This window comes from Microbulbifer sp. MKSA007, from assembly GCA_032615215.1.
Lineage (GTDB): Bacteria > Pseudomonadota > Gammaproteobacteria > Pseudomonadales > Cellvibrionaceae > Microbulbifer.
In genome coordinates, this window is the sequence record CP128433.1 from 5115001 (window position 1) to 5172671 (window position 57671).

The following is a 57671-nucleotide window of genomic DNA, read 5'->3' on the forward strand; positions in this document are numbered from 1 at the left end:
AAACATCCACTCATTTACTTATAGGCTTACCAGCGGCAGGGCGTTCTCCCTGCACACCTGCGCACTCACTTACTTCTCCTTTCTTACTACGTATTTTTCCGGTAACAGCCCAAGCCAGTAACGCAAACCATGCCAACCAGGAAAGACCGGCGGGAACATTAGCTACTAAGATCTTTCCGAAGTGCTTCCGATTGAGGAAAAAGGCAATCAATGCAGGAAGAAACCAGAAAACAAGAAGAAAACAAGAAACAGGAAAGCTTTGAGTAGATTTAACTCGCTTAGAAACGCTGAAAAACCACTTAGCAATTGCTCCATATCTGTAAACATTATTCAATCCTTCGTTTTATATGTATTCCCCTTTGTAGTCCCGTCAGGATTTTTTTCTTTACAGTTAATTTATAAATTTTCCTGGAAGCTAGTTAATACTCTCTCTTCTTTTTCTGTACGCCGATAAATATAAAAACTATATAAAGCGAGAGCTACAACCAACCCAGACAATACTATGAGTGCTTCTTGAGGATTACGGACCAAAGGTTCCGTCGCTCCACGAAGAAACCTGCTAAGTTCCCACAAACTGATAATAAATATTTGCAGGACCAGGAATAACCAGCTGAAATAAACTTCTCGACGTTTTCGCCTAAGCCTCAGCAGACCTAATTCAACATAGGCCTTAGCCGATTCTTCTAGCGGGGCCCAAAGACCTCGCCGATTAACTGTCGAAAATACTATTGCCGAAACGAGCGTCGCAATAACAAAAGCTACTCGGTACATGGTATCTGGGTAGTTCTTCGCAAGAATTACTCCTAGCAAATAGATTACCCCAGCTATTGCAAAAAGATATTCAAAAGCGACCACCAATCGCATTCGTCGCTCCTGGCGACGCACCCAATTCAGCGCTGTAATTGGGATTTCTGCGCTGGTCTGTTGCCCCTTCCAGATACTTTCCAGCTCTAGCCACTGTTTTTCTGTGTCTGATTCATTCATTTTTCACTTCCCAAAAGGCAGATATTGAGACGCTCTTTTGCCCGGTTGAGCCGCACTGCAATATTGGACTCGGTAATACCCAGAACTTCAGAGATTTCCGCATAGCTCAGGCCTTCCAGGCGAAGAGTCAATGTCTGCCGGAGTCCTAAGGGTAATTTCTGCACTGCACGAACCAGCTGTTCAGACTTGCGTTCGGCTACCAATCGCTCTGCGGGGCCCGGCTGGTGGTCCTCAAGCTCCAGTAATTCATCATCACTCCCATGATAAGTTTTTCTACGGGTCAGCTCGGTCACACAGCGGTTATGTGCGATACGATATACAAAGGTTTTTAAGCTGGCATCACCGCGAAATGTCGGCAGGGCCCGCCAGAGTCCCAGCCAGATTTCCTGTAACAGATCATCATGCTCGGCTTTTGATCGCACATAGCTATGTACCAGCCGGGAAACCCCTTCGGTATATTCCGTAGTCGCTTGTTGAAATAATTGATCCCGTAATTCCACCGGCCACTCCATCGTCTATGCAAATTACTGTACCGGCTTCAAATAAAACCTTACAAAAAGTTTCGCTGCTCTCGATTGGCAGTATGTGTCGGTTCTGAAACAATGAAGGAGCGTGGTAAGTCCATACTTGCGCTACACTGGCGCAAAACTGCCACCGGTAAGTAGGGTGTGCCTATGGCCAAGTCCATAAACGAAGACCAAAAACTCGATAACCAACTTTGCTTCAGCCTGTATTCTGCCTCCCTGGCAATGAGCAAGATGTACAAGCCTCTATTGGAGACACTGGGAATAACCTACCCCCAGTACTTGATGATGCTGGTGCTCTGGGAAGACGACGGAATCACCGCTACGGAGCTGAGTCTGCGGCTTGGCCAGGATAAAGGTGCCCTAACGCCAGTTATCAAACGACTGGAGAATCAAAAGCTGATCAACCGCCACCGAGACCCGGAGGACGAGCGTCGAGTCATTATCGAGCTGACTGATGCCGGTAGGTCGATGCAAAAAGAGGCTGCTTCAATTCCCACTCAAGTGCTGAATGCCTGTGGCTTGAATCCTCAGTCTGCACGGGCGCTAAAGACGCAAATAGAGACGCTTCGCCAATATTTAGCGAACCCCTGATCTTCCCCTCTTTTATCGCCCCGCCATTAGCGGGGCCCCCGCTTTGGCTCCATTTGTTATAGCTATCGTCCTTATAGCGATATTTAATTATCGCAACAATAGTTATCGCAATAACTTTATCTGGCGTCCAAGCTGACGCACTGTTTAGAAGCTGACTTAGAAATCCGGACTACTACCCCCAGCTCAATAAATCCAGCGGGAAAAGGACTGGACTCCATTCCAGGCGGCTTCTGACAGACAAACACACATCAATGAGGACAGGTTAATGCAAACAGTTTACACCGCAGTAGCAACGGCAAATGGCGGCCGTGATGGCGAAGCTCAATCATCAGATGGAAAGTTAAGCGTCAAGCTCAGTATTCCCAAAGAGCTTGGCGGCCCCGGTGGCGATGGCACCAACCCAGAGCAACTGTTTGCTGCGGGTTACTCTGCCTGCTTTATTGGCGCTCTTAAGTTTGTCGCCGGTAAAGAGAAAGTAAAAGTCCCGGAAGAAACCACTGTGCGCGCTGAAGTTGGAATCGGTCCCCAGGGTAAGGGGTTTGGTCTGGATATTGACCTCTATATCGATCTTCCCGGCCTGGATCAAGCGACGGCAGAAAAAATTGCCAACACCGCTCACGATGAAGTTTGCCCTTATTCCAATGCAACCCGAGGCAATGTTGATGTGCGCCTGCACATATCTTCTTAAGCAACCGGTAGAGAATTGAAGGTATCCGTTATGAATGGCTTAAAAGTTTCCAAGCTGGCACTACCCCTTTTCTTTGCTCTTGGTATGACTTCTGCGTCTGCTTCTATTTCCCCTGGTGTTGAGAAAAATACCCAGGGGTTCCTTCAAGCACTGGCGCAAGGTGGCGGCAAACCCATTGAGCAACTATCACCGAAAGATGCCCGCGCCGTCCTGGTCGAAGCCCAAAAGGGTGCGCAATTGCCGCCCGCTGAAGTCAGCAAGAAAACCATTACGGTTAATGGCGAAAAGCTGGAACTGACTATCGTTAAACCGAAAAACACCCGGGGCCAGATTCCCGCCTTTATGTATTTCCACGGCGGAGGCTGGGTCTTGGGTGACTACCCAACCCACGAACGCTTGATCCGCGATCTGGTTCAACGCTCCGGCGCCGCTGCGGTATATGTGGCTTACACCCCATCTCCAGAGGCCAAGTACCCGACTGCAATTAACCAGGCTTATGCGGCTACCCAGTGGGTCGCGGAGAATGGCGAAAAGATCGGTGTCGACGGTTCCCGTCTTGCCGTGGCCGGTAACAGTGTCGGTGGCAATATGGCAGCCGTGGTTGCCTTGATGGCGAAAGAGAAAGGAACACCGGATCTGCAATTCCAACTGCTGCTCTGGCCGGTTACCGATGCCAACTTCAACAACGCTTCTTACAAGCAGTTCGCCCAGGATCACTTCCTGACACGAGATATGATGAAGTGGTTCTGGGATAACTACACTACCGACCCCAAACAGCGCAACGAGATCTATGCTTCACCTCTGCGCGCAAGCAAATCCCAGTTGGTCGGCTTGCCTCCCGCTCTGGTGCAGACTGCTGAGATGGATGTGCTGAGAGATGAAGGCGAAGCTTACGCCCGCAAACTTAACGAAGCTGGTGTGACCGTAACCGCTGTTCGCTATAACGGCATGATTCACGACTACGGCCTACTAAATGCCCTGAGTGACGTGCCCGCAGTGCAGGATGCTCTTGATCAAGCAGGCTCCGAGCTTAGGGAACACCTCAAGTAAAACTTAAAAGCCCTGCAATGCGGGGCTTTTTTATTCAGGTACTTAAAGTAGCGTTTTGGCCACTGCCTCAATTTCGATCAATGTCTCTGGCGACGCCAGGGATATGACTCCCACCCCCGTGATTGCCGGGCGAGTAGTACCCAAATATTTAGATAGCACGGGGACTATTTCCCCCAGATGCTCACTAACTTCTCCACGCACATAGATACGTAACTGCAAAAGGTTCTCTACCGACGATCCGGCCTCATCCAATACTGTCAATAAGTTTTGCATGGCGCTTTCCGCCTGAGCACCAACCCCTATGTTTTTAACTTCACAATTACTATCCCAATCCACCTGACCCGATACAAATACCAAGCCTGTTTTGGTATCGACTCGGGCGTGGGATAGGCAGGAAGAACTGCCATCATAAAGTGAAGAAGGATTAATATTCAGAATACTCATAACAGACCTGTATGCTTTCTAGCTTTTAAAAAAATCATAGTAGAAAGGCAGCTTTGCCAAAGCTATGGAGTAAAGCTTGTTACGGATACAATCAGGAAGCTATTGACTTAGAAAATCGTTGGTGCAGATCATTGAGAATCCAACTTACCAATGGATCATTTTCCACTCGGGGATGAAAGGCGGCTACAACTTCGTAGCCAGGTGGATACTTGTCCAAGGTAATTTCCACCAAGCCCTCACAAGGCATCAACCTAGAGGGAATAAAGGCCAGGGCATCCGTCCTTTTCAAGAACTCCTGGGCTATATAAAAAGAGGGCGCCGAAACAACAATCTCTCTTTTTAGATCTTGCCCCTCTAGCCAACGATCGGCTGAACCGCGCAAGCCTCCAATCCCTGGCGATGTAATCACAAAATCAGATTGCATCAACTGATCAATAGGGACCAACTCATCTAAACTATACATAGGATTAGCCGATACACAGACATAACGCTCATTAAAGAGCACCTGTGTATTAATTCCATCAGGCACATACCCCGCTGATGTGAAAGCTAAGTCAATTTCTCCCTGATGCATTTTCTGGGTGAGCGAGACGCTTTCAATATTAGTGACAATAAATTTCACTTTCGGCGCATATTGCCTGACCCTTTGGATCAACTCGGCAACAACCACTTTTTGCGCGTAATCTGTAGCAGAGATCACCAGGGTCCGGGAAGTCTGGCTTGAATCAAGAGAGCCCGGAGCGGGAATCTCACTGAGTAACGTCAGCACCTGTCGAATCTGTGGTTCTATAAATTTTGCATAACTGGTGGGAGCCATCCCATGCCCAGTACGCACAAATAGATCATCCCCAACTATTTTTCTAATCTTCTTCAGTTGCAAACTGATAGCTTGCTGCGAAACCTGCAGATGCTCTGCGGCAAGGGAGATACTTTCAACCCTGAATAGTATTTCCAGGGTTTTTAAGTGATTAATTTCAAGATCTTTGATCATATCAACTGCAAAAGCGGAGCTTTCTGCCAGTCACTTACGGCTGTGGATAAGGATTAAAATAGTGGTTTCTAATACTGAAGTTAACGCGACCTCCAAAGCCATAGTGGCCGCGCTGTATTATTACAAATACTCAGGGAATTTTTCTGGCCGCACGATTTGCAATTTGAAAACCTAAGCGGGCTGCGGTACGCGCACCATGATCCTCAATATCGAAATAAGGATTAAATTCAGCGATATCCGCCAAACAAACTTTATTGGATTCCAAAACGGTATCCAGCAAGACTTCCAAAAACTCCATGGAAACTCCCCTGCCAGAGGGGGCACTCACCGCTGGCATTACTGCCGCCGGCAATACATCCAGACATACCGTCAGATAGACAAAATCCACCTTCTCGATAAAGTCGCGGATTCGCGCCTGAACTGTATTCAGATTCCAACTACTGATTTCACGGTCCCGAATAACCTGGGCACCCAATTCATCAGCTCTCTGATAGAGAGCAGGTGTGTTAGCGTTATCCGCCGCACCCACACAGAGATAATTAAATTCGCGGCCATTTATCCTGCACTGCTCTGCAATCTGGAAAAATGGCGTACCCGATGACCCCTTTGGCGCAGGTGTGCGTAAATCCAAATGCGCATCAAAATTGATAATACCTAGACTGCTCTCGCGGTGATGCTCGCGCATCCAGCGGGCAATCCCCTGATAACTGCCAAAAGCAATTTCATGGCCTCCTCCCAATACCAGAGGAAAGTGACCGGCACCGAGCAACTCATTGATACGGGCACCCAATAGCGATTGGGCAGACTCCAAGTCTTCCCGTTCGACTCTGACGTTACCCCCATCGTATAAGGGCGCATCAAAAGTTGCCGGCAAATTCGCCATGGCCAAACGCAATATTCTCGGTCCCTTGGCCGCGCCAATTCGCCCTTTATTTCGACGCACACCCTCATCAGAAGCGAAGCCGAGAATAGTCAGGCCGGGAGGGTCATCCAATTGCAAAGGTGAAATCCGCTGGTGCCAGCGCTCACCTGCACGTCCATCCTCAGAGTCGGTGCGACCACTCCATAACTGCATATCAGCAAGCTGTAACATCAATACCTCCGAGGAAGATCTTTATTGGCTTCAAGCCCCCACTTTGTAGGCAAGTTGAACCGGAATATCCATTGGCCGTGCGCAATATGCGCGCGCAAACCTTCGCACAGTGGGCTATGGGAACTGTAAAGCCCCAACGCGAGAGCTGCCGATACTTTTGGAAGTAGACGATCAAGCAATGCCCTCTGCGAGTACCTTAAAATTTGTCACGAAAAAGAAGCATTTAAGTTGCGCTTCTACAACACTAACGTGCCGCATTTTTCAACAACACGTGTTGCATGTCGGTACTATACAGCAGACGCTGCAGGCTGCTCCATAGCTTTCCCTTTATGGGAACGGAAATTAACCCAAGCTCGAGTCCCAAAATGAGAAAGCAGGAGTACGATAAACATTGCTGTTAACGTACTGGCCATACCAAGCTGCTGGGAACCAACTAACATTAATCCCCATCCAATTATCAACCACTGAGCGATATAGAACGGAGTTATGTTTTTACCCCAAAACACCATTACGTCAATGAGCTTTCTGTTCTTTACTTTGTTTAAGAGGAAATTACTAATCCAAAGCCAAAGGAAAGTATAGCCAATAAGCAGAATAATTAGACCTGGGCCACCTCTCATGTTTTCGGCAAAAAAGTATCGCGTATTCAACATGATTAGAAGGCCACCTATGCTCATTAGGGTTAAGCCAATCCATATGCTGCGTGAGAACAATACATCTATATTTTTTGTATTTTTAAACCAGTAGCCAACTGCCATGCCTGCGAGGGGATAGGCAAGCCAGGAAAATAACGGGAACATTACCCCTTCGCGCTTATTGCCAAAAAACAACTGTAAAATTTCGTCAATAACAACGGAGTTACTGCCGATATCCCAGACGAGTGAGGAGCCGAATGCTACGATAGCTGCCGCAGCGAGCCAGTATATAGGATGAGGCAAGAAGTGCCTGACTAGTGCACAAATAGCGAGCGCAAGGCCAGCAAACTGGAAAATATCTACCATAAGAAATTCACTCAGCGGTGTGTATTCTCCCAGTTGCTCTTGTGTGACAAGACCAAACTGTAAAGAAAGCCACATAGGCACTGTGCCACGGGCGAAATTAAGTAAATACCCTATTGCAAAAAGACCAGCAGCACGAAACAAATCCTGTTTCAGACTCGGCTTCGAACTATAGCCAATGAAAATACCCATAATCAGCATAAACACTGAAGCTGCCGGAGTTCCCGCAGATACCTGGATAGCAACACCAATAGCACTGTCTGCCACGTCTGTTCGTCCATAATGATATAAGACGTGAATAGCAATCATAAACAGTACGGCAATGCCTCGGGTCAGATCAAAGGCCAAAATACGAGGATTTTCTTGCGGGAGCACCACTGCTCCTGAAAGACTGGAATTACTCATTTTCAAGAGCTCCTAGCTTTAGAGTAATGAATTTAGTGTGCATTAACTGATATAGAGATATTGCAAAGGCAAGATGCACTTCCTGTGAAAATGTAAGGTATATAAAAATCCTTATTACTTATTTATCGGTTACAGCCCCCTGATCATTAATGTTAGGAGGGGACCGCTTATTTATTCCGATTGTAGATCTAAAGGGCTTGCAAATCCTTAGTATGCCCTATTTATCAGTCAACGCTGAGGCATTGGCTAGCAGTTTTAAAAAGTGCCGCCCAGTATAAATATAAAGCGATATCCATGAATTAAAAATAAAGCCCACGATAGACGCTAAACAGAGATCAACATTCCAAATCTCGGATAATAATGGGCGCAAAAACCTTATAAAAATTGTTGATAATATTGTTACTCATTTAGCACCAACTTATCCTTAATTCCGATGTACATCCACCCTAAGAATCAACATCCCCGATTCTCAGTTGCATATCAGCAAGCTGTGACATCGCGCCCCTCCAGGAAAATTCTTGCAGGCTTTAAGGCGCCCACTTCATAAGCGAGCTGATCCGGGGTATCCATCGGCCAAAGAACAATATCTGCTCGCAGCCCCTCGCGCAGTACACCGCGAGAACAACATAAACCCAATGCCCGAGCGGCTGCACGGGTAACGCCTGCGAGAGCTTCTGCCGGAGTTAAGCCAAACAACTGACAACCCATATTCATCATCAAACGCAGGGAAGCGATTGGACAACTCCCGGGATTAAGGTCTGTAGCCAATGCCATACAAACCCCTGCCTCGCGTAACTTTTCAATAGGCGGAACCTGGGTTTCGTGCAGCGTATAGAAAGCACCCGGCAGGAGGACGGCCACGGTGCCGCTTTCCGCCATGGCCCGGACATCCGCATCGCTGATGTATTCAATATGATCTACCGATAATGCCCCGGACTTTGCCGCCATTTCAGTAGCCCCTGTACGCGCCAACTGCTCGGCGTGCACTTTTACTGGCAGGTCCAGTTTTTTCGCTGCATCGATAACTCTCTGGCACTGATCGACAGTAAATCCAATCGTCTCGCAAAACATATCCACGGCATCGGCCAGTTGCTCGCGGGCTACAGCGGGCAATATCTGCTCGCAGATAAGGTCGATATATTCATCGGCACGACCGTCGTATTCCGGTGGCAGAGCGTGAGCTGCCAGACAGGTCGTTACTATTTCCACTGAGTTGTGTTGCGCCAGGCGTCTCGCGGTGCGCAATTGCTTTAGTTCAGTATCCAGGTCCAGGCCATAACCGGATTTAATTTCCACGGTTGTAACGCCTTCGGCCATCAGGGCGTGCAGACGGGGCTCAGCCAACTTATACAGGTTCTCGGCACTGGCACCCCGTGTCGCCCGCACGGTAGAAATAATACCCCCGCCAGAGCGAGCCACTTCTTCGTAACTCTCTCCCCCAGGCGACGGGCAAACTCCCCTGCGCGATGGCCTCCATATACGAGATGCGTGTGGCAATCGATCAGGCCCGGAGTTGCCCATTGACCTTCGCCATCAACAATGCGGTCTGGGGTGCACTCGGGCAGATCCCGGCGGGGACCAATCCAAACGATCCGACCTTTGGTTACCGCAATTGCAGCATCCTCGATAACACCGTAACCACCGGCAATGGATGGGTCCATTGTGGCGGCATTCAAATTGGTAATCAGCAAATCACAGCGTTCTGACATAAGCTTTTAGCGGCACGCTTTTCCTTTTAAACCATAGATGCTCGGCCCGATGACCGACAAACCAGTAACGGGCAGGATACAGCTCCCCTCTTCGACTTGACAGCCCGCAGCAGGGAAACCATAGTAGCCGTAACTATTCTTGTATATACAACAATATACAAGCCACGGAAGCACTGTACCTGAGTCTATGAATACTGCAAGTGAACCCCGATACGCGGCCATCAAGCGCCATATCCGCCAACAAATTGAGTCTGGCGAGTGGCCAATTCACTCCCAGGTGCCCTCGGAGAACCAACTGGCACAGCAATTCAGTGTGAGCCGGATGACCGCAAGGCGGGCACTCACCGAGTTAACCGATGAGCGCGTTCTGATGCGCTCCCAGGGGCTGGGTACTTTTGTCGCCGAGCCGGTGCCCGCCAGCTCACTGTTGGAAGTGCGCAATATCGCCGACGAGATCTCGGCCCGGGGGCACAGTTACAGCAACCGCATTCTGTTAGCTCAGCCCTGTGTCGCCAGCGCCGATGTAGCCCTGGCATTGGAAGTGCCCGAACAGGCAAAAGTGTTTCACTCCATTATTGTGCACTGTGACAACGGCTTGCCGGTGCAGTGGGAAGAGCGGTTTACCAATCCAGCCTTGGCTCCAGATTACCTGGACCAGGACTTCGCCCACACCACCCCCAACGCCTATCTTTCCAAAGTCGCACCGCTGACCGAGGCCGATACAACCGTCGAGGCCATAGCTGCGGAAGCCGCTATCGCCCACGCTCTGGAAATTGCCCCCGGAGATGCGTGCCTCCAGGTTTGGCGGCGCACTAAATGCAGTGCCGGCACCGTGAGCTTCGCGCGCCTGGTTCACCCAGGCAATCGATACCGCCTCGGTGCACAACTGAGATTCTAGTTATTGATTTATCCCGCGCGCCCTGGGAAAAGAAACAATCAAATCCGGGACGTGTGAATTTTTTTACGAGAAAAATTGACGAGGAAGCTATGTCTACCGACAAACGCCACGATCCCAGCCGCAAAATCCGCGCGCCTCGCGGCAGTGAGCTCAATGCCAAAAGCTGGCTCACCGAAGCTCCCCTGCGCATGTTGATGAACAACCTGGACGCCGAGGTAGCTGAACGCCCGGAGGACCTGGTGGTGTACGGTGGTATCGGCCGCGCCGCGCGGGATTGGGAGTGCTACGACAAGATTGTCGAAGTGCTGAAGCGCCTGGAAGACGACGAAACCCTGCTGGTGCAGTCCGGCAAGCCTGTCGGAGTCTTTAAAACCCACGCCGATGCACCCCGGGTATTAATTGCCAACTCCAACTTGGTACCCCACTGGGCCAACTGGGAACACTTTAACGAGCTGGATAAAAAAGGCCTGGCCATGTACGGCCAGATGACTGCCGGCTCTTGGATTTATATCGGCTCCCAAGGCATCGTCCAGGGTACCTATGAAACCTTTGCCGCCATCGCACGCAAACACTTTAATGGCGAAGCGAAAGGCAAATGGATTCTTACCGGTGGCCTCGGCGGCATGGGTGGCGCTCAGCCACTGGCGGCGACGATGGCCGGTTTCAGCATGATCGCAGTAGAGTGCGACGAAACCCGTATCGATTTCCGTCTGCGCACTGGCTATGTAGACAAAAAAGCCACCAGCCTCGACGAAGCCCTGCAAATGATTGAAGCAGCGATGGAAAAAGGCGAAGCCATTTCCGTTGGCCTGCTGGGCAACGCAGCAGATATTTTCCCGGAAATTGTAAAACGCAATATTCTGCCGGATTCGGTTACCGACCAGACTTCCGCTCACGATCCTTTAAATGGCTACCTGCCCCAGGGCTGGACCATGGAATACGCAGCGGAGATGCGCAAGAAAGATGAAGCCGCAGTAGTAAAGGCAGCCAAACAGTCTATGGCGGTTCAGGTTGAAGCCATGCTGGAGCTGCAAAAGCGCGGAGCCGCAACCCTCGACTACGGCAACAATATTCGCCAGATGGCCCTTGAGGAAGGTGTGGAAAATGCCTTCGATTTCCCCGGTTTTGTACCCGCTTATATTCGCCCTCTGTTCTGCGAAGGTGTCGGTCCTTTCCGCTGGGCGGCCCTGTCCGGCAACCCGGAAGATATCTACAAGACCGATGCCAAGGTTAAGGAACTGATTCCCGACAATCCGCAGCTGCACAACTGGCTCGACATGGCCCGCGAGCGGATTCATTTCCAGGGACTGCCCGCACGTATCTGCTGGGTGGGCCTGAAAGATCGCGCGCGCCTGGCACTGGCATTTAACGAGATGGTAGCCAATGGTGAATTGGAAGCACCGGTAGTGATCGGCCGCGACCACCTCGACAGCGGCTCTGTAGCGAGCCCCAACCGCGAAACTGAAGCCATGATAGATGGTTCCGACGCTGTCTCCGACTGGCCGCTGATGAATGCTCTGCTGAACACTGCCTCCGGCGCTACCTGGGTATCCCTGCATCACGGTGGTGGCGTAGGCATGGGCTTCTCCCAGCACTCTGGGGTGGTCATTGTCTGTGACGGTACCGAAGCTGCGCGCAAACGTATTGAGCGGGTTCTCTGGAATGATCCCGCCACCGGCGTAATGCGCCACGCCGATGCCGGTTACGAGATCGCAAAAAAATGCGCAAAAGAGCAGGGCTTGGACCTGCCTATGCTGAACGACTGATTTTTTACCGCAATAAAAATACCGCCGGCGGAAATCTTTTACAGCTCGAATAATTTTTATCGGGCTGCGCCGCCGGCGCCTAACAGGGTGTTGAAAAAGCCAACAAGCAACTTTTTCAAGCCATCTTTGCGGCACATGTCCACAAAGATGGGCACTCAAATCAGGCATTTGCAGTGCTTGATTTTACGGCAGGCGCTTTCGCACCGCCCGCGCAGGCTGTTTTTCAACAGCCTGCTAAGCAGTAAATATTTTTTGGTGAATGAATTTATGTATCAATTGGAAATCGATCCCGGTCAATTGAGCCTTGCGCAACTGCGCCGCGTAGCCCGCGAGTCGGTGCAGCTGTCCCTGGCGAAAAGCGCCTACCCCGCTATTGAAGCCTCTGCCCACACTGTTGCCCAGGTTATTACCGAAGGGCGCACGGTATACGGAATTAATACCGGTTTTGGTTTATTGGCCAACACCCGTATTGAAAAGCACGACCTGGAAAACCTGCAGCGCGCTATTGTTCTGAGCCATGCCGCCGGTACCGGCAACTTTATGAGTGAAGCCACCGTGCGCCTGCTGATGGTGTTGAAAATCAACTCGCTCGCGCGCGGATTCTCCGGCGTGCGCCCGCAGGTCATCGAAGCTTTAATGCAACTGGTCAATGCCGGTGTCTACCCCGCTATCCCTGAGAAAGGTTCTGTCGGCGCTTCTGGCGATTTGGCGCCGCTGGCTCATATGAGCGTGGTACTTCTCGGTGAAGGGGAAGTATTTATCAAGGGCGAGCGCAAGAGTGCTCACGAAGGCCTCAAAGCCGCGGGACTAGAGCCCATTACCCTGGCCCCCAAAGAGGGCCTCGCCCTGCTAAACGGCACCCAGGCTTCTACCGCCTTTGCCCTGCTCGGCCTGTTCGCCAGTGAAGACTTGTTCGCCGGCGCCCTGGTAACCGGTGCCATTACCCTGGAAGCCGCCAAAGGCTCACGCCGCCCCTTCGATGATCGTATTCACAACGCCCGCGGCCAACAGGCTCAGCGCGACGTAGCGGCAATTTATCGGGACCTGCTTGGTGAAACCAGCCAGATCGGTGATTCCCACCAGTTCTGTGAAAAAGTGCAGGACCCCTACTCCCTGCGCTGTCAACCCCAGGTAATGGGTGCCTGTCTGCAGCAGATGCGCTTCGCTGCCGAAGTATTGTTGGCCGAGGCAAATGGTGTTTCCGATAACCCGCTGGTATTTACCGACGAGGAAAATCCGGATAACTCCGACATTATTTCCGGCGGTAACTTCCACGCGGAGCCTGTTGCTATGGTCGCCGACAACCTGGCGCTGGCATTGGCAGAAATCGGCTCCCTATCCGAGCGTCGCATGGCGCTGTTGATCGACAGCAACCTATCCGGCCTGCCTCCCTTCCTGGTGGAAAATGGCGGGGTGAACTCCGGCTTTATGATCGCCCAAGTCACCTCAGCGGCGCTTGCCAGTGAGAACAAATCCATGGCGCACCCAGCCTGCGTGGACTCACTGCCCACCTCCGCCAACCAGGAAGACCATGTATCCATGGCCACCTTTGCTGGCCGTCGCCTGCGGGATATGGCCGACAATACCTGTGGCATCCTGGCGGTGGAGCTACTCGCTGCCTGCCAGGGACTGGACTTCCGCGCGCCGTTAAAATCCACGGAAAAACTGGAGGCCGCCAAGGCAAAACTGCGCGCCCGAGTACCTTTCTATGACAAGGACCGCTACTTTGCCCCGGATATTGAAGAGGCGAAGCAATTGCTGAGCAGCGGCGCCTACTTAGAGTCAATAAACCCCAATCTCCTGCCCATCAGTCACTAAGTTAAAGAGCCTTCACGGCTTGATTTGCGCATTGCGAGAGAACCATTTTTCTCACAATGCGTGAATTTTTAGTGGTTTCACCCGCCTGCCGACCTTACCTTTTTTGACTCCGAACAAGTAGGTCTATCAAATCGAAACTGAAGAGTTTCCATCAACCAATACAGACCTGCCTCGGTATTCAGCTTTGCTAGAACATTTACTCTGCCCCGTGATGATTCACGCGCCAAAAATGCTAGGCTGAATGTAGAAGTGTTACCAGCCAATAGGTGTGGAGGTCTTGATGAAACCGCTGCCCACTAGATTGCTGCGAGGCTCAGGTTGTGCGCTCGCCATCGCAGCAGGACTGGCTCTGTCGGCCTGTAATGGAACATCCGGCTATCCTTGCGGAGGCAACGATTGTTCCGCCAGTTATTACGGATACAGCCCTTATTACAACAAGACGTATTACAACCTGCGTGGTCGCTATGCCCACTGCCACCCGGATGGCACCTGTCACAATATGCAGCACTGTAACTTCTACTGGGACGGCAACTTTTATCGCCTAAGACCGCCTGCGGTTGTAAATACCCAGTATCAAATTGTCGATCCACCGCCGCGCGCAAGACCTTACTAAACCTGAGATTCTGTGCTCGCCTAGTTGGCGCGCCTAGGGGCTTGGCCCCTGCCGGGCCTCTCCGGGGGAAATTCCACTTACCGGAGAAAGCACTATGAATAGAGCTGTTAAAACGGTGATTCTCACCGCCACGGTGTGCACAGCCCTAGCCCTGGGTGCCTGTGCCACCGATGGTTACTACACCACCTACACCAGTTACGGTGGCCCTAGTGGAGGGCAAGTCGCTTACACCTCCTCCTACGCTTATCCCTATGCCACGCCCAACTATTACGCTTCGAGTAATATCTATTTAACTTCCTACAGGACACCGGTTTACCAAACCGTTGGTTTCACTCCGGTGAATACTTACTATTACCGCGGTGGCTACGCCAGTTACCGATCCGCATCATTCCGCGGCCACCCTCGCTACCGGGCTCGCTACTACTATCGCGGAATGCCCTACTACAACCGTTTCTATTATCCTCGGTCACCCCACGCCCGCTACCGGGCCCATCACAGAGGCTATAGAAGTTATCACCGCGGCGGTTATCGCGGCTACCGGGGCCATAGAGGCCACTATCGTGTTCGCGGTGGACACCATCGCGGTAGACGCTAACTCCAAGCTTTATTAGGTAACTAACCCCGCTGTAGCAAACCATCAAAAGACGCAGCGGGGTAAGTTAATCGCCAACCTCAGTGCAACCGCCCACTTAAATAGCCTCACCATCCAAGCTCACTGTCGCCACTTTTAACAAATTGGCGCGCTATACATCTCAATGACAGCTATTACCTCTACCCTGAATAAACAAGTTCTTCGGGAATGCGTCACTCACACCACTCAAAGAGGTAACTGCGGTGCAGAAAATACTACTTATTCTGCTTGCCGTGGCCCTGGCGACAGGAGTTGCCGGTTGTTCGACAACCGCGCCCCAGGGAAGCCCAAAGTCATTAACCCTTGACGGTCAGAAGTTTCGCTGTGTTGAGCAGGAATTGGAGACCAAGGTACTGGTTAGATGTGTTCGTGCGGGGTAAGTTATTTGCACTGTAAGAATTTGTAATTTAATCGTTTGTATCAGGGCACGCGGACAATACGCAGGGTATCGGTGTGACCACCAATATCCTGTTGATAACCCCGGGATATCAAAACGAAGTCCCCTGAAATTAGCAGTTCCTGATCCAGCAAATAAGAAATTGCTTTTTGATCTCGCAGCGGGCCGTCCATATTAGAAACATCCATTAATACAGGGTCAACGCCGCTGTAGAGGGCTACACGATTGCAGCACTTCTGGTGCCGACAAAAAGCGTAAATAGGAATTAATGCACATACTCTCGACATCAATAACGCAGTATTTCCAGTTTCGGTCTGGCAAATAATGGCTTTAATTTCTCGGCAATGATTCGCTATGATCATGGCGGCCATGGCGATACACGCATCACCCGCAGGGTAATCGCCGCGAAGGCTTTCCGGCGTGGAATAAATTTTACGGTGTTTTTCTGCCCCAAGAATCACTTCAGCCATATGCTTAACGGTTTCAATAGGATATTCACCTGCCGCTGTCTCAGCAGATAACATTACCGCATCAGTACCATCCAGTACTGCATTGGCCACATCGCAGACTTCTGCTCGAGTAGGTACCGGGCTCGAAATCATCGACTCCATCATTTGTGTCGCAGTAATAACTACCCGATTGAGATAGCGGGCATAGCTGATTAAATGTTTTTGTACTCCCATTAATTCTGCATCACCAATCTCCACGGCGAGATCACCGCGCGCTACCATAATGGCATCACTGGCCAAGATAAGCTTCTCGAGTCGAGCATCATTGGATACCGCTTCAGCCCTTTCAATTTTGGCAATAATATGTGCTGTGCCACCCGCCTCTCTGAGTAACTTTCTCGCTTTGTGAATATCGCGAGCATCGCGAGGGAAAGAAACGGCTAAATAATCTACCTGTAACTCGGCGGCAACTTTGATATCCCGATGGTCTTTTTCTGTCAGTGCCGGCGCAGTAAGGCCACCTCCCTGCTTATTTATTCCCTTTCTATCAGATAACCAGCCACCATTTTCAACTTCAGTTTTTAACGACAAACCAATAATTTTTTTGATGCGCAAACTCAATCGGCCGTCATCCAGTAACAGGCGGTCTCCCTCATTACAGTCTTCTGCGAGTGCTTCATAATCAACCCAGACACCTTCAGGACTGCCACTATCTTTATCCCAATCCGGGTCCAAAATAAATTCTTCACCTTTGCGCAGATATATACGCCCATCAGTGAATTTTCCGACACGAATTTTGGGCCCCTGCAAATCTCCCAGCAGGGCAATATGTCTGCACTGACGCTCGGCTTCCTCGCGGACAAATTTTGCCCGACGCCTGTGATCATCAATTTTTCCATGAGAGAAGTTCAGGCGAACCATATCCACACCGGCCTTGATTAATTGCCGAAGTGTTTCTTCTTTATCGGTAGCTGGACCCAGGGTGGCAACAATTTTGGTGCGCCTGATCATATCGACGACCGTCCTTTAATCGATGGCCAAATACTATTTTTTTACATCAGTGCAAGCATAGCTTGTCACTGCTGTCGTCTCGTCACGGCAGCCAACAACTAAGCTTTTGTGAAAGCCGAAAAGTGGCTGGCTTGGGTGTGGGCTGGAGAAGGGTTTGTGTTTGGGAGTTATTCGTCGATGAGTAGGTTGGTACAAATATGGCTTCTGGGAGCCCTATTAGTTGTCGGCGGATGTCTAACAAACCGAATAGAAGAAGCCCAAGTTGTTCAATCCTCAGGCAGTATGGGAGCAGTCTGTGGTAAGAAGTGGCAGCTGGTGCGCCTGCGCGTCAATGGTGGGGTGGTCGACATCCAGAGGCCTGCGGACTTTACCTTTGTGTGCAATCTCCAAGGCAATGTCATGGGGAGGAGTGGCATAAACACCTATCGGGGAGAGGTGCAGGTAACCGATAACGGGCAGTTACTTTGGGATACCTCCAGCTTTGTCTCTACCAAGATGGGCGGCCCCGAACCCTTGCTGCGGCAAGAGCATGCCTACCTCGGTGCCCTCGCCGCCACTCGCCAGGCATTTACCAAATCGCGCGGGAATCGTTTGATACTTCGTGACCCCTCCGGTGATATCTATATAGAATACGTAAAGGCCGGACCTTGAACGCCGCCACAGAAGACCTGTAAATTTTTAGGTTAAATGTCGCAAAATCAATGAGAACGACATCATGCCACGTCGTGCTTTTTACTTACTACTGAGTATTATCGTATGCAACCTGGTGCTTGCAGGCTGCAGCACCCCCAATCCCCCTATTCCCCAACTCCAACGATCAGCTTGGTCTGCCTGTGAGCACGAGTGGGTGCTATCGAGCTTGTATTACTCCGGGCGCACTTATGACTCAACCCTGAGCTGGAGCAGGTTTTGGCGGGATAGACCCTTTTTCAAATGCGATCAATTTGGTTATGTTAGGGGCAACAGTGGCACCAATCCGTACCTGGGGCGATTTTCTCTCACTAGCAGCGGTGCTTTCACCTGGGAGCGGATTCCCGCTATTGCGCGCATGGGGGGAGCACACCCCAGCGATGAACTGGAGATCGATTACCTCAATGCCCTGAGAAAGTCTGATTTGATTGTTATCGTGGGTAACAAGATGATGATCAGCAATACCGATGGCAGTGCCTATATTGAGTTTGAACAAGTAGACCGCAGCTATCGCCAGGCCCAACCCTATAAAAAAGGCGACCCATTGGGTCGCCAGAATGACAATCAAGAAGAATCAAAAAGATGAGCTTTAGGAGTCTAAAAAAGCACTCTTGAGGGGAAAGCCTCAGCGGCGCATCTTAATTTGCATAAGTGACAGAAAAGTTACAAAAGAACCTTAACGGCGTTTTTGATGTATCTCCAGATTCTCCTGCCGCTTGCGTTCACTCTTTCTCAGCAGCAGATAAGTCGCTCCCAAGCCCCCGTGTTGGGGTTGCGCACTGTGAAAAGCCAATACTTCATGCAGCTGCGGCAACCAGTGATTGATACAGCTTTTCAATAACGCCGGCTGCTTACGCCCCTCACCCTTACCGTGGGTAATCAGGGCACAGCGCACATCCGCTTCAACACAATCACGGATAAATTCCATCACGGCCCTGCGCGCCATCTCCACAGAGTGGCGATGTAAATCTAGGCGCGCATCTATGCTGTATTTGCCCAGGCGCAAATTGCGATAGACCCCGTTTTGCACACCATCGCGCTTGAATTCCAACGGATCCCATGGCTCTACCAGATCAATATATTCACCGGACAGGGGGTTCATTTCCCGCTCTGTCAGGCGCGTGGCAGCGGCGCGGCGCTCCCGCAACATAGACTCAGATTGCTTCGGCTCCTTGCGCAAATTGACGCGGCGCTCCTGCGCCAGCGGTTTAACGTCTCCCATTTCACCGAGAGCGTCTTTAAATAATTTGCTGTCGCTGCTCACAAATACCCCCTGCCAGCGTCAGTCGAGAAATAAATCCTTGGTTAAATTGTCTGCATTGGCTGGATTGTGGGCATAACCGGTGAAATCCTTCACACCGCGCTCTGCCAACAGCTCTTCATCGATTAGCTGGCGACCGCTCAAGGCGACATCTTTAGTCGTCAGTATCTCGTAGGCCGCATCGGCCATAATCGAGGGCTTGCGGCTCTGCTCAAACATATCGCGACTACCCACCGCAAACTCAATCGCAGCGGTGGCCACCAGCGTGCGCGGCCACAAAGTGTTCACGCTGATCCCCGCCTCACGCAGCTCTTCCGCCAAACCCAGGCTGAGAATGGTCATACCAAACTTTGACAGGGCGTAAGGAGCGAAGGGCCCCAACCACTTGGGCTGGATATTCAGCGGTGGGCACAGGCTGAGGATATGGGCGTTGTCAGCTTTTTTCAGGTAGGGAGTCGCCAAGTGGGCGGTGAGATACACCGCGCGACTGTTGATACTCTGCATCAGGTCGTAGCGCTTGGGTGGTGTCGACTCAACATTGGTCAGGTTGATCGCGCCCGCATTATTAATCACAGCGTCGATGCCGCCAAATTTTTCGGCAGCCTCCGACATAGCCTGCTCTACTCGCTGCTCATCGCGCACATCCACCTGCAGGGCCAGGGCATTGCCGCCGGCTTTCTCCACTTCCTCCGCCACCGAGAAGATGGTTCCCGGAAGCTTGGGATGTGGTTCTGCCGACTTAGCGGCAATCACAATATTGGCACCATCCGCCGCGCATTTGAGGGCAATCGCCCGGCCGATGCCACGACTGGCACCAGTGATAAAGATGGTCTTGTCCTTAAGCGCCCCTGAATTGTTGGTCAGGGATACAAACTCTTCACTCATTTTTTCAGCCTCCGGGGCAGTCACTGCCGGACTGTAAATTTCCTTGAAGATCGCCGGCATACGTTTTGGCTTGCCAGTGGAAAGCTCAATGCACACCATCCGCCATTCGGCCCGCAATACCAATGCCTTATCGGCGGCGCGAAACACCTGAAAGCGGCGAGTCATATTCAGACGCCCGTCCACCTCAGTGAGCCAGGTGCCAAACAGCAATTCCTCCCCCTCTCTGGCCGCCAGTATATAGTCATACTCGCCATGACGAATTGCCATTCCCCGGTCAAGCTGCTGATAATTCGTGACATCCAGACCCAGGGCTGCGCTGTGCGCCCAGGCGGTGGCCTCACACCAGCGCACATATTCCGCATTGTTGGCATGACTCAGACCATCCACATGTTCGGCGCCAACCGTCACTTTGGTGATAAATGGGTTTGGCAGATCCCACTGCATAAGCGGCTCCAGGTTTGTGCTGCGGTTGCGGAGGGATAGTCAGTAAAATGGACGCTATCCCCGGGGAGATTACAGATATAAAAAAAGGCCCCGCTAAGGGACCTTTTTATCGTGCCAGCTGGGCTAAAACGAATTAAGCGTTCGCTTGAGCGCCCTCTGCTTCTTTCTGTGCCTTATCGAGGGCAGCAGCGAACAGAGCGTCGAAGTTCACCGGCGGCAACATCAGTGCCGGGAAAGAACCTTTAACTACAGCGTTATCGATCACTTCGCGAGCGTAGGGGAACAGAATTTGCGGGCAGGCAGTATTCAGGGCCTGGGCCAGCTGTTGACCTTCAAGGCCTTTGATACCGAACAGGCCAGCTTGTTTTACTTCCACCAGGAAAGCGGTGTCTTCTTCCAGCTTTACGGTGATAGTCAGGGTCAGAGCCACTTCGTACAGATCGTCCTCGATCTTCGCAGTCTTGGTGTTCAGCTCCTGATTAACCTGGGGCTTCCACTGCTTTTTGAAGACCTCGGCACCCATCGGGGTTTCGAAGGAGAGGTCTTTCAGGTAGATGCGTTGCATCGCAAATTGTACTTGTGGAGCCTCTGCGTTTGCCGCTGCGCCATTTAATTCTTCAGCCATGTTACAGCCTGTTCATTATAAAAAGTTTATTGATGCCTTCCGTGAGAAAGACTCCGGTAATAACTCAACAGTTGGGGCCTCGATAAAACGTTTCAAGGCCCAGACCGGATAAATAGCAAAAACTGGGGACCGCATGTTGGCGGCCGCGTCAGTTTTCCGCTTATCCCGCTGCTTTCAGCAATTTGTCGAGTCGGCCACCGCGCTCCAACGCCATCAGGTCGTCGCAACCACCTACATGCTTATCGCCAATCCAAATCTGCGGCACAGAGCGGCGCCCCGCCTTGTCAGCCATTTCTGCGCGCAAGCCGGGATTATTGTCCACAGGGATTTCGCGATAAGCGACACCCTTGCTATCCAGTAGCTGCTTGGCGCGAATACAGTAGGGGCAGAAACGGGTGGTATAAATGACAACATTCTGCATGACAAAACTCCGTCAAACTGATACTTCAGGTTAACCTTTGCCTTTAACGACAGGCAGGTTCTGGTTAGCCCACTCGCTCATTCCGCCCTGCAGGCGACGCACTTGGAAACCTTTCTGTTTCAGCATGCGCCCCACCGGACCTGCGTGCTGCCCCATCTTGTCAGCGACAATAATGGTCTTGTCTTTAAACGGTTCCAGCTCGGCAATGCGCTCAGCCACATCCCCGTGGGGAATATGCAGGGAGTCGACAATATGACCGGCAGTGAACTCGCTGCGATCGCGAATATCCAGCACCTTGGCCCCGTCGCTATTGATCAGCTTGGTCACTTCATGAAGTGATGCCGGCTCGCCAGACTTGAATCGCTCAGTCAAAACAAATGCGTAAAGCAATGCCACAAGCAGGCCGACCAACAGCCACTGCTCAGCTAAAAAGTCGAGAAAATCCACTTCGCCCCCAAAATCCTCAAGTGGTAATCAATAGGGCGCTACGGCGCCCAATGCCGGCGGGAGTATACACGATCATGGCGAAATTCTAATCAACCAAATCCCTCCGCCCCAGCCTCTTTGTAATCCGGCTTAAGCTAAATAACATGGTGAAATACCAGCCCCACAGGTTAAAATCCGCGTCCGCAATTTAACCCTTGGAAGAGGAATACTGTCGCTATGGCCGCTACGCAAGCCCCGCAAAAACGCCCCCTGGTCCTGCTGATTCTGGACGGCTTCGGCCACAGCGACAATCCCGAGCACAATGCGATTCACGCAGCCAAGTCTCCGGTTTGGGACAATATCTGGTCGACCCGCCCAAAAACCCTGATCCAGACGTCCGGGATGGCGGTGGGCCTGCCCGATGGACAAATGGGCAACTCGGAAGTCGGCCATATGACACTGGGTGCCGGTCGAGTGGTCTACCAGAACTTTACCCGGATCAACAAAGCCATCCAGGACGGCGACTTCTTCCGCAATACCGCTTACACCACTGCGGTCGATAAGGCTATCGCCAATAACGGCGCCGTCCATATTATGGGACTCCTATCCGAAGGCGGCGTACACAGCCACGAAGACCATATTGTCGCCATGATAACCCTGGCGGCACAGCGCGGCGCCCGCGCTATTTATGTACACGCATTTCTCGATGGCCGCGACACCCCACCGCGCAGTGCCGAACCATCCCTGGCGCGCCTGATGCAGGTGTGTGACTCCGTCGGCAATGCCCATATGGCTACCCTGGCCGGGCGCTACTTCGCCATGGATCGCGACCAGCGCTGGGAGCGCACCGAGTCCGTTTACGACATGCTGACCCTGGGTACAGCAGAGCACAGTGCCAGTGACGCCCTGGCAGGACTGGCCTCGGCCAATGAGCGCGGTGAAAACGATGAATTTGTCGCGCCAACGGTGATTGGCGAGCCCGCTCCGATCCAGGACGGCGATGCCCTTATCTTTATGAATTTCCGCCCGGATCGCGCGCGCCAGTTAACCCGCGCTTTTACCGAGCAGGACTTCAGCGGCTTCGAGCGCAAAGCCAAGCCGCAGCTGGCGGACTTTGTCATGACGACCGAATACGCTGCCGATATCCACGCCAGCTGTGCCTTCCCGCCAGAAAACCTAGTCAACTCCCTCGGCGAGTACTTGTCTGCAGAGGGCAAAACCCAGCTGCGCATCGCCGAGACAGAGAAGTATGCCCACGTTACCTTCTTCTTTAGCGGCGGCCGCGAAGAGCCCTACAACGGCGAAACCCGTGAATTGATCAAGTCACCGGATGTGGCCACCTACGACCTGCAACCGGAAATGAATGCGCCAATCGTCACTGACAAACTGGTAGCGGCGATTGAGAGCGGCGAGTACGACGCCATTATCTGCAACTACGCCAACGGCGATATGGTCGGCCATACCGGTGTTTTCGAGGCGGCGGTAAAAGCCGTCGAAGCCCTGGACCAGTGTGTAGAGCGCGTCGTAAACGCCGCTCTGACTGCCGGCGGCGAGGTGCTGATTACTGCCGACCACGGCAATGTGGAAGAGATGTTCGACGCCAACTCCGGCCAAGTCAGCACCCAGCACTCCACTCTGCCGGTGCCTTTTGTTTATATCGGCGAGCGCAATGTGCAAATGTGTGACGGAGGTAGTCTGGCGGATGTAGCACCAACCATGTTAGCGTTGATGGATCTGCCACAACCGGCGGAAATGACCGGCCAAAGTTTGGTAAAAATGGACTGATGAAAACTCTCGTACTCTTCCTGATCGCCCTGATTTCCCTGCCCGCCTGGAGCCAGGCAGAGGGAGATGAGCAGGCGCGCCTGGCGCAAATCAAGCAACGCATTGAGTCCCTGCAACAGGAACTCAACCAGGTGCGGGGCCAGCGCGACCAATTGCTCAAGGATTTGGAAGAGAACGAGAAAGATATTTCTGGGCTGCACCAGCGCATAGACAAGATCAAACAGGATATGCGCAGCCGCTCGGACAAGCTGCGCGAACTCCAGCAGGAACAACAGCAACTGCAAGAGTCGCGACGAAGTATGCAGCGGCGGGTCGAGCAGGAGATCGCCGCCGCATACCGACTAGGCCGACAGGAGCAGATCAAGCTCCTGCTCAACCAGCAAGATCCACAGAACGTCGCCCGCCATCTCCGCTACCACGATTACTTCCTCCAAGAACGCAGCCGCATCATAGACACTTACCTTGAAACCCTCACCTCACTGGAAACCGTATCCGCCTCCATTGAGCGCGAGCGCGAGACCCTGAAAGCGGAGCGAGAGCAACTGCAGAAACGCCAGAGCAAACTGCGCGTCGCACAGCAGAATCGCAAGGACACGCTGGATAAACTTGCGGCGCGGCTCTCCGATGGCAGCGGTGAACTCAAGCAGCTCCAAGGGGATCGCACACGCCTGCAAAAATTGATCGACGAAGTAGGCCGCGCCATCGCCTCACTGGTAAACCCCAGCGAGCAAAAACCCTTTGCGCGCCAGCGGGGCAAGATGCAGTGGCCTGTTGATGGCCGCCGCGCCAATGCCTATGGACAGCGCCGCGCCAATGGCATCACTTGGAAAGGTGTCACCTTGCGCGCCAATGAAGGGGAGCCGGTGCGGGCGATCCACCGCGGCCGCGTGGTTTTCTCCGATTACCTGCGCGGCCACGGCATGCTGGTTATCCTGGATCATGGAGAGGAGTACATGAGTCTCTACGCCCACAACCAGTCCCTCACCCGCAATATTGGCGAGTGGGTGGAAAGTGGTGACACCATCGCTCGGGTTGGCAATAGCGGTGGACTCAGCCATAGCGGTGTTTACTTCGAAATTCGCCACCGGGGTAAAGCGCAGGACCCTACAGTTTGGTGCCGCTCCTGATCGGAGCTGGCACAGAGGGCATAATACGAGGCGTAAAATCCCGGGCATTTTCCACGCACCCGTTATAGAGCCCCCTCGCAAATCACAGCGATCGGGATTACACACCCGCCTAATGCTCTCCACTTCATCTCACGACTCCCGCCGCTGTGCTAATTAAATGAGAAAGCACCACGACGAAAAGCTGCGGAGTAGCGGCTTTTTTATCGCCAAAAGAGAATAAGAGCGGGAGCCAACCCAGGTGTAAGACCCCTGGGCTTATGACGACTAAGATCGTGACACTGTAGAATTTGGCGTCCGCTTAGAATCCCTGCCAATCTCTGCGGTCTACACTTTCGCAAAGCAGCGAAGAAATAAGGCAGAGGTCACAACAACATGTTTATCCCCAAGGCGCTGACAACCTTGATCGGCGCAGCCGCTCTGACAGCCCTGCCTTTAATGGGTTTGACCGACGGCGATAGCCATTCCCAGGTGGCTGCAGACACTGAAGCCCGCCTGCCGCTGGAAGATCTGCGCAGCTTTGCCAAAGTTTTCGAGCAAATTCGCCAGGGCTATATCGAGGAAGTGGACGACCGCACCCTGCTGGAATACGCCATCAAGGGCATGCTGCAAGGCCTAGACCCGCACTCCTCCTACCTTGATCGCCGATCCTTTGACGATTTACAAGCCAACACCACCGGTGAGTTTGCCGGCCTCGGGATCGAGGTGGGCATCGAAAACGACCATATCACCGTCGTCACCCCCATGGACGACACCCCCGCCTCCCGCGCTGGCCTCAAGGCCGGCGATGTCATACTGCGCTTGTCGGGCAAATCCATGAAGGGCGTGAGCCTGGATGAAGCGGTGGAGTGGATGCGTGGGCCCAAGGGCAGCAGTGTCACCCTGACCATCGCTCGCAAAGGTTTTAAAGAACCTTTCGATGTAACTCTCAAGCGGGACACCGTGCGCGTGCGCAGTGTGCGCAGCAAAGTCCTCGATGATGGCTACGGTTATCTGCGCATCAGCCAGTTCCAGCTGGACACCGGCGCCGATGTGGCCGACGAGCTGATCAAGTTGCAGAAGAAAGGCGCACTGAAAGGGCTAGTTATCGACCTGCGCAACAACCCCGGTGGCGTGCTGCAATCCTCGGTGGAAGTAGCGGATGCATTTTTGGAAGAGGGCCTGGTGGTCTACACCGAAGGTCGCAATGAAGCCGCCAACCTGAGCTATTCCGCCGAGCCGGGCGATTTAACCGAAGGCGCTCCGCTGGTTGTATTAATCAACGCGGGCTCCGCCTCTGCAGCGGAAATTGTCGCCGGCGCCCTACAGGACCACCGCCGCGCAGTGGTGATGGGCACCGACAGCTTCGGCAAGGGCTCGGTCCAAACGGTGATCCCTATCAATAATGAGCGCGCCATCAAGCTGACAACTGCGCTCTACTTCACTCCCAATGGCCGCTCAATACAGGCCCAGGGCATCACACCAGATATCGTGGTAGAGCGGGTGAAAGTTACCCGCTTGGACGACTCTCCCAGACCCACTGAAGCGGATTTGGCCGGGCATCTGGACAACGGTAACGGTGGTGCCGACCGGACTTCTGAAGACCGCTCGAGAGAACAGGAAGAACGGGAAGACTGGATGGATCGCGACAATCAAATCTTCGAAGCCCTCAATGTACTCAAGGGCCTCAATCTCTACGCTCACAGGGACAGGGGTTTGCGCGAGCGCCTTGCCCGCGCAGACGAACAGCAGTAAGCAGAGTGCGGCGGGCCCTGGGCCCGCCGTGCAAGACCTACACCTACCTACAAGCGCATTTCAATCCCTGCGCTGTGCATAAACGCTTTCGCTTCGGCAATGGTGTATTCGCCGAAGTGAAAAATACTCGCAGCCAATACCGCATCCGCACCGCCGTGCAATACGCCATCCGCCAGGTGCTGTAGATCTCCCACACCACCGGAAGCAATGACTGGCACTTGAACCGCCTCAGTAACTGCCCGGGTCAGGGCCAGGTCAAAACCGTTCTTGGTGCCGTCGCGATCCATACTGGTCAGCAGGATTTCGCCGGCACCGTATTCGGCCATCTGCCGGGCCCAGGCCACAGCATCGATGCCAGTGGGCTGGCGCCCGCCATGGGTGAAGATCTCCCAGCGGCCCTCTCCCACCTGCTTGGCATCAATGGCCACCACAATACACTGGCTGCCAAAGCGCTCGGCGGCCTCGCGTACAAACTCGGGATTTTTCACCGCCGCTGAATTGATTGCAGTCTTGTCCGCACCGGCATTCAGCAGATTGCGGATATCTTGCAAGGTGCGCACACCGCCGCCGACAGTGAGGGGGATAAACACCTCATGGGCCATTTTCTCCACCGTGTGCAGGATGGTATCGCGCTGCTCATGGGTGGCGGTGATATCGAGGAAAGTGACTTCATCCGCGCCCGCTTCGTTGTAGCGGCGGGCAATTTCCACCGGGTCGCCGGCATCGCGGATATCGACAAAGTTAACGCCCTTCACCACGCGGCCGTTGTCCACATCCAGACAGGGAATAATACGTTTCGCCAGAGCCATTATTTGTTCCGTTGGTCGCAAAGCTGCTGCGCTTCGCGCAGGTTCAACTTGTCTTCATAGATCGCCCGGCCGGTAATCGCACCGTAGATTTCACCGGCATCCAACAGCTGTTCAATGTCCTCAATGCTGCTGACACCGCCGGAGGCAATAATAGGCACCTGCACTGCGCGGGCCATTTCCAGAGTCGCCTCAATATTGACGCCTTGCATCATCCCGTCGCGGGCAATATCTGTATAAACAATAGAGCTGACGCCACAATCGGCAAAGCGCTTGGCCAGTTCTGTCGCCTTCAGCTCGGAGACCTCAGCCCAGCCCTCAGTAGCCACCAAGCCATCTTTGGCATCGAGCCCGACAATAATATGGCCCTCAAACTCGCGACACGCCTCTTCCACCAGCTTGGGATTTTTTACCGCCGCAGTGCCGATAATCCCCCACTGCACACCGGCATCCAGATAGCGCTCGATAGTGTGCAAATCGCGAATGCCTCCGCCAATTTGCACCGGTAAATCGGGAAACTGTTTGGCGATAGCAGTTACCGCTTCACCGTTCACCGGGTTGCCGGCGAAGGCGCCGTTCAAGTCCACCAGGTGCAGGCGCTTAGCCCCCTCGTTCACCCAGTGCTGGGCTGTCGCCAGGGGATCATCGGAAAATACAGTGGCGTCATCCATCTCGCCCTGGCGCAGGCGCACGCATTGGCCGTCTTTTAAATCTATCGCGGGAATTACAATCATGTCTTTTCTTACGTCGGCAGTAATTTCAGTGTGATCGGTGAGCTGGGTCTATTGAGCCCGGCCGTTCCAGTGGACAAAGTTCTTTAACAGCTGCAAGCCAGCCTCGGCACTCTTCTCCGGGTGGAACTGGGTGGCGAAGATATTCTCCCTGGCAACTGCGGCAGCCAGAGGGACACCGTATTCAGTTTGCCCGGCAATATCCGGGTTTTCAGCAGCCGGCACATAGTAACTGTGGACAAAGTAGAAACGGCTGCCATCGGCAATATCGGCCCACAGGGGGTGCGGCTGCCGCTGCTGAACACTGTTCCAGCCCATATGGGGCACCTTGAGCCGTTCAGCACTCTGCGCCGGGGGAATGTTGTCGCCGAAGAATTTCACCGGCTCCGGGAAAATCCCCAGGCAATCAATGCCATTATTCTCCTCGCTGTGGTGCATCATGATCTGCATACCCACACAGATACCCAGCACCGGGGTACCCACACTGATGGCCTCGCGAAGCAGCGGCGAAAAACCCGCATCGACAAACCCTGCCATACAATCCCGAATGGCACCCACACCGGGCACCACCAGGCGCTCTGCGCCCTCGGCCTGCTCCGGAGTTTGTGCCAGCACCACCTCGGCCTCCGGCGCCACCTTGTTCAGGGCGCTGGCCACCGAGTGCAGGTTGCCCATACCGTAATCGAGTACCGCAATCTTACCCATCACAAGACTCCTTTGGTGGAGGGCATGGTGCCGGCCATACGGGGGTCCGGGGTCAACGCCATACGCAGGGCGCGGCCAAAGGCTTTAAATACAGTTTCCACCTGATGGTGAGCGTTGTGGCCACGCAGGCAGTCAATATGTACTGTTACCAGCGCGTGATTGACGAAGCCCTGGAAGAACTCAAAAAACAGTTCGGTATCAAAGTTGCCGATCCGCTTCTGGGTGAAAGGCACATCCATAACCAGGCCGGGCCGCCCGGAGAAGTCGATTACGACCCGGGAAAGCGCCTCATCCAATGGGACATAGCTGTGGCCGTAACGGGTCATCCCCTTTTTATCTCCCAGCGCTTCGGTAATGGCTTTGCCCAGGGTAATGCCGATATCTTCCACCGTATGATGGTCATCGATATGAATATCGCCATCGCAGCTAATGTCCATGTCGATCATGCCGTGGCGGGCAATTTGATCGAGCATATGCTCCAGGAAAGGAACCCCAGTCGCGAACTTGCCATGACCTTGGCCGTCCAGGTTAACGCTGACTTGAATCTTGGTTTCCAGGGTGTCACGGGTGACGCTAGCTGTACGCATCGAAAGCGATCCTTATTTGCACGATAAGACAGAGGGCGCAAATTATAGGATGAATGACATCCCCTGTGGCTCTCTAGTGTCAGATGAAACTTGATTCGTAATTGTTTAGCCCTATCATGCTCCGCATGGTTACTCTAAAGCGCCGAAAATCCCATTACTGGGCCAGCCTGTTCCTGTTACTCGCCGTAGTAGCAGCTCAGCCGCTGTGGGCGGAGCACTTTCACCTGGGCAATACCCAGGTAGAGATGTGTGACCTGTGTTGCATGCATTCACCTGCAGCACTCGGCAGCGAGCCATTGCTCGTACAGGCTGAGCCCCAAAGTCACTATGAACGGCCCTCTGCGCCAACCGCGCGCGATCGCCAGCCAGAGCGCCAGAGTGCGCGCGCCCCTCCCTTCTTCCTGTCACTCAGCTAACACCCAAAAACCGATATTTTTTAGTGAATGCCCGCGCTGGAGCGCGTATGGCATTGTCCGCCTGTGACAGGAATTAAAAACAATGACTAAGTTCAATACTTTGGCCCTGGCTATTGCCAGCTTGGCCGTGCCCGCTATTTGCGCCGCAGAAGACAGCAACAAACTGGAAGAAGTTAACGTCACCGTATCTCCCCTGGATAAGCCCGCCGACGCAGTAGCTGCGCCGGTATCGGTGCTCTCCGGCGAGACCCTGCGCAAAGCCGCTTCCGCCACCCTGGGCGAAACCCTGAAGAACCAGCCGGGAGTGGCCAACGCCTCCTTTGGCAGTGGCGTGGGCCTACCGGTTATTCGCGGCCAGAGCGCCAACCGGGTGAAGATCCTGAACGACAATCTGGATGTCTCTGACGCCTCCAACACCAGCGCCGATCACGCCGCCAGTATCGAACCTCTACTGGCGGAGCGCATCGAGATACTGCGCGGACCGGCGGCACTACGCTACGGCAGCGGCGCTATCGGTGGGGTGGTAAATATTATCGACGGTCGCATCCCCACTGACGTACCCGAGAAAGTTGAAGGCGCGGTTGAGATGCGCCACGACACTGCCAACAACCAGGATGCCTCGGTATTCCGCTTTACCGGCGGTGCCGGGCAGCTGGCCTGGTACTTCGACGGTGTCTACCGCGAAAATGACGACACGGAAATTCCCGGCCTCGCTATTGTCGAGCACGAGGAACACGAAGAACACGACGAGGACGAAGGCGAGCACGAGGAAGAATTCAACACCGACGGCTACGTCGGCAACACCAACGCCCGCGCCCACAGCTACAGCGGTGGAGTTTCCTGGATTACTGAAAGTGGCTATATCGGTCTGTCAGTAAACAAGCTTGAGAACAACTACGGCATTCCTCTCGGCACTCACGAGCACCACCACGATGATGAGGAGCACGACGAGGACGATCACGAGGAACACGAAGAGCATGAGGAGGAGAGCGAAGTCGAAGCTGTGCGTATCGATATGGCGCAGACTCGCTACGACCTCAAAGGCGAGCACCGCTTCAACAGCAACTATTGGGACAAGTTACGCCTGCGTATCGGCTATAACGACTACGAGCACGTAGAGTTGGAAGAGGACGCAGCCGGTACCCGCTATGCCAACGAAGCCTGGGAAGGGCGCTTGGAAATCACCCACGACAGCGGTAGCGAGTGGCGTGGCGCCTATGGCCTGCAGTTATCCGATAAAGACTTTACCTCTGACGAAGGGGCATTTATCCAGCCCTCCCGCACCCGCAGCGCCGGCCTCTTCACCATGAAGGAACGCGAATGGGGCAACTGGCACCTGGACCTGGGCGCGCGTATTGAGCGTGTCGATGTCGATCCTGAGTACGAAGAAGACCGTGACTTCAACCTGTTCAGCACCAGCGCTACCCTGCAGTACTTCCTGCAAGAGCACCAGCATATCAGCGTCGGTGCCACCCGCTCCGAACGCGCCCCGGTAGCCGAAGAGCTGTTTGCCGACGGCGAGCACCTAGCCGAGGGCACATACTTAATTGGCAACAGTGAACTGGACAAAGAGCGATCCATTAATCTGGAGTTGGGCTATCACCACCACAACGAAGCGGCCAGTGGCTGGCATGCAGCGCAGATTGAAGCCAGCGTCTTCTACAACCGCATCGGCGATTACATCTACGCGCAAAACACCAATGAGTTGTTTGAAGAAGAGCTGCCCATCTACGCCTATGGCAACCGCGATGCCACCTTCTACGGTGCTGAAGCCTCGGTGAAATTTCCCCTGCGCAGCAACTTCTACCTGACTCTGTTTGGCGATGTTGTGCGCGCGAGCTTCGACGAAGATATCGCCGGTGAGAGTTCCGATGTGCCGCGCATGCCTCCCCTGCGCCTGGGTCTCGCCCTGGGAGCAGAGTACGACCAGTGGGGTTGGGAATGGCGCACAGTCGAAGCTGCGGACCAGGATCGCGCCGGCGCCTACGAAGAAGAAACCGACGGCTATACCCGTATGGACCTGAGTGCCCACTACAACTTCAACATCGGCAGCAGCGACGCGGTGATCTTCGCCAGCGCCCGCAACCTGCTCGACGAAGAAATTCGCAACTCCACCTCACTACTGCGCGACTACGCTCCTGAAGCTGGTCGCAGCGTCGAAGCCGGTGTGCGGTTTATTTTCTAATAAACACCTGCTTCAATGGCCCCGCAGTGCTTTCCCAGCCTCGCGGGGCTGCATCTCCTACAATTCCGGCATAACCTATTTGTAGAAGTGCGCGGGAACATCGAGCCGCGCTGCGGCGTCATATGCGTGACACCACACGACAAATACACAGGGACAATGCTCTCCATGGCCTGGATAAAGCGCACTTTTATCGCACTTTTAATCGTTTTCCTGCTACTCGCTGGCGCCGTCGCCTGGCTGTTAGCAGGACTCGACATCAACCAATACAAACCCCAGTTAGAAAAACTCGCTGCCAAACAGGGCATCTCCCTGCAACTGGAAGGTGATATCGGCTGGCAGCTGTGGCCCAAGCTCGGCCTGCAACTTGAAGATGTACAGCTGGCACCATTAAAGCTGCCAAAACAAACTCTGGTGAAAGCAGAAAAAATTGCCATTGGCGTGGCCCTCAAGCCACTACTGCAACGCAAAGTAGAGGCTGAGGAGATAGTCCTGGTAGCTCCGCAAATTGAGCTCACCGTCGACAAAGAAGGGCGCGGCAACTGGGAGCTGATTAGCGAGGCCCTGGAAGCTCAGAGCAAGCAACCTCCCAAACTCTCTATCCCCAAGGAACAGGAAGAGCCATCACAACAACAGGTCGACCTGAGCCTGCAAAAGCTGCGTATCGAGAAGGGCGTGGTGCTCTACAGCGATGCCCAGACTAACAAAGAGTACAAAGTCCAAGACCTGCAGGTAAGCGTTATTAACCTGGTACCGGGTGGCGAACCGGGCAAACTCACTGCCGCAGCAGACCTTACCGGCAGCGACCTCAAACACCCGCTGAAGCTAAAAATTGATAGTACCCTCGCCCTGGACGAGGGCCTCAATGGGCTGCGCCTGCAACCGCTACAAGTAGACCTCACCTCTGAGAACAGCGCCAAGGCCAGCCTGCATATGCGCGGCTACCTGCGCAGGGACAGCAACACCCAACCCTGGCGTATACAACTAAACGTTAACGCCAATGCCGACCCTCTGCGCCCCTGGTTTGAACTGACGGGCACGGAAATCGATACCCGCGATAAAGCGGCACTGCAAAAGCTGAGTATCGAAGCGAGCGTGGAAGGTACCGAGCAAAAACTCGACCTGACACCACTGCAATTGAAACTGGACGACGTCACCTTTAGCGGCAACGCCCAGTTGCGCAACGCAGAAATGCCCGGGCTGGACCTGAACCTGCGCGGCGGCGCCTTTAACCTGGATAACTACCTGCCCCCTTCGAACGAAGATGAGGCTGGAGCCGCTTCGGCGGAACAAACCGAGGGAGTGGAAGCACAGAGTGCGCAGGCTCCCGCCGCTGAAAGCAAAAAGCAGGGAGAGCAGGCGGCACAGAGCGATCAAACTGAAACCGCAGAAAAACCAAAGAGAACAGTAGCTGCCAAACCGCCCGCAGCAGAACCCCTGCCACTGAGCGACCTGCGCGGCTTCAACGCCAATATCAACCTGGCACTGGACCAACTGCAAGCCGCTGACCTGCAAATGGACAGCCCAGAAATCCAACTCACTGTGGATAACGGCCTCTACCGACTGCAAAAATTGAGCGCCGATATCTATGGTGGCCAGCTGAACACGAATGGCCAGCTCAACGCTCGCGCCCAGTCCGCCGAGGCGCAGATGCGCGGCGGTCTCACCAATGTGGATATCGGCAAGGTCCAAGCTGCCCTCTTCCCCAGTGAAGAAGTCCAGCTGGCTGGGGAAGCCAGCGTTAACTGGAGTGCCAGCACCAAAGGTAAAACATCCACAGCTTTAGAGAAAAACCTGCGCGCCTCCGTTGAGGTTTCCAGCAAGGAAATGTCGATTTCTCCATTCAATCTGGAGAAAAACATGTGCCAGCTGTTCAGCTACGCGGAAAATACCGAAATGCCCACCCGGGACTGGCCCAACAGCACCGGACTGCAGGACCTTCGCGCCACCATCGCGGTGAAAGGCGACCAGGTGGATGTGAGCGAAATTCTCGCCGGTATCGAAAATATCGCCCTGACCGGTGACGGAGAGGTGGACCTGAAGAAACAGGACTTCGACTTCAAGCTCGGCCTGGCCCTGGTGGGCGAGAGCACCTCCGCCGACGGCTGTACCGTGCGCAACAAGCGCTGGCGCAACCGCCCGCTGCCGCTGCGCTGCAAGGGCGACTTCGACGATGTGAACATCAGCACTTGTAAACCCGACAGCCGCCGCCTCGACGACTTGCTGCGGGAAGAACTGAAGCACAAAGCCGAAAAGAAATATGGCGATAAAGTTGAAGAAAAGGTCGACGAACTGAAAGAAAAATTGAAAAATCTCTTCGGCCGCTAAGGCCCCGCTAAAGTGCACCGGGGCCCGCCCGGTGCACAACTCCAGCGTTCAACCACAGATTCCAGCCCGCAGTATCCCCATGACCCCAAAGCAGTTCCAAAATGCCGTCCTGAAATGGTTCGACAAACACGGGCGCAAAGACCTGCCCTGGCAGCAAGACATCAACCCCTATCGGGTTTGGGTGTCCGAAATCATGCTGCAACAGACCCAGGTCACCACGGTTATTCCCTACTTTGAGCGCTTTATGCAGAGCTTCCCCACCCTAGAAAGTCTCGCCCGCGCTCCCCAGGACAAAGTCCTGGCTCACTGGAGCGGCCTCGGCTACTACGCCCGCGCCCGCAACCTGCACAAATGCGCCCAGACGGTGCTGGAGGAATATGGCGGGGAGTTTCCCCAGGACGTAGAGGAACTGACCGAATTGAGTGGCATAGGCCGCTCCACCGCTGGCGCTATTGCCAGTATCAGTATGGGACTCAGGGCGCCGATCCTCGACGGCAACGTCAAACGGGTGCTGGCCCGTTTTCACGCAGTGGAGGGCTGGCCCGGACAGACCGCAGTTGCCAATCAACTGTGGCAACTGGCCGAGACCTATACCCCAAACCAACGCGTTAACAACTACACCCAGGTGATGATGGACCTGGGTGCCACCCTGTGCACCCGCTCGAAACCACGCTGCGAGGAGTGCCCGGTGAAAAAATCCTGTGTGGCTCACTCCCAGGGCAACCCACAGGATTACCCCGGCAAGAAACCGCGCAAGGAAAAGCCGGTGCGCAGTGCCACCCTGCTCTTGCTTGAACACAAAGGTGAAATCTATCTGGAACAGCGTCCGCCCAGCGGTATCTGGGGAGGACTCTGGAGCCCACCTGAAGCCGACAATACCAGCGACTGGCTCAAGGCAAAGCGCTGGCGTGCCAGTGACGTCCAAACCCTGCCGACCCTGCGACACACCTTCACTCACTTTCACCTGGATATTTCCCCGGTGTGGGTACAACTGAGCAAAGTCCCAGCACAGGTGGCGGAGAGCGGCGCTGGCTGGTATAAACTGCGGCGTTTAAACCGCCCTCGTGCGGCCCAGGAACTGGGGCTACCCGCCCCTATCGTCAAGCTGGCAAAACAACTACTGGCGCTGCAGGCTCCCCTGCTCACGCCGACCACTGCCGACTAAAACCAGGAGGAGTCCATGTCCAGAACCGTATTCTGCCGCAAGTACCAAGAGGAATTGGAAGGTCTGGATGCACCGCCCTTTCCCGGCCCCAAAGGCATGGATATCTTCGAGAACGTTTCCAAAAAAGCCTGGCTGGAGTGGATGTCCCACCAGACCATGCTGATTAACGAAAAGCACCTGAACATGATGGAACCCTCAAGCCGCGCCTACTTGAGCGAGCAGATGATGAAGTTCTTGAGCGGCGAGGAATACGACGCAGCCGACGGTTACGTTCCGCCGGAACAGCAGTAACACAAGGCCCCGAAGCTTCCCCGGCAAAGAAAAAAACTTTTTATAATCAAGGGGTTGACTCTGACCCGGGGAAGGGCTTTAATACGCGCCTCGCGACGCAGGGGAAGCCCAGCAAGATCGCAAAGCCCGGATAGCTCAGTCGGTAGAGCAGGGGATTGAAAATCCCCGTGTCGGTGGTTCGATTCCGCCTCCGGGCACCATATTAAAAAGCCTCATCCGCAAGGATGGGGCTTTTTTTATGCCTTTAAACTGCCTCCCCATCACCGCCACAGCGGTGCAACTGCCACTAGCAAAGCTCACAGATAAAACTCACGGTAGGGGCCAGCAGAAAAAGTAGGTCAATAATCAGAGCAACTTAAAAACACTAAAAGAAAGCGGTTCCCTGAATACAGTTTTGAATAGTACTTCCCCAGCTAGCGCCCTTGCCTTCAAATCACATTAGCGGCAACTTTCCGGCAATCAATTCCAGACAAATTTATTCTTTGCATTCAAGGATTTTGAGCAACAAAAAACATACCTGGCTTGAGCGGCCCAGGGAGGATCGAGGAGATAACATTGAAAACCCTCCTTTTATCATTTTTAATGAGGACGTTTTTTTTTGAATGATCTGAAAACCTATAATCAAAATGGTTTTCATATCTAAACTTTAGTAGATTAAAGCCGGCCCCCACCAAATAAGAACTTAACTCTTTTTTGGTATATTCGCGAATATGTCCTGGCCTATTATAATTCTCTCGAATCAACTCATATGGATTTCTACCAAATATAACCTGTAGCCTTTTATGTAAAGCTACGGCATTAGGTGTTTGAATTATAATAACCCCTCCCTTATTTAGCCGAGTCTTGAGAAAACTCAAAACCTGACTTGGAGAAGTACATAAATGCTCAATAACCTCAGAAAATATTATTATATCATATTTAGGAATGTCTGTTCTCCATAAAGATCTATCCCTACAATCATTTAAATTAAAATTAAAATGACGGGAAGTAGAGTTGGCATTTTCTCGCTCAAAACCCAATGTATCCACATTTTGAAATTTACTTTTCAGAGCTTCAGTAAAGCCAGACCTACCAATATCTAAGATACGAAATCCATCTTTATGATAATGGCTGACTGTATCAAATAGAATTTCAAACCTGGGAAAATGATACTTAAAATACCCACTATTAGCCCTCTTTTCGAGAAGGCTACTTAATTCTTTAGCCATAAAGATCCATTTTAATTTCAATACAACAATTGACATAGTACCAGATTACTGACATCAAAAAAGCTAACACTTCTTTATTGGTGAGAGTTTTTATTGATTACAAGTGGTGCTATCGTTTCACTTGACGGCATATCCCTACCACTTTCTCTACCCCACGATTGAGGCTTTCTTTAATCTATACTATCGAGCTCAATGCTACTCCATCTTCTATATGATCACAGTCAAACAAAAGCACAGTGGAGAATAACCTACGTCGATTACAGAAGACCTATCCCAGCATTCAAACCAGAAACTGGTAGATATATTTATTCAGATTTAAACGACGAAAATAATATTATACACTCCAAAAAAATAGAACTAATATAAAGTAAATTTTATAGGCTAGTCTTCTTCTGCACCTAATCAATAAAACTAATGGACACATTATTTTCAACTTGGATTTACAATACACCAATCAATCTTGACTCCAAAAATAATAATCACCTACATCTGACAAGTTAAAATTACACATCTATACTTACACACATTAAATATCAAGCCAATTTAAAAAAATGACATATCATAAAGCAATTCTTAACATATTTATTTGAACCAAAATAAAAATTTAAAATAAAGTTACTTACCTAAAAATTTGTTTTTAAGAAAAGTCAGCATCCTCTGGTAAACATTGCCGAATTAGATCCTTAGAATTTCTATTGATCCTCATATCCAAGAGAAGAATGCAGGTGAAAAATTCCAAATTCTAAGATCCGTAAATTTATGCTTACCCAGGACTACCCCTAAAAGTCAGTATTGCGTTGCAACTCTCAACTGATTGTTGAGGGATGCCGCCCCAACAATTATGTTATTTTTCTGAGAATATTCGGGTTTTTTGAGGTTATAAATTTTGTATTACTAGCTTTACGCAGTTGATAACAGATCCCCCCTTTTGGTCGATAGGAACTCCGGTCCTACCAGCTGTAGTCTTCCCTTACTAATTACGCTTATTAACCAAACTCAAGAAAAACAAATAAATAAATATCTACATCAAGACAGTTGAATTTTTATGTTTCTTACAATTACTGCCAGCCTGTACTTAAAACAGATGCAATACTCAAAGGAACGTCCTTACTCGACATTTTTTTAATTTTTAATACATCCAATGCCTGGCCAACTGGAAGCTGTGAACTCCCCCAAAATTGTCTTGACACATCATTAACATCGAAGGTTTTTAATAATCTATATAAAACCCCATCACGTGCCTCAACATAATAGTGCATCCAAAAATCAAACTTGTTCCCTGTTGGAGCAAATATCCCAATCACATTTACATCCAATTCACATAAATTGCTATTTTCTGGGTCAGCTGAATTTGGCTTGAAATTTCCATAATATATTTTATCCAGTTCCCACAACATACATGCTGTCATAACCGCATTAAATGTATTCACCGTTTCAAATCCAACATAAACTCCACACCAAGGGATTGTGAAGGCACCTTCCGGTTCAATAATGAAGGTAACATCATCATGGAATGTGCTTCTCCATCCATCATGATCTTTAGCGAGCCAAGTCTCGTAGTTCTTCGTCATGACTTGTCGTGCAACTGAGTCGTACTCGGACTTTGTCATCTCATATTTCTCCTTTGAGGTAATTTGCAGAAAATCCATTCATAAACACAAATAGACTTTCCTCAATTACAAATATTTCTTCATTTTACCTTCACTTTCCTTGGAATAAATTAATAGCTGTTTTGTAAAATTATTCCATCAAAAAACTAGGTGCAAAAATATAGACTGAGCACTCTCCAGGTAATGCCACCTTAATAAAGGTACGTTATATTTATAATACTGTTATTACTTATTTTCCTTATAGCACAGAAGTATCCATTGACTTCCGTCGCAATTTTCGTCTGTGTGCTTGCTGATCCTGCCCTTGCTGAGATTATGATGAATATCCATTAATTGGTGGAAGTTCAGCCGTCAGGCAGTTCATCCTCTCGCATTCATCCTTATTACTGCTAACCTTGGGCCTGCAAAGGAATAAGAATAAAGGGAATCAAAGCATGGCCCAACCATTTCACCTTGAGCGTTTTGTGACGGCGCAAGAAAGCTCTTATGAAAGTGCCCTGAGTGAGTTACATAGCGGCCATAAGCGCTCCCACTGGATGTGGTATATATTCCCCCAGATCTCCGGCCTGGGGCACAGCGCGACATCCGAACATTTTGCAATTAAAAACCTGGATGAAGCCCGGGCTTACCTGGAGCACCCTGTGCTCGGCCCCAGGCTCAAAGAGTGCTGCAAGGAGTTATTGCAACTGAATAATTACTCCGCCTACCAGATATTTGGCTCACCGGATGATGTAAAACTTAAATCATCCATGACGCTATTTTCTATCGCCGATCCCAAAAATAAGCTATTTGATGAAGTGCTGGAAAAATACTATGAAGGACAGAAGGACCTTCGTACTTTCGAGATACTGAAAGTTCCTGTCCAACATTAGTTGCCCACAAGGATGGGGCTTTTTTATGATCGAAAGGCTGGATGGTAATCATTATCTGAACCACTATATTGGCGTACAAGCTGTAGTATCCATACCCAGAGAATCTAATACCCTACCCGTATTAAATTGCCCTCACCATTAAAAGCTGAACAGATAAGTACCTCTTTACCCCCAAAGAAACTGTAAATCTTCTGCCCACCTTAGAACTCTCTCCATTCAATTTCTATTTGTTTTTTAACAAGGCTATTCCTACCCCAGCCTTGGACTCTCAATTTTTAGAAATCACGATTTGATACTAATGCTTACAACCCGGACCTGGTCGCTGTCTATAATGGTAACGGCAAATAAAATCCAAAGTTCAGTCAAATTAGTGACTTTCTATGGCACGAAGAGTCCCCAAAAAAATTGTCTTTATTGGCTCCAGTTCTATCTATGGAAAAGGTGATACAGAACTAGGCGGATTTGTTCAACGATTCCGGTTTCGGTTCGAAACTTTAGATCCCCATAATATAGTTTACGCTCTGGGAATATTCGGAGAGAACGCGAACTCTTTAGCCATAAGACTTTCCCGAGAACTGCCTCCAAGAAGTCCACACTTAATCGGGATATATCCTGGTTTCAATGATATTTGCCGTATTGGGGGACCAAAGGCTGAGAACTCTGTAGCGCTGGACTCTTTCCGTCAAACAGTGCGACAGCTGTTACAAACTTCTAAAACCATCGCGCCGTCCTTCCTAATGACAGGTATTCCGCTCGATGAGCAACGAACTACTCCCTTTCGGAATAGTGATAGCTATTTCTATCAGGCTGATGCGGACCTTTATAACCAAGCTATGAGAGAATCTGCCACTGCCGAAATGATCCCCATACTGGAGTTTGACAATTTATGGCGAGACCAGGAATTTATTACCCTTCTCTCAGAGGATGGCCTCCATGCAAACCCCAAGGGACATCAATTACTGTATGAACAGACTTGGAATTTTATCTCTAAAAATTACTTTTAGTATTTCTACATATTTTTCAATCAGAAAAATTATAAAAATATAAAGACTGGAACGATATTAAATAATTTATATTTGTTTTTTCATATCATAAAGATCAACCATACTTTACATATGCCAATTTTTTCTATTTCAAGCTTCCTTTAGATACACTAGAAGTAATTAAGATTTGAAGATGAAATATTCTATGGCCTTATTTGCATTGGCAGAAGAGGGCAGAACTTTGTTTAATACAATCCTGGAGAAATACTACGAAGGTCAAAAAGACCCTCGTACTCTGGAAATTCTAGTTATGCCGCAATAGAAACCGGGAACCCTCATTTAAGCCATCACTTTAACAGTCAGGCCGTTTGGGCGGCTTCCTCCTCCAGGTTGTCGCTGCCCAACAAGCGGTCCATCACCAGACAGGCTGTCAGATCACCAGTGACGTTCACAGCGGTACGGCACATATCGAGAATCCGATCCACCCCCAGAATCAGCGCAATACCTTCCGGCGGTACACCAATACCGGCCAGAATTGTCGCCAGGATTACGATACCGACGCCCGGCGTACTGGGAGAGCCAATTGAAGCGCCAACGGTAGTCACTGTCAGCCCCACTAACTGCGCGGTTGTCAGGTCGATTCCATATACCTGGGTTAAGAACACCGCAGCGATTACCTGATAGAGCGCTGTGCCATCCATATTCACAGTAGCGCCCAGGGGCACAATAAATTTGGCGATGGATGGTTTTACTCCCAGGGGACTTTCTGCAACTTTCATTGACAGCGGCATTACCGCAGCAGAGCTGGATGTGGAGAATGCCAGCAGCTGCACTCCGCTAATTCTCTGCAAAAATGTGATCGGGCCGACGGAGGTCACCAGGGAAACAATTATCAAGTAAAAACTGAGAAGAATAAGTAGTCCCAGAATCACGGTGCCCACATACACAGACATTCCCAGAATTGCAGTGAGACCCACGCGAATAGCAATATCTGCCAGGAGGCCAAATACGGCCAGGGGCGCAAACAGCATGGCCCAACCAACTACCTTAAGTGCCACCTCCTGAATAATGCCAAAAGCGTATACTGCGGTTTCCCGCTGCTTTTGCGGCAACAGCATCACTGCAACACCAATAAAAATCGCGTAGACCACCAGCTGCAACATATTGCGCATGGCGATACTTTCATTGAGGTTGGCGGGAATCAATTCAGCAATACGCTCGGGAAGCGGTTTGGTCTCCATCACCTGGGGGGCGCTCGCAACCTGTAACTCAGTGGCGGCGCTGAGCAGGGACTCATCGATATAGTCGCCGGGTTGGATCAACTGGACCAGGATAATGCCGATAATCACCGCAACAGTGGTAGTGCCGACAAAGTAGGGAGCGATGCGCAGCCCGACCCGTTTAAGCTGACTGACATTCCCGCTGCCACTGAGCCCCAGGATGATTGAAGACATAATCAGCGGTATCACCACCATTTGGATCATATTCAGAAAGATGGAGCCCGGCAGCTTAAACCAGCTGGCCAATGCCGCACTGAGATCCTGGCTCACCAGCGCGGCCCCTTCAGGAGATAGCAGCAGGCCGACAGTTAGCCCCAGGATCATGGCGACCACTATCTGCATCCACAGGCGAGTGCGCACCAGCACACCGAGGGATTCCACCATTCGGATCAGATAGAAATTTGTACCATTGCTCATTGTTGGTATTCCGGATTACCTGAAATAGTTAGAGGCATTATCTCCCAGGGCCATTAAGGAAACCTGACGGTCAGATCAAGTCCTGGGCTTATAAGACAGTTATTCGACGCCATTTATTGATATCAATACCAAAGAGAGCGCTGAGGCTCTCTTCATCTTTCACTATTTAAAGCAACAATTGGGCCTGAGTTAACGCCTGGGTGGTCCGGGAGGTCCCCGGTGGGAGAAATCGCACTGGCTTTGATTGCCGGCCAGGGCACAACCTCTCTCCCCTTTTAGGCAATGCAGGATATCGTTTTCTGCAGCGAGGTTGGCGTGGTAGTGGTAGCCCAGGTCGGCAAACTCGTGGCCACGGCATTCGTCCAGGTCATCGGGCTCGCGGCCATCGGCATTCTCCCGCGTATAGATCAGGTAGCCATCTATGGCGACACCGACAATCGCTGCATGGCTTGCGGCAGACGGGTAGGCTTGGCTGCAACCCAGGGCAGCGTGGTAGTGATAGCCCACATGGGGGTTTACATGACCACCACAGGCATCCACTGGCGCTAAGGTGTGTGCACCTAAAATTGCGCCGATAGGCGCGGCGATATCAAATTTAACCCCATTAAAAGCGACTCCATAACCGGAAAAACCATCGGGATTCTGCTTTGACTTGGCCTTGGCAGGCTGTACAGGAATCAGGTAGCGGGTATGAAAATCCGGGCCCATATAGCTGGCCAGGCACTCCACACAGTAATTGTTGTATTGCGACGCCACATCAGGCCGCGCGGCCATCTCGCAAGCCTGCTTCGAATCGGTAACCTTTATCGCCCCAGTTTTAGGATCATATAGGCTCCATTTTGGATCAGAGAAAAAGGTCGCAACATTTTTAACGAAAGGTCCATCAATCGGCACTATCTGCTGCTTGATAAACATCATGCCGCCAGACGTAATTGGGTCGACAACATTGTGTGGGCACCAGGGCCCCATTTTATGTTTGGGTTCAGCCTTTACCACAATCATCCAGCATTGGGTCTTGCGCCCCTCAGAGAGGGTGCAATCCACTTTTTAATTTCCTCAACCAGTGCGTCTTTGGCAAATAAGTGGGGGATACCCATTTGCTCGGTAAAATCGGAATGAGCGTAAACAGAAGAGTTCAAAAATATCAGCAGAAAAAATGCTACACGCATGGCGACCACTACCTGAACACTTGGAATGCTCAAGTTTAGCAGCGCTACCTCCCTCGCTAAGGAGCCTCTGAGCAACTCCGTAATGCCTCTGCGGGTCTTGAAGGCTGCAGATGTTAGGCGCAGCTTGCCGCGAATGGCTCTAGCCCTTTGCAAGGGCTGCAACGCAGCAGCTGTGGCCTTCAAGGCCCGCCCTTCGGGGCTTGCAGAGGTATCACGAAGTTATTCAGAGGCTCCTTAATTACTGGGAAATTGTTGTGCTAACAGGGCGCGAATCCACTTGTGCAAAGGGTCCTGACTGCTGCGGGTATGCCAGGCGGCAATTACATCAAATCCCGGGGGCTGTTCGACAATAGGCAGTGTTTTTAGTCGGGGATCAGGCAACAGTCGCGAGGGCAAAAAGGCAACGGTATTGGTAGAGGCAATGCACTCGGCTGCGGCGGCAAAAGAGGGGACAGACAGCACCACATTGCGCTCCAAACCAAACTGCTCAAACCAACTATCCGCCATGCCCCGCAGATCTCCCCTGGAAGGTGATACCACCAGCTGTGGCAATGCCGCCAACTCTTCCATTTCCAAAGGCTGATTGGCGCTGTGCAGCATATCGGTGTGCTGACAACATACACAGACGTAGTGCTCTCGATACAACAACATGCTGGGACTGTTATCCGGCACAAATCCCGGCGTGCTAAACACCAGATCCACTTCACCGGTTTGCAGTTGCTGGGCCATGCGATCAATCTCCAACTTAAGCACCACGACTTTTATATCTGGAGCCTGCTGACGCAGTTGGTTGAGGAGAACAGGCAATACCACCCGCTGCTCAAAGTCCGTTGCACTGATGGTAAAGATGCCCCGATGCTGTGCCGGATCAAATTCATCCGTACGCAGAAGCGCCGCGACATTATTCAGGATCTCATCCAATTTGGGAGCCAGGCGCTCGGCCAGGGGGGTGGGAATAACACCGTTGCTGGTGCGAATAAAAAGCCGGTCATCAAAGATTTCCCGCAGGCGTTTCAATTGTTCACTGACTGTTTGCTGGCTCACACCCAGCTGGTCAGCCACCCGGGATAAGTTCAGTTCCCGCAAGATAGCGTTCATTAAGCGAAGTTGACGTAACTCCAGCCTCTCCAGTGGGTTCGCCCGATGATTTCTGCTCAAACCTGTATCACTCACAACTGTTACTTGATTTTCATTGTATCCACGTAACCCTAGCATTGTGGGTAGATTGGCCCGTATGGCATCCACTTCGGTGGGGGGAGAGTTCACTATGCAAACCGCAGCCCGATCCTCCTTTCAGGATCAATTAGTTACAGCAATTATTCACTACGCTGATCCCAGTAGCGATCTGGTGTACGACAAGCGTTCAGAGGGCCCTGGGCCTGCCAATCTGGTCGAGAATGTTATTTCCCAGCAGGTTCACATCTACGATGGTCGCGCCTTGAAAACCGCCGGGGAGCGTTTTCGTCTCGATACCCAGGGATTTGAGCTGGTACGCCCTATGCTCGGCATAAACCTGCGCCAGCTGGATGATGCGCTACACGCGCTGGACCAACCCTCAGGGAGTAGCCCCAGCCCTGAGGAGCGCGACCAGTTGATTCGCACCCAATGGTATCCAGCTATTGAATCCTGGATAGGCGCTCACCTGGGTGCAGCAAAGGTACTGACCTTTGACCACACGTTACGAGCCCAACCATCGACTGATGCGACACCGGAGATGAGCCGCAGTCGCCGATCCCCGGTGAAATTGGTGCACAACGACTACACACCCTGGTCCGCAGAGCGCCAGCTAAAGGAAACCCTGGAGGCCCGGGGGTACAAGCCATCAGATTATCCGCGCTACCAGTTTATTAATCTCTGGCTACCCCTATTGCGCCCGGTGCAGGAGTCACCGTTGGCAATGGTGGACCTGCGCACTGTCGCCGCCAGTGATTTCCACAATATGCGATTAATTTACCCAGAGCGAAAAGGGCAGATTTCGGTGTTGAGTTTCAACCCGGTTCACCGCTGGATTTGGTTTAGCGACATGCAGCCCGGCGAAGGCATTTTACTGCGGGTCTTCGATAGCCAGCACCGAGGTGATGTAACCGGTGTTCCCCACTGCGCTTTCGACCTGCCGGGAAGTGCAGGGGCACCACGCAGAACCAGCCTGGAAATTCGCACTATTGTCCTGTTTGACCAATAACACCAACGCTTTTAAGAAAACACCCGGCCACTCAATAAAGTGGCCGGATTAAGTGAGACCCCATTATGGAAAATATACTTCGATCGATTGATCCACTAACCGGAGAGGCCATCGGATCGTTACCTGTCAGCAAGCCCCAAGATATTCAGGACATGGTGGAGAAAGCCCACAAAGCGCAGCGAGTGTGGTCGAGTAAATCTCTTCAGGAGCGGGTACTACTACTTCAGCAGGCTTACACAAAACTGAATGCGGAAGAGGGAGAGCTGGCACAACTTATCAGCCGTGAAATGGGCAAAGATGCCCGGCGTGCACAGTATGAAGCCGGCGGCGTAGTCCAAGGCGGTGCCTGGTTAGCGGGGGATGCCGGAGAGGCCCTGCGGGCAAAACGCAGTGGCGGTAGCGAAATTCAATATCGGCCACTGGGCGTTGTTGCGGTTATCTCCCCCTGGAACTATCCACTGGCCATGGCCAATAACCTGATTGTTCCCGCGCTGATCGCCGGCAACGCTGTGATTTTAAAACCTTCAGAAGAGTCGCCATTGGTCGCTGACTTATTGGTGAAAACACTCAATCAAACCCTGCCTCAGGACATTTTACAAATTGCTCACGGCGATGGCGCCACCGGTGAAGCCCTGGTGAAATCCCCCATCAATATGGTCGCCTTTACCGGATCGCGAACAACGGGCCAAAAAATTATGGCCAATGCCGCTCCGGCATTGAAACGCCTGGTTATGGAATTGGGTGGCAATGACCCGATGATCGTGTTGCAGAGCGCCAATATTCCCCAGGCTGCACAATTTGCCGTTGGCTCCAGTTTTGAGAATTCTGGCCAGATGTGCACCTCCACAGAGCGTATTTATGTGGACGAAAAAATTGCCGATAAATTCGAAAATGCCGTGGTGGCATTAGCGAAGCAATATCGTGTCGGCGGGTGGCAGGAGCCACAGGTGGATATCGGCCCCTTGGTTAATCACCGCCAACATCAAAAGGTAGTGGAGCATATCCACGATGCCCTGAATAAAGGCGCAAAGCTTCTTCTAGGGGAGCGCGATCCACAGGTGCCGTTTATTCCGCCCACAGTTATCAGCGGTATTCGACCGGGCATGCTGGTGGAAGATGATGAGACTTTTGGGCCTATCGTAGCCATCGACCGCTTTAGCTCAGTAGACGATGTGGTCGAGCGGGCCAATAACTCTGTTTACGGTCTCGGTGCGGTTGTGTTTGGTGAAAGCAAACAGGCCGAGCAAGTCGCCAGCCAGCTGCAAGCGGGAATGATTGGCATCAACCAGGGCGCCGGCGGGTCACCTTGGGTGGGCGCCAAGCAAAGTGGCTTTGGCTTCCACGGTGGAGCTGAAGGGCACCGGCAGTTTGCCCAAATTACCGTTTTAAACCGCTAAGTCTTTTAAAAGTTTTTCTATAGAAGTACAGCAGATGTCCACGACTGAAAGTATTGATACTGTCACCCACTTGGATGACTTTTTTGTTATCGCTCGCGAACCTGGAGCAGAACATCCGGCCCTACCTACCTGGGCTACTCGCAGTAAAAACCCGGCGGCCCTGGCCGAGCAAGCTCCGCAACCGGTTTCACGACGAGATATCGCCGAGGTACCCGGAGCCTTCCAATTGCTCAATGTCTTTTCAAAAGAGGAATGCCAACGGCTCATTGATATCACTGAAGCGGTGGGTTATTCACCGGATGCAGCCGTCTCCCTGCCCCGGGAGGTCCGCCATAACGACAACCTGACCTGGGTGGTTGACGAGGTTACAGAGCGGCTGATCTGGCAGCGATGCCGAGACCTGGCGCAGGACTTAAATGGTTACTTTGGTGGAAGAGAGGCTGTCGGCATCAATCGGCGTTTCCGCTTTTATCGCTATGGTGAGGGAGATTTCTTCCAGTTCCACACCGATGGCGCCTGGCCCGGTAGCCGCATTGACAACAACCAGTTGATCACCAATGGCTACCCCGATCGCTATAGTGAAATGACGTTTTTAGTACTGCTGAGTGAAGATTTTGAAGGTGGTGCAACCCGATTCAGGGTGAATGCAGATGACCCCCTAAAACAACCCAGCCGAGACTCTTTATTAGACATCGATGTCCGCACACCTGCCGGGGCCGTACTGTGCTTCCCTCATGGAATGCATCCCTTACACAGAATTCACAGCTCTACTCCAATCACCCGAGGAATCAAATATATTATTAGAACGGATATTCTCTTCCTGCAGGAATAACTTCTCCAAGACCTGTTAAAAGGGAAAAGATGCTTCGGCTCACATCGAAGTATTAAGTGCTCCAGGCGCTAGAATTTCATTTGATTTCTACCTTGGAGCACATTCAGTGAAATTGCTTAATTATCTGGATAAACACTTCCTGACCAAAGAACAGCTTATTCAGGCTACTCAAATCAGCGAACTACAATTGCAGCGCTACCAGGATGAGGGTGTTATGCCAAAGCCCTCTTATAAGCTTAATATTCAATGGGACTGTGAATCCTTTTTTGGACCCCACTCCGAAAAACAGGCAGTTGAGTACTTTGCAAAAGGCTACGCCAGCTGGATTGGTATCATAGAGGCTAAGCAAGACTTTAACTCTATTTATCAATGCTTTGCTAATCGATATATGGCTAAAATAGCTCAATTGCAAAATTTAAGATACGAATCCAGCAACCCAAAATTTTCATCCGGAATTTCTCAACATATCGAAGAGGAATGGCAACACTTTATTGAGGGGACTTATGGATTATGTACTCGCAGTGGCCTGCCAGAAGATATAGCAGCAAAGGAGCTGTCTAGCACAGAAATCAATGCACTTCTTGCTCAAGATAATTTAAACCAAAAACAAATACATCGGCTTAATCGTTATGTAGATCTTCTAGATGAAACCAGCGCATATTTTGCGCCTCACGAAAGAAGTATAAGTTCAAGGCAGAAGCTAATTGATACGCTGCGCAGGAAATATAATTTAGATTGCTCTGTATCAAAAAGTAAATAATTATCCAATTACGGGGATAGGATCATCGATATACTCAGTCGAAGTTGCCCGCAGCAAAGGGTGGGCTGTCAATATTTTCCCCGAGTACTCAATGGATGGTTTTAAGAAAGGGCTAAAATCTTCTGTCACCCCCGAACAATTTAACCAGGACGCTACAAAATCTGGGCGATTGGGCGCAATCATGGGAAGTGACTTTTCATGGTAGCGCTTAGTGGCTGGGTGGGAGTCCAAAGTAATGATTGAGCAACTGAGTAAATTTCCCCAGATTTTATACAAACCACAAAAGAAAAAAGGCTCACCATAACTGAATTCCACCGGGTGCTTGCCACCTTGGCTTTCCACCCAGGCTGTAGCGGGAATTAAGCAGCGGGACTTGCGATATTCCGGCCTGGAGTCCAGTTTTTTCCAATTACTGTTGATGGACCAGTATTTTTTATGGGGCCGCCAAGTATCACCATGCCTCTCAAGGTAGAGATGCCAAATGGCATTTTCTATTTCAGCAGCACCATTCCGTGTAGTTACAATAGACACCTGCTGGGTGGGCCTCCGGCGTCTACCGTAAATCATATGCCCGGCACCCCGAATACCATAAGTATCGAGAAAGCGTTCCATACCCGCATGACCACTGACATCAAAGACACTACACACCCAGAGCCTCCCACTTATCCGGCTGAACTGGTTTTTTCAGTATATTCGGACAGCCACCTTAAATTACTCTCGATCCCTCTCATCTGACACAAGGTTAACTCCAATTCCTTGCGCAAATCCACTCCCACAGCAACAGAAAACCGACGTACGTACTTTTCATAGTTCAAAATACTAATCGCGTACATAGGGCGGCTGTCATAACTGGACCTATAGCGGCAAATTCTTATGGGTTCATTATCAAAAACTATAACTCTGGGGCGCATAACAACTCACCTATAATACTGTACAAAAATACAGTATATCTTGAGAAAGTACAGATCTGTCAAGCCAATAGCGAACTGGCACCGCTGCCAACTTCCAAAGGCGCCGAATAGCTTTATCTAATGATGACACCAGCAAAACCTGGCGCGTAAATTAATAAAGATCACAATCAAATCTAGAATTCTTCTAAGAATTAGAAAACAGATTTCATTTGAATATTATCCAGGAAAGATTAAATCAATTTAAAATTCTATAAATTTTGCGAATAGCAAAATCGTGCAAACCACCTTTATTTAGAAATCCACTTCGCGAGACATCCTGATGAAAAAATGTAAATTTCACGTAACGATTATATTTTCTGGATTACTTATTCCACTTTCAGCAGTCGCCGTTGAATGTGGTGATACGATTACTTCACCAACCACACTGACAGAGGATCTTATTTGTGAAGTCACAGAGCCAGACCAGATAGTTTTGACCGTAGATGGCCCCACTGGAATTTTTGATATGGATGGTTATCAACTCACCTGTATTGATGAGAGCAATCAAGCAGACGCAGCAATACTTCTTACCGGAACTGGCGCGCAGGTATTTGATGGTTCGATCACCGGTTGTGGAAGAGGTATTGTTGCTGAAGGGGAGGGAGGGCATGTCATTTATTCTATGAACCTTACTGATATGTTTGGTGATTTAATTTATGTAGAAACTAATAATACAGTTATAAGAGATAACACCCTTTCTACAACTCAAAGTGGGGATGGTGTAGAGCTTAGGGGGAATTCAAATATAGTACTTAGAAATACCCTTACCAATATTGACAATTCAGGTATTGAATTAAGGGGAATGTTTAATAGTATAACTTTTAATAATATCAGTGGTAGCGGCAATCAGGGTATCGAGGTGAATGGACAGTTCACCAATGTATTTTCAAATATTGTTACCGATGGCTTAAATGATGGAATTGCCGTAGGGGAAGGCGATGAGGGAGATAAAGCTGACTTCTCTACAGTCTCAAACAATCTTGTAACCGGAAATGCCGGCCTAGGAATTCCAATTAGATTTACTTCAAGTACTCTCATCACTCAAAATACTGTCGAGGATAATGGCGAGGGAGGAATTGGTATATTTATCGAGGGTAGTGAATTTAACAAGATTGTTCGAAATACCTCTCTCAATAACTCACCTTACGATTTGGAAGATGATACCGATCCGGGCGATTGCAGCGGCACCAATACTTGGGTCTTTAACACGTTTACCGCAGCAGAACCTGCATGCCTGGATTAAAATATCTATTGAAAACAGTGGGTAGCGAAAATATAAAGTGTCTCGCTACCCATTGCTATCTACCTAACGATCACTAATTGGCCGCTATTTAATCTTAGAAGATCTCTCTTCATCCCTAAGCGTTAGCACTTCATAACCGTCACAAGTTACCAAAATCGTATGCTCCCATTGGGCCGATAGCTTTTTATCCTTAGTTACTACAGTCCAGCCATCTTTCTTGAGTTTGGTTTTACGATTTCCCTGATTGATCATGGGCTCAATGGTAAATGTCATTCCCTCCTGCAAAACTTCACCGGAACCAGGCCGCCCAAAGTGAAGAACCTGAGGTGCTTCATGCATTTCCCGGCCAATACCGTGGCCACAATATTCCCGTACGACACTGAAGCCGTTGCGCTCGGTATGGCGCTGGATTGCATTGCCGACATCACCAAAAGTAACTCCCGGCTTTACCGTGGCAATACCGGCCCACATAGCTTCATAGCAGGTGGTTACCAGTTTTCTGGCAATAGGGGTCACGGTACCGATGCTATACATTTTGCTGGAATCCGCAATATAGCCAGATTTCTCCAGGGTAATATCCACATTGATGATATCTCCCTCCCGCAGTAGCTGCTTATCACTGGGCATGCCGTGACAGACTACTTCGTTGACTGAGGTGTTCAGAGCGTAGGGATAATCATATTGCCCCTTGCTGGCGGGGCGGGCATTGAGTTCATTGACAATAAATTCTTCTACCCGCTCATTAATTTGCATTGTCGAGACCCCCGGTTCAATAAAGGCGTCCAGCATGGCAAATACACGACTCAACAATTGGCCCGATTGGCGCATTAACTCCTGCTCATCAGGAGTCTTTATTTTTATTTCACTCACGTATCAGCTCTTCCAGGGTTAATGCCTGATTGCGCAGCAACTTCTTACACAAGTCGCTGTAGCTTAATTCCGGGTTCAGCTCCGCCAGCATCCCAATCTTGATCCAGTACTCCGCCTGGGAATTAATTGAACGGGCCATCACCGTACTGGCCTTGCGAATCTCATCGTGTAGCTCATCGGATATCTTGACGATGCCCATAACCCTAACCTTGATATACTTTATATATAAATTGTATACGAAACATATAAAAGTGCACAATAGATAAACAGAATATTAATATGCAACTTATTGCATAGCTCGATAGGGGGCGCTATGGTTGAGGAATAAAAACAATAGTGGCGAGGCCATCATGACAGAGACCCCTGAGAAGAAGCGCAGTGCCCCAAAACCAAGCCGGCTGCGTATTGGTCGGCGCTATCGCCCGAGCCGCCTGGAAGGCAATTACGACGCCATTATCATCGGCTCAGGCATTGGCGGTCTGACTTGTGCTGCGATGCTCAGTGCCATGGGCAAGAAAGCACTTGTCCTTGAGCAACACTACACTGCCGGGGGATACACCCACGCCTATGACCGCAATGGTTATGAGTGGGATGTCGGCGTCCACTATATCGGCGATGTGGGCGAACACCCCACCATGACCCGCAAGATCTTCGACTTTATTTCCAATAACCAGTTGCACTGGGCGCCAATGGACAGCACCTATGACCGCATCTGTATTGGCGATAAACAATACGACCTGAAAGCCGGCCGCCAGCAATTTATCGATGAGTTGGTCAGCCACTTCCCCGATGAGCGCGCGAATATCGAGGAGTACCTGCAACGGCTGAATGTGGTTGCCAAAGCCATGCAGCGACTGGCAATGGAAAAAATGCTGCCCTCCTGGTGTGGGCCTTTTATTCGCCTGTGGAGAAAGCTGCGCGAACCCGCCTGGCTCAATAAAACCACCCGCGAAGTTCTCAGTGGAATCACCAGCAATGAAAAGCTGATCTCTGTGCTGACAGGGCAGTGGGGTGATAATGGCATGACCCCATCCGAGGGCAGCTTTATTATTCACGCCCTGATCGCCAAGCATTATCTCTATGGCGGTTACTATCCTGTCGGCGGCGCCAGTAAAATCTCCGAAACGATTATTCCCCAAATCCAGGCCAGTGGTGGAGATGTATTTACCTATGCCAAGGTGGAAACCATCCTGATGAATGGGGATCAGGTTCGCGGTGTAAGAATGTCCGACGGACATGAAATCGAAGCACCATTAGTTGTCTCCGGCGCAGGGGTATTTAATACCTTCGAGAAGCTGTTACCGCGCAGTACCAGTGAGCGCATGGGATATATCCGCGACCTGGACACCGTCAACCGCTCCATGTCTCACCTGTGTCTGTATATTGGCTTGGAAAAAACAGCGGAAGAATTAAACCTGCCCAAGACCAATTACTGGATCTATTCCAGCGATCAGTACGAAGAGGATATGCAGGCCTTTATCGACGATCAGGATAAGGAAATACCGCTAGTCTATATTTCGTTCCCGTCTGCGAAAGACCCCACCTTTACCCAGCGCTACCCGGGCCGCGCCACTATCGAAATTGTGGCACCGGCCAACTACGATTGGTTTGCCCAGTGGCACGACAAGCCTTGGGGCAAGCGAGGAGATGATTACGAGGACCTGAAGGAGGCATTTAGCCAGCGCCTGCTGGAGCATTTGTATAAGCACATGCCGCAGTTGCGTGGGGAAATTGATTACTACGAGCTTTCAACCCCGTTATCCACGGATTATTTCTGCTTCTACCCACGGGGAGAGATCTACGGACTGGATCACGATCCCAACCGCTTTGAGCAATCCTGGCTGAGACCCAAAAGCCGGGTCAAAGGGCTCTACCTTACAGGGCAGGATGTGATGAGCTGCGGCGTAGCCGGTGCAATGATCTCCGGTATGCTCACAGCGCAGAGTATTATTGGATTGCGTCAAACTGGAAAATTAATGAAGAAAATATTTTCCAACCAAGCCCCAAAGACGCCGGTAAATTCCAGTGAGGAACTGGGTAATGCCTCTAGCTGAGACACTACTCTAAGCGACTTCTTCGCCAGCAAACTGTTCGGGGTTAGCGCCTCGGCAGTTTGCTGGGAACACGATCAAAATTTAGTACCCGGATCATCAGGCGGCGGTTCTCCCGCTTGCCTTTCTCTGTCTCATTATCCGCAATCGGATCAGTATCGCCGTAGCCCTGGGCTTCCATACGGTCAGCGGAGACGCCTCGCTCTATTAGGAAATGCTTTACCCAATCCGCTCTGCGCTGGGACAGGCTGAGATTCTTCTTCGCATCGCCGCCACTGTCTGTATGCCCCTCAATGGAGATTCGCATCTCTGAAAAATCGCGCATGATCACCAGCAAGGCTTCCAGATCGGCAATGGTTTCTATGCGGGGGGCAAAACCGCCGGGATCGAACTCCAGGCGCAGGCGGAATGTGTCCCCGATGGACCGGTTATTTCCCCGTAAAAACCTCACCAGCTCATCGGCAAAGGGGGCCGCTGCTCGGGCAGTCTTCTCACTGTCACCTGACTGTATTCCATCGACAGGTTCGAGCGTATATTTCTTTGGGGATTCGGACTGGTCACAGCCCACCAGAGTAAAGGCCAATAAGAATAGGCAACTGGCAGACAAGAATTTACCCGCCATAGGTACAGCTTCCGGTTTCTCGACGTCAAATTCAGTGTAGAACAGCGAAAGCGCTGATCAACCGGAAGTCTCGGCCACTGTGGCCATTAAATAAAGTTGAGAACTGCCATCATGTCTGTGACTACCCGGGCACCCTGCTGTTCCAGCTGGGGACCCCTTACTGGATGGGCACTGTAGCCAACCACGCGCATACCTGCAGAGACGGCCGCAGAGACACCGGCAATGGAGTCCTCCACTACCAGACAGCGCTCCGGCGCCACCCCCATGGCATCTGCTGCGTGCAGGAATAGCTCTGGCCAGGGCTTGCCCCGGGATACATCGTCGGCACTAAAAATCCGCCCGTCGAAATAATCGTACAAACCGGTCTTATTCAGTGTCAGCTGCATTTTCTGGTGAGAGCCCGAGGAAGCCACGCAGCTGCGCAGACCCAGCTGTTGCAGTTGGTCGAGCAGGCCTTCAATACCCACAACCGGCTGTAATTCCTGCTGGAACGCCTCGCGGATACGCCGCTCCGTATTGCCAAAATAATTATCCGGTAGTGGTCCGCCAAAGCGCTTCTCGATTTCCACCAAGCAGTCCCTGGCCGGGCGACCGCTGAATTGCTCGTCCAGTTCCTCGGCGGTGGTCTGCAAGCCCAGGCGATTCATTTCTTCTGCCAATATGCGACAGACGATGCTCTCGCTGTCTACCAGCACACCATCACAGTCAAAAATAATTAAATCGGTAGAAGACATGGGAACCTACATCGTTAACGCGCAGAGAGCAGCATCAGGCCGAGGATGACACCGATGACGCCGCTAATACGCAGGAAATTTTCATTGCCACGGGAAATTTTAACCGCTAATTCTTTGCCCCGCTCAAAACCAATTTGCAGCATATAGGCACCACTCAATAGCACCAGTACGCCGAGGGCATTGAACAAAATATACCAGTGGCGAGTGTCTGCAATTAGTAAAAGGATCAGGCCAATAATAATTCGCGCCCAGGCGGAGAGGGCATAGCCGGTTTCGTTAAGCCGTTCGCTGAGGCTTTGGCCAGCTTCGGCTTGGCAATAATCGCCAGTGATAACACAACGATGACAATGCCCAACAACCAGATAAATGCTTTTATCATGCTCTTCTCTCCCTGAATACTCTCGCGGCCAATCCTTCAGTGACTTACAAATCACCCCATTGAAATTGCAATACCGACAATGCCGCTATCGGCGCTGTCTCAGTGCGCATCACCCTTGGTCCCAAACGCAGAGGCATAAAATCCTGCGCCAGTGCCGCATTGATTTCCACCTGCGATAGCCCGCCTTCTGGACCTACCAGTAGCAGGGCGGATTCCGGTGTACCGCGCTCCGCCTGCCATTGGCGCAGATCCAGCTCGGTGCGGTGATGCAGTACCAACTTGGCTTGGGGCTCAGCTTCAGCAGATTCACTCTGTAAATACTGCGCCAGCTTTATCGGTTCGGCAATCTCCGGCACCCGGTTGCGCTCACACTGCTCACAGGCACTGATAGCAATCTGACGCCAGTGACCCAGCTTTTTCTGTAAGCGGTCCCCGGACAGCTTCACTTCACAGCGTTCGGTGAACAGTGGCTGTATTGCCGCCACCCCCAACTCTGTAGCTTTCTGTATCACCCAATCGAAACGATCGCCACGGGAAATACCGATCGCCAGGGTCAGTGCCAACGGTGATTGGCGATCTTCTGCACAGTACCCTCTCGTGCGTGCGCGTGCGCGTTTACCGGTCTCAATCAACTCCGCCGTGTACTCACCACCATTGCCGTCAAAAAGAACTAATGGATGACCCGCATTCAGGCGAAGTACTTTTACCAGGTGACGGGAAGCCAGCTCATCCAGGTCTACTTCCTGATCGGAAGCCAGAGGCTGCTTGGAAAAAATACGCGGGATGCGCATGGGAGAATCCTATTCAAACACCATAAAAAAGCCGACAGGAATGTCGGCGTTTTGTTGGCAATTAGTTTAGGCATTTATACCCCATAGGCGCAATGGTGGAGACGATCCACCCTTGCGCCAGGTACTCGACGCTACACCGCCTCCAATGAGACCGGGGCATCCTCTTGCGCTGCGGCTTTACGCTTCGGACGTAACTTCTCAATCACTTTGTACAGGTTGGGGACCAGAATCAAAGTCACTGCCGTCGCAAAAAGAACACCGAATGCCAGGCTGATCACCATCGGGATCAGGAACTGGGCCTGGATTGAACGCTCAAACATAATCGGTACCAGACCGATAAAGGTAGTAATCGAGGTCAAGATAATCGGGCGGAAACGATCCCGGCCCGCGTGTACTACCGCATCCATCACCGCCATACCCTGAGCGCGCAGCTGATTAATACGATCCATCAATACCAGATTGTCGTTCACAACCACGCCCGCCGCTGCGAGGAAGCCGAGCATCGACATAATGCTGATGTTGTGCCCCATTAACAGATGACCAACTAAGGCACCGAAGAATCCAAAAGGTACAGCAGTGAGGATCAATAGCGGCTGAGAGTAGGAGCGAAAGGCAATCGCCAGCAATGCGTAAATAGCGAACAAAGACAGCACAAAGAAGGCCAGGATAGCGCCATTAAATTCCTCTTCTTCCTGCATTTCTCCTGCGGTTCTGAGAGAGAAGCCGGGGAACTGGCGCTCCAGTTCAGGTACCAGGGTCTCGCGCATATCCTTAAGGATATCCTGCGTGCTGGAAGTATTCGGTGTTATTTCAGCGGTTACCCGAACTGTGCGTTCGCGATCGTTGCGGCGAATCGTGGTGTAGCCTGGCACATAAACCGCATCAGCTACCGCTGAGAAGGGTACCTCCCCATCGTTGGTACGGATACGAATACGGTCCATCTGCTCTTCACTGGCGCGCTCCTCCATGGGGTAGCGAACCATTACGCGAACATCCTCACGACCACGTGGGATACGTTGAACCTCCTCACCATAGAAACCCTGGCGAACCTGCCTGGCCACATCTGACAGGTTAATGCCCATCGTGGTGGCGTAAGGCTTCAGCTGGATTTCAATATCGCGACGGGCACTGGTCAGGTTATCGCGCACATCATAAACACCGACATAACTATCCAGCTTTTCCTTAACTAGGTCAGCCGCAGCACGCAGTTCCTCCATATCCCCCGAGGCAGTGCTCAGGTTTAGACTCATACCATTGCCGCTATTGTTAATAGTGGCATCAATATTCATATCTTCGACACTAGCCGGCAGCTCGCCAATCAATTCGCGCCAACGCAGCGCCAAAGATTCAGAAGTAACATCACGCATCTCTCCATCGATGAGCTGCAAGGTTACATAGATGTTGCCTCGCCAATTGAAAACCAAGGAGTTCTCCAAGAAAGGCTCACCCTTGTTCTGCTCCAGCATTCCCTCATCAGATTCCAACTTATCAGCTGCGCTAAGTACCTGCTCCATTACCCGTTCAGCTTCACTGAAAGGCTCACCAGAGGCCATAGAAATTCGCAATTGCAATAAATCAGAGGGGACCTGGGGGGAGAATGAAGAGCCCACATAACCGCTCTGAAAAACAGCGATCGACAAACCAAGCGCCAA

60 protein-coding genes and 1 tRNA gene (1 of these 61 running past the window's edge) are annotated in these 57671 nt (G+C 51.4%); 28 read left to right on the plus strand and 33 right to left on the minus strand.

Annotated features, from left to right (window positions below; translation table 11 throughout):
- Positions 1–10: 10 nt before the first annotated feature.
- The 3 genes from QT397_25715 to QT397_25725 form a co-directional block, all read right to left on the minus strand.
- A complete protein-coding gene (locus tag QT397_25715; GenBank protein ID WNZ56188.1) occupies positions 11–334 on the minus strand; it encodes a superinfection immunity protein in 324 nt (107 codons plus the stop codon).
- 62 nt (positions 335–396) lie between these two features.
- The gene (locus QT397_25720; GenBank protein ID WNZ56189.1) at positions 397–984 is read right to left on the minus strand and encodes a hypothetical protein; all 588 of its coding nucleotides are present in this window, start codon (positions 982–984) and stop codon (positions 397–399) included.
- Positions 981–1484: a sigma-70 family RNA polymerase sigma factor gene (locus QT397_25725; protein ID WNZ56190.1), complete on the minus strand. Its 504-nt coding sequence runs from the start codon at positions 1482–1484 to the stop codon at positions 981–983. Before QT397_25725 ends, QT397_25720 begins: the two co-directional genes overlap by 4 nt.
- Before the next feature lie 174 nt (positions 1485–1658).
- Here QT397_25725 and QT397_25730 point away from each other — a divergent pair, with 174 nt between their 5' ends.
- From QT397_25730 to QT397_25740, 3 genes are all read left to right on the plus strand, one after another.
- Positions 1659–2102: a MarR family transcriptional regulator gene (locus tag QT397_25730; GenBank protein ID WNZ56191.1), complete on the plus strand. Its 444-nt coding sequence runs from the start codon at positions 1659–1661 to the stop codon at positions 2100–2102.
- 265 nt (positions 2103–2367) lie between these two features.
- Positions 2368–2790 (plus strand): organic hydroperoxide resistance protein, encoded by a 423-nt coding sequence (locus tag QT397_25735; GenBank protein ID WNZ56192.1) that lies wholly within the window; start codon positions 2368–2370, stop codon positions 2788–2790.
- A 30-nt stretch (positions 2791–2820) separates the two neighbouring features.
- A complete protein-coding gene (locus QT397_25740) occupies positions 2821–3840 on the plus strand; it encodes an alpha/beta hydrolase (protein ID WNZ56193.1) in 1020 nt (339 codons plus the stop codon).
- A 42-nt stretch (positions 3841–3882) separates the two neighbouring features.
- Here the strand turns inward: QT397_25740 and QT397_25745 are convergent, their stop codons facing one another.
- The 6 genes from QT397_25745 to QT397_25770 form a co-directional block, all read right to left on the minus strand.
- Positions 3883–4284, minus strand: a complete 402-nt coding sequence (locus tag QT397_25745; protein ID WNZ56194.1) for a RidA family protein — start codon at positions 4282–4284, stop codon at positions 3883–3885.
- 91 nt (positions 4285–4375) lie between these two features.
- Complete coding sequence (locus QT397_25750) at positions 4376–5275, minus strand: LysR family transcriptional regulator (protein ID WNZ56195.1); 900 nt, start codon at positions 5273–5275, stop codon at positions 4376–4378.
- Between the two features lie 130 nt (positions 5276–5405).
- Positions 5406–6368 carry a formimidoylglutamase gene (hutG, locus tag QT397_25755; GenBank protein WNZ56196.1) on the minus strand — a complete coding sequence of 321 codons (963 nt, stop codon included), beginning with the start codon at positions 6366–6368 and terminating at the stop codon, positions 5406–5408.
- Between the two features lie 287 nt (positions 6369–6655).
- Entirely contained in the window at positions 6656–7771 is a 1116-nt protein-coding gene (locus QT397_25760) for a heparan-alpha-glucosaminide N-acetyltransferase domain-containing protein (GenBank protein WNZ56197.1), read from the minus strand.
- A gap of 480 nt (positions 7772–8251) precedes the next feature.
- Complete coding sequence (hutI, locus tag QT397_25765; GenBank protein WNZ56198.1) at positions 8252–9157, minus strand: imidazolonepropionase; 906 nt, start codon at positions 9155–9157, stop codon at positions 8252–8254.
- Entirely contained in the window at positions 9088–9480 is a 393-nt protein-coding gene (locus tag QT397_25770) for a hypothetical protein (GenBank protein ID WNZ56199.1), read from the minus strand. The genes hutI and QT397_25770 overlap by 70 nt, the downstream gene beginning before the upstream one ends.
- 187 nt (positions 9481–9667) lie before the next feature.
- Here QT397_25770 and hutC point away from each other — a divergent pair, with 187 nt between their 5' ends.
- The 6 genes from hutC (at position 9668) to QT397_25800 (ending at position 15586) form a co-directional block, all read left to right on the plus strand.
- A complete protein-coding gene (gene hutC / locus QT397_25775; protein ID WNZ56200.1) occupies positions 9668–10378 on the plus strand; it encodes a histidine utilization repressor in 711 nt (236 codons plus the stop codon).
- Between the two features lie 89 nt (positions 10379–10467).
- Positions 10468–12144, plus strand: a complete 1677-nt coding sequence (locus QT397_25780; protein WNZ56201.1) for a urocanate hydratase — start codon at positions 10468–10470, stop codon at positions 12142–12144.
- Positions 12145–12411: 267 nt separating this feature from the next.
- On the plus strand, positions 12412–13962 hold the full coding sequence (gene hutH / locus QT397_25785; protein ID WNZ56202.1) for a histidine ammonia-lyase: 1551 nt from the start codon (positions 12412–12414) through the stop codon (positions 13960–13962).
- Between the two features lie 280 nt (positions 13963–14242).
- Complete coding sequence (locus tag QT397_25790) at positions 14243–14575, plus strand: hypothetical protein (protein ID WNZ56203.1); 333 nt, start codon at positions 14243–14245, stop codon at positions 14573–14575.
- 94 nt (positions 14576–14669) lie between these two features.
- A complete protein-coding gene (locus QT397_25795; GenBank protein WNZ56204.1) occupies positions 14670–15170 on the plus strand; it encodes a hypothetical protein in 501 nt (166 codons plus the stop codon).
- A gap of 239 nt (positions 15171–15409) precedes the next feature.
- Entirely contained in the window at positions 15410–15586 is a 177-nt protein-coding gene (locus QT397_25800) for a hypothetical protein (protein ID WNZ56205.1), read from the plus strand.
- Between the two features lie 40 nt (positions 15587–15626).
- Here QT397_25800 and pyk read toward each other — a convergent pair whose 3' ends face one another.
- The gene (gene pyk, locus QT397_25805) at positions 15627–17063 is read right to left on the minus strand and encodes a pyruvate kinase (protein ID WNZ56206.1); all 1437 of its coding nucleotides are present in this window, start codon (positions 17061–17063) and stop codon (positions 15627–15629) included.
- Positions 17064–17240: 177 nt separating this feature from the next.
- Between pyk and QT397_25810 the strand changes: the two genes are divergently transcribed.
- A complete protein-coding gene (locus QT397_25810) occupies positions 17241–17714 on the plus strand; it encodes an META domain-containing protein (GenBank protein ID WNZ56207.1) in 474 nt (157 codons plus the stop codon).
- A 64-nt stretch (positions 17715–17778) separates the two neighbouring features.
- Entirely contained in the window at positions 17779–18339 is a 561-nt protein-coding gene (locus tag QT397_25815) for an META domain-containing protein (protein WNZ56208.1), read from the plus strand.
- A gap of 90 nt (positions 18340–18429) precedes the next feature.
- Here QT397_25815 and smrA read toward each other — a convergent pair whose 3' ends face one another.
- The 5 genes from smrA to QT397_25840 all read right to left on the minus strand — a co-directional run bounded on the left by smrA (position 18430) and on the right by QT397_25840 (position 21836).
- Positions 18430–19017 carry a DNA endonuclease SmrA gene (gene smrA, locus QT397_25820; GenBank protein WNZ56209.1) on the minus strand — a complete coding sequence of 196 codons (588 nt, stop codon included), beginning with the start codon at positions 19015–19017 and terminating at the stop codon, positions 18430–18432.
- A gap of 18 nt (positions 19018–19035) precedes the next feature.
- Positions 19036–20343 (minus strand): SDR family oxidoreductase, encoded by a 1308-nt coding sequence (locus tag QT397_25825; GenBank protein ID WNZ56210.1) that lies wholly within the window; start codon positions 20341–20343, stop codon positions 19036–19038.
- Between the two features lie 133 nt (positions 20344–20476).
- Positions 20477–20968, minus strand: a complete 492-nt coding sequence (gene secB, locus QT397_25830; protein WNZ56211.1) for a protein-export chaperone SecB — start codon at positions 20966–20968, stop codon at positions 20477–20479.
- A gap of 160 nt (positions 20969–21128) precedes the next feature.
- Positions 21129–21389 carry a glutaredoxin 3 gene (gene grxC, locus QT397_25835; protein ID WNZ56212.1) on the minus strand — a complete coding sequence of 87 codons (261 nt, stop codon included), beginning with the start codon at positions 21387–21389 and terminating at the stop codon, positions 21129–21131.
- Between the two features lie 30 nt (positions 21390–21419).
- Positions 21420–21836, minus strand: coding sequence for a rhodanese-like domain-containing protein (locus tag QT397_25840; GenBank protein ID WNZ56213.1), 417 nt, complete (start codon positions 21834–21836; stop codon positions 21420–21422).
- Between the two features lie 216 nt (positions 21837–22052).
- Between QT397_25840 and gpmI the strand changes: the two genes are divergently transcribed.
- From gpmI to QT397_25855, 3 genes are all read left to right on the plus strand, one after another.
- Positions 22053–23600, plus strand: a complete 1548-nt coding sequence (gene gpmI / locus QT397_25845; GenBank protein WNZ56214.1) for a 2,3-bisphosphoglycerate-independent phosphoglycerate mutase — start codon at positions 22053–22055, stop codon at positions 23598–23600.
- Positions 23600–24727: a peptidoglycan DD-metalloendopeptidase family protein gene (locus tag QT397_25850; GenBank protein ID WNZ56215.1), complete on the plus strand. Its 1128-nt coding sequence runs from the start codon at positions 23600–23602 to the stop codon at positions 24725–24727. The genes gpmI and QT397_25850 overlap by 1 nt, the downstream gene beginning before the upstream one ends.
- Before the next feature lie 372 nt (positions 24728–25099).
- Positions 25100–26458: a S41 family peptidase gene (locus tag QT397_25855; protein ID WNZ56216.1), complete on the plus strand. Its 1359-nt coding sequence runs from the start codon at positions 25100–25102 to the stop codon at positions 26456–26458.
- A 47-nt stretch (positions 26459–26505) separates the two neighbouring features.
- On the opposite strand, the gene hisF is transcribed toward QT397_25855, so the two are convergent.
- From hisF to hisB, 4 genes are read right to left on the minus strand one after another with little or no spacing between them, the layout of a single operon-like run.
- Positions 26506–27267: an imidazole glycerol phosphate synthase subunit HisF gene (gene hisF, locus QT397_25860; GenBank protein ID WNZ56217.1), complete on the minus strand. Its 762-nt coding sequence runs from the start codon at positions 27265–27267 to the stop codon at positions 26506–26508.
- Positions 27267–27998, minus strand: a complete 732-nt coding sequence (gene hisA / locus QT397_25865; protein WNZ56218.1) for a 1-(5-phosphoribosyl)-5-[(5-phosphoribosylamino)methylideneamino]imidazole-4-carboxamide isomerase — start codon at positions 27996–27998, stop codon at positions 27267–27269. The genes hisF and hisA overlap by 1 nt, the downstream gene beginning before the upstream one ends.
- A gap of 48 nt (positions 27999–28046) precedes the next feature.
- Positions 28047–28700 carry an imidazole glycerol phosphate synthase subunit HisH gene (gene hisH, locus QT397_25870; protein ID WNZ56219.1) on the minus strand — a complete coding sequence of 218 codons (654 nt, stop codon included), beginning with the start codon at positions 28698–28700 and terminating at the stop codon, positions 28047–28049.
- On the minus strand, positions 28700–29287 hold the full coding sequence (hisB, locus tag QT397_25875) for an imidazoleglycerol-phosphate dehydratase HisB (GenBank protein ID WNZ56220.1): 588 nt from the start codon (positions 29285–29287) through the stop codon (positions 28700–28702). The genes hisH and hisB overlap by 1 nt, the downstream gene beginning before the upstream one ends.
- Before the next feature lie 125 nt (positions 29288–29412).
- Between hisB and QT397_25880 the strand changes: the two genes are divergently transcribed.
- The 6 genes from QT397_25880 (at position 29413) to QT397_25905 (ending at position 35869) form a co-directional block, all read left to right on the plus strand.
- Entirely contained in the window at positions 29413–29703 is a 291-nt protein-coding gene (locus tag QT397_25880) for a hypothetical protein (protein ID WNZ56221.1), read from the plus strand.
- Between the two features lie 82 nt (positions 29704–29785).
- Positions 29786–31888, plus strand: a complete 2103-nt coding sequence (locus tag QT397_25885) for a TonB-dependent receptor (GenBank protein ID WNZ56222.1) — start codon at positions 29786–29788, stop codon at positions 31886–31888.
- A 126-nt stretch (positions 31889–32014) separates the two neighbouring features.
- Complete coding sequence (locus QT397_25890; protein WNZ56223.1) at positions 32015–34213, plus strand: AsmA family protein; 2199 nt, start codon at positions 32015–32017, stop codon at positions 34211–34213.
- A 79-nt stretch (positions 34214–34292) separates the two neighbouring features.
- A complete protein-coding gene (gene mutY / locus QT397_25895) occupies positions 34293–35378 on the plus strand; it encodes an A/G-specific adenine glycosylase (protein WNZ58603.1) in 1086 nt (361 codons plus the stop codon).
- Between the two features lie 15 nt (positions 35379–35393).
- The gene (locus QT397_25900) at positions 35394–35669 is read left to right on the plus strand and encodes an oxidative damage protection protein (GenBank protein WNZ56224.1); all 276 of its coding nucleotides are present in this window, start codon (positions 35394–35396) and stop codon (positions 35667–35669) included.
- Positions 35670–35793: 124 nt separating this feature from the next.
- A tRNA-Phe gene (locus QT397_25905) sits at positions 35794–35869 on the plus strand.
- Positions 35870–36157: 288 nt separating this feature from the next.
- Here QT397_25905 and QT397_25910 read toward each other — a convergent pair.
- Both QT397_25910 and QT397_25915 read right to left on the minus strand, forming a co-directional pair.
- Complete coding sequence (locus QT397_25910) at positions 36158–36877, minus strand: methyltransferase domain-containing protein (GenBank protein ID WNZ56225.1); 720 nt, start codon at positions 36875–36877, stop codon at positions 36158–36160.
- Positions 36878–37935: 1058 nt separating this feature from the next.
- Complete coding sequence (locus tag QT397_25915; protein WNZ56226.1) at positions 37936–38487, minus strand: hypothetical protein; 552 nt, start codon at positions 38485–38487, stop codon at positions 37936–37938.
- Positions 38488–38921: 434 nt separating this feature from the next.
- Here QT397_25915 and QT397_25920 point away from each other — a divergent pair, with 434 nt between their 5' ends.
- Together QT397_25920 and QT397_25925 are read left to right on the plus strand one after the other, a co-directional pair.
- Positions 38922–39359 carry a DUF1810 domain-containing protein gene (locus QT397_25920; GenBank protein ID WNZ56227.1) on the plus strand — a complete coding sequence of 146 codons (438 nt, stop codon included), beginning with the start codon at positions 38922–38924 and terminating at the stop codon, positions 39357–39359.
- Between the two features lie 380 nt (positions 39360–39739).
- On the plus strand, positions 39740–40363 hold the full coding sequence (locus tag QT397_25925; GenBank protein ID WNZ56228.1) for a GDSL-type esterase/lipase family protein: 624 nt from the start codon (positions 39740–39742) through the stop codon (positions 40361–40363).
- A gap of 338 nt (positions 40364–40701) precedes the next feature.
- Here QT397_25925 and QT397_25930 read toward each other — a convergent pair whose 3' ends face one another.
- The 4 genes from QT397_25930 to QT397_25945 all read right to left on the minus strand — a co-directional run bounded on the left by QT397_25930 (position 40702) and on the right by QT397_25945 (position 44381).
- Positions 40702–42039, minus strand: a complete 1338-nt coding sequence (locus QT397_25930) for a dicarboxylate/amino acid:cation symporter (protein ID WNZ56229.1) — start codon at positions 42037–42039, stop codon at positions 40702–40704.
- Positions 42040–42228: 189 nt separating this feature from the next.
- The gene (locus QT397_25935) at positions 42229–43083 is read right to left on the minus strand and encodes a YHYH protein (protein ID WNZ56230.1); all 855 of its coding nucleotides are present in this window, start codon (positions 43081–43083) and stop codon (positions 42229–42231) included.
- A complete protein-coding gene (locus tag QT397_25940) occupies positions 43038–43391 on the minus strand; it encodes a hypothetical protein (protein WNZ56231.1) in 354 nt (117 codons plus the stop codon). Before QT397_25940 ends, QT397_25935 begins: the two co-directional genes overlap by 46 nt.
- A 51-nt stretch (positions 43392–43442) precedes the next feature.
- Complete coding sequence (locus QT397_25945) at positions 43443–44381, minus strand: LysR family transcriptional regulator (protein ID WNZ56232.1); 939 nt, start codon at positions 44379–44381, stop codon at positions 43443–43445.
- A gap of 94 nt (positions 44382–44475) precedes the next feature.
- Between QT397_25945 and QT397_25950 the strand changes: the two genes are divergently transcribed.
- From QT397_25950 to QT397_25965, 4 genes are all read left to right on the plus strand, one after another.
- On the plus strand, positions 44476–45390 hold the full coding sequence (locus tag QT397_25950; GenBank protein ID WNZ56233.1) for a CmcJ/NvfI family oxidoreductase: 915 nt from the start codon (positions 44476–44478) through the stop codon (positions 45388–45390).
- A gap of 65 nt (positions 45391–45455) precedes the next feature.
- Complete coding sequence (locus tag QT397_25955; GenBank protein WNZ56234.1) at positions 45456–46787, plus strand: aldehyde dehydrogenase family protein; 1332 nt, start codon at positions 45456–45458, stop codon at positions 46785–46787.
- A gap of 34 nt (positions 46788–46821) precedes the next feature.
- Complete coding sequence (locus QT397_25960) at positions 46822–47619, plus strand: 2OG-Fe(II) oxygenase (GenBank protein WNZ56235.1); 798 nt, start codon at positions 46822–46824, stop codon at positions 47617–47619.
- Positions 47620–47725: 106 nt separating this feature from the next.
- Positions 47726–48379 (plus strand): DUF6058 family natural product biosynthesis protein, encoded by a 654-nt coding sequence (locus QT397_25965; GenBank protein WNZ56236.1) that lies wholly within the window; start codon positions 47726–47728, stop codon positions 48377–48379.
- Here the strand turns inward: QT397_25965 and QT397_25970 are convergent, their stop codons facing one another.
- Positions 48380–49027, minus strand: a complete 648-nt coding sequence (locus tag QT397_25970; protein ID WNZ56237.1) for an SOS response-associated peptidase family protein — start codon at positions 49025–49027, stop codon at positions 48380–48382. It abuts the gene before it with no gap.
- 582 nt (positions 49028–49609) lie between these two features.
- Between QT397_25970 and QT397_25975 the strand changes: the two genes are divergently transcribed.
- Complete coding sequence (locus QT397_25975) at positions 49610–50572, plus strand: right-handed parallel beta-helix repeat-containing protein (protein WNZ56238.1); 963 nt, start codon at positions 49610–49612, stop codon at positions 50570–50572.
- Positions 50573–50656: 84 nt separating this feature from the next.
- Here the strand turns inward: QT397_25975 and map are convergent, their stop codons facing one another.
- Entirely contained in the window at positions 50657–51442 is a 786-nt protein-coding gene (map, locus tag QT397_25980; protein ID WNZ56239.1) for a type I methionyl aminopeptidase, read from the minus strand.
- Positions 51435–51641 carry a ParD-like family protein gene (locus tag QT397_25985; protein WNZ56240.1) on the minus strand — a complete coding sequence of 69 codons (207 nt, stop codon included), beginning with the start codon at positions 51639–51641 and terminating at the stop codon, positions 51435–51437. The genes map and QT397_25985 overlap by 8 nt, the downstream gene beginning before the upstream one ends.
- Positions 51642–51792: 151 nt before the next feature.
- On the opposite strand from QT397_25985, the gene QT397_25990 reads away from it, so the two are divergent.
- Positions 51793–53496, plus strand: a complete 1704-nt coding sequence (locus QT397_25990) for an NAD(P)/FAD-dependent oxidoreductase (GenBank protein ID WNZ56241.1) — start codon at positions 51793–51795, stop codon at positions 53494–53496.
- A gap of 43 nt (positions 53497–53539) precedes the next feature.
- Here QT397_25990 and QT397_25995 read toward each other — a convergent pair whose 3' ends face one another.
- The 5 genes from QT397_25995 to QT397_26015 form a co-directional block, all read right to left on the minus strand.
- Positions 53540–54115: an OmpA family protein gene (locus tag QT397_25995; protein ID WNZ56242.1), complete on the minus strand. Its 576-nt coding sequence runs from the start codon at positions 54113–54115 to the stop codon at positions 53540–53542.
- A gap of 86 nt (positions 54116–54201) precedes the next feature.
- Entirely contained in the window at positions 54202–54849 is a 648-nt protein-coding gene (locus QT397_26000; protein ID WNZ56243.1) for an HAD family hydrolase, read from the minus strand.
- A gap of 14 nt (positions 54850–54863) precedes the next feature.
- Positions 54864–55283, minus strand: a complete 420-nt coding sequence (locus QT397_26005; protein ID WNZ56244.1) for a hypothetical protein — start codon at positions 55281–55283, stop codon at positions 54864–54866.
- Positions 55273–56019, minus strand: a complete 747-nt coding sequence (locus tag QT397_26010) for a 16S rRNA (uracil(1498)-N(3))-methyltransferase (GenBank protein ID WNZ56245.1) — start codon at positions 56017–56019, stop codon at positions 55273–55275. The genes QT397_26005 and QT397_26010 overlap by 11 nt, the downstream gene beginning before the upstream one ends.
- A gap of 131 nt (positions 56020–56150) precedes the next feature.
- Positions 56151–57671: the 3' end of an efflux RND transporter permease subunit gene (locus tag QT397_26015; GenBank protein WNZ56246.1), read on the minus strand. The gene runs 1611 nt beyond the window's last position; only the last 1521 of its 3132 coding nucleotides appear in the window; its start codon lies beyond the right edge, outside the window — the gene reads right to left on this strand; its stop codon occupies positions 56151–56153.

Bases quoted from the DNA above. Each gene is read 5' to 3' on its own strand.
- QT397_25720 (WNZ56189.1), bottom strand. From the start codon at position 984: ATGAATGAATCAGACACAGAAAAACAGTGGCTAGAGCTGGAAAGTATC.
- QT397_25730 (WNZ56191.1), top strand. From the start codon at position 1,659: ATGGCCAAGTCCATAAACGAAGACCAAAAACTCGATAACCAACTTTGC.
- QT397_25735 (WNZ56192.1), top strand. From the start codon at position 2,368: ATGCAAACAGTTTACACCGCAGTAGCAACGGCAAATGGCGGCCGTGAT.
- QT397_25740 (WNZ56193.1), top strand. From the start codon at position 2,821: ATGAATGGCTTAAAAGTTTCCAAGCTGGCACTACCCCTTTTCTTTGCT.
- QT397_25745 (WNZ56194.1), bottom strand. From the start codon at position 4,284: ATGAGTATTCTGAATATTAATCCTTCTTCACTTTATGATGGCAGTTCT.
- QT397_25750 (WNZ56195.1), bottom strand. From the start codon at position 5,275: ATGATCAAAGATCTTGAAATTAATCACTTAAAAACCCTGGAAATACTA.
- hutG (WNZ56196.1), bottom strand. From the start codon at position 6,368: ATGTTACAGCTTGCTGATATGCAGTTATGGAGTGGTCGCACCGACTCT.
- QT397_25760 (WNZ56197.1), bottom strand. From the start codon at position 7,771: ATGAGTAATTCCAGTCTTTCAGGAGCAGTGGTGCTCCCGCAAGAAAAT.
- QT397_25770 (WNZ56199.1), bottom strand. From the start codon at position 9,480: ATGTCAGAACGCTGTGATTTGCTGATTACCAATTTGAATGCCGCCACA.
- hutC (WNZ56200.1), top strand. From the start codon at position 9,668: ATGAATACTGCAAGTGAACCCCGATACGCGGCCATCAAGCGCCATATC.
- QT397_25780 (WNZ56201.1), top strand. From the start codon at position 10,468: ATGTCTACCGACAAACGCCACGATCCCAGCCGCAAAATCCGCGCGCCT.
- hutH (WNZ56202.1), top strand. From the start codon at position 12,412: ATGTATCAATTGGAAATCGATCCCGGTCAATTGAGCCTTGCGCAACTG.
- QT397_25790 (WNZ56203.1), top strand. From the start codon at position 14,243: ATGAAACCGCTGCCCACTAGATTGCTGCGAGGCTCAGGTTGTGCGCTC.
- QT397_25795 (WNZ56204.1), top strand. From the start codon at position 14,670: ATGAATAGAGCTGTTAAAACGGTGATTCTCACCGCCACGGTGTGCACA.
- pyk (WNZ56206.1), bottom strand. From the start codon at position 17,063: ATGATCAGGCGCACCAAAATTGTTGCCACCCTGGGTCCAGCTACCGAT.
- QT397_25810 (WNZ56207.1), top strand. From the start codon at position 17,241: ATGAGTAGGTTGGTACAAATATGGCTTCTGGGAGCCCTATTAGTTGTC.
- QT397_25815 (WNZ56208.1), top strand. From the start codon at position 17,779: ATGCCACGTCGTGCTTTTTACTTACTACTGAGTATTATCGTATGCAAC.
- QT397_25825 (WNZ56210.1), bottom strand. From the start codon at position 20,343: ATGCAGTGGGATCTGCCAAACCCATTTATCACCAAAGTGACGGTTGGC.
- secB (WNZ56211.1), bottom strand. From the start codon at position 20,968: ATGGCTGAAGAATTAAATGGCGCAGCGGCAAACGCAGAGGCTCCACAA.
- grxC (WNZ56212.1), bottom strand. From the start codon at position 21,389: ATGCAGAATGTTGTCATTTATACCACCCGTTTCTGCCCCTACTGTATT.
- gpmI (WNZ56214.1), top strand. From the start codon at position 22,053: ATGGCCGCTACGCAAGCCCCGCAAAAACGCCCCCTGGTCCTGCTGATT.
- QT397_25850 (WNZ56215.1), top strand. From the start codon at position 23,600: ATGAAAACTCTCGTACTCTTCCTGATCGCCCTGATTTCCCTGCCCGCC.
- QT397_25855 (WNZ56216.1), top strand. From the start codon at position 25,100: ATGTTTATCCCCAAGGCGCTGACAACCTTGATCGGCGCAGCCGCTCTG.
- hisF (WNZ56217.1), bottom strand. From the start codon at position 27,267: ATGGCTCTGGCGAAACGTATTATTCCCTGTCTGGATGTGGACAACGGC.
- hisA (WNZ56218.1), bottom strand. From the start codon at position 27,998: ATGATTGTAATTCCCGCGATAGATTTAAAAGACGGCCAATGCGTGCGC.
- hisH (WNZ56219.1), bottom strand. From the start codon at position 28,700: ATGGGTAAGATTGCGGTACTCGATTACGGTATGGGCAACCTGCACTCG.
- hisB (WNZ56220.1), bottom strand. From the start codon at position 29,287: ATGCGTACAGCTAGCGTCACCCGTGACACCCTGGAAACCAAGATTCAA.
- QT397_25880 (WNZ56221.1), top strand. From the start codon at position 29,413: ATGGTTACTCTAAAGCGCCGAAAATCCCATTACTGGGCCAGCCTGTTC.
- QT397_25885 (WNZ56222.1), top strand. From the start codon at position 29,786: ATGACTAAGTTCAATACTTTGGCCCTGGCTATTGCCAGCTTGGCCGTG.
- mutY (WNZ58603.1), top strand. From the start codon at position 34,293: ATGACCCCAAAGCAGTTCCAAAATGCCGTCCTGAAATGGTTCGACAAA.
- QT397_25900 (WNZ56224.1), top strand. From the start codon at position 35,394: ATGTCCAGAACCGTATTCTGCCGCAAGTACCAAGAGGAATTGGAAGGT.
- QT397_25910 (WNZ56225.1), bottom strand. From the start codon at position 36,877: ATGGCTAAAGAATTAAGTAGCCTTCTCGAAAAGAGGGCTAATAGTGGG.
- QT397_25915 (WNZ56226.1), bottom strand. From the start codon at position 38,487: ATGACAAAGTCCGAGTACGACTCAGTTGCACGACAAGTCATGACGAAG.
- QT397_25920 (WNZ56227.1), top strand. From the start codon at position 38,922: ATGGCCCAACCATTTCACCTTGAGCGTTTTGTGACGGCGCAAGAAAGC.
- QT397_25925 (WNZ56228.1), top strand. From the start codon at position 39,740: ATGGCACGAAGAGTCCCCAAAAAAATTGTCTTTATTGGCTCCAGTTCT.
- QT397_25930 (WNZ56229.1), bottom strand. From the start codon at position 42,039: ATGAGCAATGGTACAAATTTCTATCTGATCCGAATGGTGGAATCCCTC.
- QT397_25950 (WNZ56233.1), top strand. From the start codon at position 44,476: ATGCAAACCGCAGCCCGATCCTCCTTTCAGGATCAATTAGTTACAGCA.
- QT397_25955 (WNZ56234.1), top strand. From the start codon at position 45,456: ATGGAAAATATACTTCGATCGATTGATCCACTAACCGGAGAGGCCATC.
- QT397_25960 (WNZ56235.1), top strand. From the start codon at position 46,822: ATGTCCACGACTGAAAGTATTGATACTGTCACCCACTTGGATGACTTT.
- QT397_25975 (WNZ56238.1), top strand. From the start codon at position 49,610: ATGAAAAAATGTAAATTTCACGTAACGATTATATTTTCTGGATTACTT.
- QT397_25985 (WNZ56240.1), bottom strand. From the start codon at position 51,641: ATGGGCATCGTCAAGATATCCGATGAGCTACACGATGAGATTCGCAAG.
- QT397_25990 (WNZ56241.1), top strand. From the start codon at position 51,793: ATGACAGAGACCCCTGAGAAGAAGCGCAGTGCCCCAAAACCAAGCCGG.
- QT397_25995 (WNZ56242.1), bottom strand. From the start codon at position 54,115: ATGGCGGGTAAATTCTTGTCTGCCAGTTGCCTATTCTTATTGGCCTTT.
- QT397_26000 (WNZ56243.1), bottom strand. From the start codon at position 54,849: ATGTCTTCTACCGATTTAATTATTTTTGACTGTGATGGTGTGCTGGTA.
- QT397_26010 (WNZ56245.1), bottom strand. From the start codon at position 56,019: ATGCGCATCCCGCGTATTTTTTCCAAGCAGCCTCTGGCTTCCGATCAG.